General features: G+C 72.7%; 29 protein-coding genes (1 of these 29 cut by a window edge). 22 read left to right on the forward strand and 7 right to left on the reverse strand.

Annotated features, from left to right (window positions below):
• A protein-coding gene (locus ACZCLJ_RS19880; RefSeq protein WP_463105013.1) for a prolyl oligopeptidase family serine peptidase crosses the window boundary here: on the reverse strand, positions 1-1,962 show its 5' portion. It extends 225 nt beyond the left edge of the window; 1,962 of the gene's 2,187 nt are visible here — the first part of the coding sequence; it begins with the start codon at positions 1,960-1,962; its stop codon lies beyond the left edge, outside the window.
• Between the two features lie 193 nt (positions 1,963-2,155).
• On the opposite strand from ACZCLJ_RS19880, the gene adhE reads away from it, so the two are divergent.
• The gene (gene adhE / locus ACZCLJ_RS19885) at positions 2,156-4,879 is read left to right on the forward strand and encodes a bifunctional acetaldehyde-CoA/alcohol dehydrogenase (protein ID WP_463105014.1); all 2,724 of its coding nucleotides are present in this window, start codon (positions 2,156-2,158) and stop codon (positions 4,877-4,879) included.
• Positions 4,880-4,960: 81 nt separating this feature from the next.
• Here adhE and ACZCLJ_RS19890 read toward each other — a convergent pair whose 3' ends face one another.
• Positions 4,961-5,605 (reverse strand): response regulator, encoded by a 645-nt coding sequence (locus tag ACZCLJ_RS19890; RefSeq protein ID WP_463106434.1) that lies wholly within the window; start codon positions 5,603-5,605, stop codon positions 4,961-4,963.
• An 83-nt stretch (positions 5,606-5,688) separates the two neighbouring features.
• A complete protein-coding gene (locus ACZCLJ_RS19895; protein WP_463105015.1) occupies positions 5,689-6,918 on the reverse strand; it encodes a sensor histidine kinase in 1,230 nt (409 codons plus the stop codon).
• A 185-nt stretch (positions 6,919-7,103) separates the two neighbouring features.
• Here ACZCLJ_RS19895 and ACZCLJ_RS19900 point away from each other — a divergent pair, with 185 nt between their 5' ends.
• Genes ACZCLJ_RS19900 through ligA form a run of 4 tightly spaced genes read left to right on the forward strand, consistent with a single transcriptional unit; the run spans position 7,104 to position 11,528 of the window.
• The gene (locus tag ACZCLJ_RS19900) at positions 7,104-7,520 is read left to right on the forward strand and encodes a hypothetical protein (RefSeq protein ID WP_463105016.1); all 417 of its coding nucleotides are present in this window, start codon (positions 7,104-7,106) and stop codon (positions 7,518-7,520) included.
• Positions 7,517-8,449 carry a hypothetical protein gene (locus tag ACZCLJ_RS19905; protein WP_463105017.1) on the forward strand — a complete coding sequence of 311 codons (933 nt, stop codon included), beginning with the start codon at positions 7,517-7,519 and terminating at the stop codon, positions 8,447-8,449. Before ACZCLJ_RS19900 ends, ACZCLJ_RS19905 begins: the two co-directional genes overlap by 4 nt.
• Entirely contained in the window at positions 8,446-9,042 is a 597-nt protein-coding gene (locus tag ACZCLJ_RS19910; protein WP_463105018.1) for a M15 family metallopeptidase, read from the forward strand. The genes ACZCLJ_RS19905 and ACZCLJ_RS19910 overlap by 4 nt, the downstream gene beginning before the upstream one ends.
• A gap of 44 nt (positions 9,043-9,086) precedes the next feature.
• On the forward strand, positions 9,087-11,528 hold the full coding sequence (ligA, locus tag ACZCLJ_RS19915; protein WP_463105019.1) for an NAD-dependent DNA ligase LigA: 2,442 nt from the start codon (positions 9,087-9,089) through the stop codon (positions 11,526-11,528).
• 62 nt (positions 11,529-11,590) lie between these two features.
• Here ligA and ACZCLJ_RS19920 read toward each other — a convergent pair whose 3' ends face one another.
• The 3 genes from ACZCLJ_RS19920 to ACZCLJ_RS19930 all read right to left on the reverse strand — a co-directional run bounded on the left by ACZCLJ_RS19920 (position 11,591) and on the right by ACZCLJ_RS19930 (position 14,437).
• Complete coding sequence (locus ACZCLJ_RS19920) at positions 11,591-12,499, reverse strand: dihydrodipicolinate synthase family protein (RefSeq protein ID WP_463105020.1); 909 nt, start codon at positions 12,497-12,499, stop codon at positions 11,591-11,593.
• A 16-nt stretch (positions 12,500-12,515) separates the two neighbouring features.
• Complete coding sequence (locus ACZCLJ_RS19925; protein WP_251151833.1) at positions 12,516-13,181, reverse strand: ThuA domain-containing protein; 666 nt, start codon at positions 13,179-13,181, stop codon at positions 12,516-12,518.
• Positions 13,182-13,255: 74 nt separating this feature from the next.
• On the reverse strand, positions 13,256-14,437 hold the full coding sequence (locus ACZCLJ_RS19930; protein WP_435736556.1) for an ROK family protein: 1,182 nt from the start codon (positions 14,435-14,437) through the stop codon (positions 13,256-13,258).
• 386 nt (positions 14,438-14,823) lie between these two features.
• On the opposite strand from ACZCLJ_RS19930, the gene ACZCLJ_RS19935 reads away from it, so the two are divergent.
• The 15 genes from ACZCLJ_RS19935 to ACZCLJ_RS20005 all read left to right on the forward strand — a co-directional run bounded on the left by ACZCLJ_RS19935 (position 14,824) and on the right by ACZCLJ_RS20005 (position 41,427).
• Positions 14,824-16,344 (forward strand): sugar ABC transporter ATP-binding protein, encoded by a 1,521-nt coding sequence (locus ACZCLJ_RS19935; RefSeq protein WP_251151831.1) that lies wholly within the window; start codon positions 14,824-14,826, stop codon positions 16,342-16,344.
• Positions 16,341-17,372, forward strand: a complete 1,032-nt coding sequence (locus tag ACZCLJ_RS19940) for an ABC transporter permease (RefSeq protein WP_463105021.1) — start codon at positions 16,341-16,343, stop codon at positions 17,370-17,372. The genes ACZCLJ_RS19935 and ACZCLJ_RS19940 overlap by 4 nt, the downstream gene beginning before the upstream one ends.
• 92 nt (positions 17,373-17,464) lie before the next feature.
• Positions 17,465-18,532 carry a substrate-binding domain-containing protein gene (locus ACZCLJ_RS19945; protein WP_463105022.1) on the forward strand — a complete coding sequence of 356 codons (1,068 nt, stop codon included), beginning with the start codon at positions 17,465-17,467 and terminating at the stop codon, positions 18,530-18,532.
• Between the two features lie 94 nt (positions 18,533-18,626).
• Positions 18,627-19,799, forward strand: coding sequence for a Gfo/Idh/MocA family protein (locus ACZCLJ_RS19950; protein WP_463105023.1), 1,173 nt, complete (start codon positions 18,627-18,629; stop codon positions 19,797-19,799).
• Between the two features lie 260 nt (positions 19,800-20,059).
• Positions 20,060-25,072: a ThuA domain-containing protein gene (locus tag ACZCLJ_RS19955; RefSeq protein ID WP_463105024.1), complete on the forward strand. Its 5,013-nt coding sequence runs from the start codon at positions 20,060-20,062 to the stop codon at positions 25,070-25,072.
• Positions 25,073-25,359: 287 nt separating this feature from the next.
• Positions 25,360-26,037 carry a hypothetical protein gene (locus ACZCLJ_RS19960; RefSeq protein ID WP_463105025.1) on the forward strand — a complete coding sequence of 226 codons (678 nt, stop codon included), beginning with the start codon at positions 25,360-25,362 and terminating at the stop codon, positions 26,035-26,037.
• A 37-nt stretch (positions 26,038-26,074) separates the two neighbouring features.
• On the forward strand, positions 26,075-27,076 hold the full coding sequence (locus ACZCLJ_RS19965; protein WP_251151825.1) for a sugar phosphate isomerase/epimerase family protein: 1,002 nt from the start codon (positions 26,075-26,077) through the stop codon (positions 27,074-27,076).
• Positions 27,077-27,271: 195 nt separating this feature from the next.
• Entirely contained in the window at positions 27,272-28,531 is a 1,260-nt protein-coding gene (locus ACZCLJ_RS19970; protein ID WP_463105026.1) for a Gfo/Idh/MocA family protein, read from the forward strand.
• The gene (locus ACZCLJ_RS19975) at positions 28,528-30,210 is read left to right on the forward strand and encodes a sugar ABC transporter ATP-binding protein (protein WP_463105027.1); all 1,683 of its coding nucleotides are present in this window, start codon (positions 28,528-28,530) and stop codon (positions 30,208-30,210) included. The genes ACZCLJ_RS19970 and ACZCLJ_RS19975 overlap by 4 nt, the downstream gene beginning before the upstream one ends.
• Entirely contained in the window at positions 30,207-31,307 is a 1,101-nt protein-coding gene (locus ACZCLJ_RS19980) for an ABC transporter permease (protein ID WP_251151822.1), read from the forward strand. Before ACZCLJ_RS19975 ends, ACZCLJ_RS19980 begins: the two co-directional genes overlap by 4 nt.
• A complete protein-coding gene (locus tag ACZCLJ_RS19985; RefSeq protein ID WP_251151821.1) occupies positions 31,304-32,386 on the forward strand; it encodes an ABC transporter permease in 1,083 nt (360 codons plus the stop codon). Before ACZCLJ_RS19980 ends, ACZCLJ_RS19985 begins: the two co-directional genes overlap by 4 nt.
• A gap of 111 nt (positions 32,387-32,497) precedes the next feature.
• Complete coding sequence (locus ACZCLJ_RS19990; protein WP_251151820.1) at positions 32,498-33,730, forward strand: substrate-binding domain-containing protein; 1,233 nt, start codon at positions 32,498-32,500, stop codon at positions 33,728-33,730.
• A 140-nt stretch (positions 33,731-33,870) separates the two neighbouring features.
• Positions 33,871-34,764 (forward strand): sugar phosphate isomerase/epimerase family protein, encoded by an 894-nt coding sequence (locus ACZCLJ_RS19995; RefSeq protein ID WP_463105028.1) that lies wholly within the window; start codon positions 33,871-33,873, stop codon positions 34,762-34,764.
• 103 nt (positions 34,765-34,867) lie between these two features.
• Positions 34,868-40,459: a ThuA domain-containing protein gene (locus ACZCLJ_RS20000; protein ID WP_463105029.1), complete on the forward strand. Its 5,592-nt coding sequence runs from the start codon at positions 34,868-34,870 to the stop codon at positions 40,457-40,459.
• A gap of 269 nt (positions 40,460-40,728) precedes the next feature.
• Positions 40,729-41,427 carry a hypothetical protein gene (locus ACZCLJ_RS20005; RefSeq protein WP_463105030.1) on the forward strand — a complete coding sequence of 233 codons (699 nt, stop codon included), beginning with the start codon at positions 40,729-40,731 and terminating at the stop codon, positions 41,425-41,427.
• Positions 41,428-41,472: 45 nt separating this feature from the next.
• Here the strand turns inward: ACZCLJ_RS20005 and ACZCLJ_RS20010 are convergent, their stop codons facing one another.
• Entirely contained in the window at positions 41,473-42,039 is a 567-nt protein-coding gene (locus tag ACZCLJ_RS20010; RefSeq protein WP_463105031.1) for an N-acetyltransferase family protein, read from the reverse strand.
• Between the two features lie 129 nt (positions 42,040-42,168).
• On the opposite strand from ACZCLJ_RS20010, the gene ACZCLJ_RS20015 reads away from it, so the two are divergent.
• The gene (locus ACZCLJ_RS20015) at positions 42,169-42,951 is read left to right on the forward strand and encodes a LamB/YcsF family protein (protein WP_463105032.1); all 783 of its coding nucleotides are present in this window, start codon (positions 42,169-42,171) and stop codon (positions 42,949-42,951) included.
• Entirely contained in the window at positions 42,948-44,723 is a 1,776-nt protein-coding gene (locus tag ACZCLJ_RS20020) for a 5-oxoprolinase subunit B/C family protein (protein WP_463105033.1), read from the forward strand. The genes ACZCLJ_RS20015 and ACZCLJ_RS20020 overlap by 4 nt, the downstream gene beginning before the upstream one ends.
• Positions 44,724-45,057: the final 334 nt, after the last annotated feature.

Consider the following 45,057-nt stretch of genomic DNA (forward strand, 5'->3'; position numbering starts at 1 on the left):
GAACAGGTGGTACGGGGAGAACGTGCGCAGGAACTCCCACTGGTCAGGGTCGTCCGGGTCGCCGTACTCGGCGGCCCACGACGCGCCCGCGAGGAGCTTCGTGTAGCGCTTCATGTCGAGCAGCGGGACGCCGACGATCACCGCGGCGAACAGGTCCGGGTACTGCGTGAGCATGTTGCCCGCGAGCAGACCGCCGTTCGAGCGGCCCTCCATGCCGAGGTGCTCGTGCGTCGTGATCCCGCGCGCGACGAGGTCGCGCGCGACCGCGGCGAAGTCCTCGTAGGCCCGGTGCCGGTCCGCCTTGAGCGCGGCCTGGTGCCACGCCGGGCCGTACTCGCCGCCGCCGCGGATGTTCGCGACGACGTACACGCCGCCCTGCGACAGCCACGCCCGGCCGAGCGCGCCCGAGTAGCCGGGCGTGAGGGAGACCTCGAAACCGCCGTACCCGTAGAGAAGCGTGGGCGCCGTGCCGCTGCCCGAGGTCGTGCCGTCGGCTGTGTCGTCGGCGCCGGTGGCGCCCGCGACGAGGTCCGCGCGGCCGACGACGAAGTACGGGACGCGCGTGCCGTCGTCGGACACGGTGAAGTGCTGGGCGACGGTCATGCCGGACGCGTCGAAGAACGCCGGGTTCGACTTGAGCGGCTCGGGGGTCCCGGCCTCGCCCGGACGATCGCCGAGGTGGAGCAGCGAGAGCGTCGTCGGCGTGAGGTAGTCGGTCGTGACGAGCCACAGGTCGTCCGTCTCGACCGGGTCGACCGCACCGACGCCGATCGTGCCGAGCGCGGGGAGGCCCGGGATCTCGGAGCGCACCCAGGCGGCGTCCTCCGCCGTCCCCGCGGGCGGGGTGAGGACGTGGAGGCGGTTCTTCACGTCGTCGAGCACGTTGACGACGAGGTGGTGGCGCGTCCACGTGGCGCCCGCGAGCGACGTCGTCGCGGTCGGCTCGAAGAGCACGGTAAAGCCGCGGTCGCCGGCGAGGAAGTCGTCCAGGCGCGTGACGAGGAGCGAGCCCGCGGCGTAGGTCGCGCCACCGACGGTCCAGTCGTCGCGCAGCTCGACGAGCATCCACTCGCGGCGCACGCCGACCTCGGCGGAGTCGGGGACGTCGATCTTCGTGAGGACCTGCTCGGGCGTCCCGGGGTTCTGGGCGAGGTAGAGCTCGTCGGAGTAGAACGCCTTGGAGCGGTGGACGAAGTCGCGCTCGAAGCCGGGGGTGTGCGAGCGCCACGCGGAGATGTACATGTCCTCGTCGGTGCCCTCGAACACCGTCACGGCGTCGGCGAGCTGTGTGCCGCGCGTCCAGCGCTTGACGACCCGCGGATAGCCGGACGGCGTCAGCGTGCCCGGGCCGAAGTCGGTGAAGACGTAGACGGTGTCGGGATCGACCCAGCCGAGCGAGCCCTTGGCCTCGGCGCGGTGGAACCCGCCGTCGGCGGGGTCGACGAAGCGCTTCTCGACGAGGTCGAACTCGCGCGTGACGTCCGCGTCGGAGCCGCCGGGGGAGAGCTCGACGAGGGCGTGCCGCCACGGCTCGCCCGCGGCGAGCCGCTCCGGCGTCGGGCGCAGGACGCTGGCGCCGTGCCACACCCAGCTCTCGCCCTCCTGCGCTGCGAGGGCGTCGAGGTCGAGGACCGTCTCCCACTCGGGGGCGTCGGTGCGGTAGGAGTCGACGGTGGTGCGGCGCCACAGGCCCCGCTCGTGGCGGGCGTCGCGCCAGAAGTTGTACAGGCGGTCGCCGATGAGGGAGACCTCGGGGATCTTCGCGTCGGAGTCGAGGACCTCGCGGATCGCCGCCTCCGTCGTGGTGAAGTCCTCGGGGACCTCGAGGGTCGCCGCGACCTCGGCGTTGCGGGCGCGGACCCAGGCGAGCGCCTCGTCGCCCTCGACCTCCTCGAGCCACAGGTACGGGTCGGTGTCGGTGGTCGCAGGGGTGATCGCGTCCGTCACGTGCTCGGCTGTCATGGGACCCCACCCTACGGCGACCTCCGGCGGCGGGACCAAAGACCTGTGTTCGGCGCGACACCCGCCGGGTCTTGCTCCCGAAGGAGGCTTGTGAAAGTCTTCACAAGTAGAGACCGCCGAAGGAGCCGGGGCATCCGGCCCTGGCAGCACCCGCGGCCCGTCGCCCGGCCAGGTCGGGCTCCGGAGGGGACGCATGAGCGCGAAGGGCGCGAGCACGAAGGCCGCCGAGACCCGTCAGGACGAGGTCCGCACCCGCACGACCGAGGAGATCGACGTCCTCGTCGAGCGGGCCCGCAAGGCCCTCGACCGGTACATGGGCCTCACCCAGGAGGACGTCGACCGCATCGTCCTCAAGGCGTCCGTGGCCGGGCTGAGCAAGCACGGCCACCTGGCGCAGATGGCCGTCGCCGAGACCGGCCGCGGGGTGTTCGAGGACAAGGCGACGAAGAACATCTTCGCGTGCGAGCACGTGCCGAACTCGATGGCGAGGCTCAAGACCGTCGGGGTCGTCGGTCGCGACGCGCTCACGGGCGTCGTCGAGATCGCCGAGCCCGTCGGCGTCGTGTGCGCGGTCACGCCGGTGACCAACCCGACGTCGACCACGATCTTCAAGTCCCTCATCGCGCTCAAGACGCGCAACCCCGTGGTCTTCGCGTTCCACCCGAGCGCGCAGCGCTCCTCGGTCGAGGCGGCGCGCGTCGTGCGCGACGCCGCGGTGGCGGCCGGCGCGCCGGACGACTGCATCCAGTGGGTCGAGCACCCGTCCATCGAGGCGACGAGCACGCTGATGCACCACCCGGGCGTCTCGCTCATCCTCGCGACGGGCGGCAACGGCATGGTCCGCGCCGCGTACTCGGCCGGGAAGCCGGCCCTCGGCGTCGGTGCGGGCAACGTGCCCGCGTACGTCGAGAAGAGCGCCGACCTCGGCCGGGCGATCAACGACGTCGTGATGTCCAAGGCGTTCGACAACGGCATGGTGTGCGCGTCGGAGCAGGCGCTCATCCTCGACGACGCGGTCTACGACGACGCGATGCGCGAGCTCGACCGCCTGCACGCCTACCGCGCGACGCCGCAGGAGAAGGCGCTGCTCGAACAGCTGATCTTCGGGGTCGAGGCGAGCGGCGCGAACTGTGCGGGAGCGAGGCTCAACCCGAAGGTCGTCGGTCAGTCCCCGGTGTGGATCGCGGAGCAGGCCGGGTTCACCGTCCCCGACGACACGTCGATCATCCTCGCGGAGATCGACGACGTCGGCCCCCAGGAGCCGCTGAGCCGCGAGAAGCTCACGCCCGTCCTCGCCGTGCTGCACGCGCGGGACACCGAGCACGGCATCACGCTCGCCGAGCGCATGGTCGAGCTCGACGGGCTCGGGCACTCGGCCGCGATCCACACCTCGGACGAGGCGCTCGTCGAGCGGTACGGCTCGCGGGTCAAGGCCGTGCGCGTGCTGTGGAACAGCCCGACGTCGCTCGGCGGCATCGGCGACATCTACAACGCGCTCCTGCCGTCCCTCACGCTCGGATGCGGCAGCTACGGCGCCAACTCGGTGTCGAACAACGTCTCCGCGGTCAACCTCATCAACATCAAGCGGATCGGACGACGCAACAACAACATGCAGTGGTTCAAGGTCCCCGCGAAGACGTACTTCGAGCCGAACTCGCTCCAGTACCTCGCCCAGATGCGCGACGTGCACCGCGTCACGATCGTCACCGACAAGGTGATGAGCCGCATCGGCGTCGTCGACCGGGTGCTCGACGTCCTCGCCCGTCGTGAGGAGCGCGTCGCGATCCAGGTCATCGACGATGTCGAGCCCGAGCCGAGCGTCGGCACCGTGAACCGCGGGGCGGAGTCGATGCGCGACTTCGAGCCGGACACGATCGTCGCGATCGGCGGCGGTTCGCCGATGGACGCCGCCAAGGTCATGTGGCTGCGCTACGAGCACCCGGAGATCGAGTTCTCCGACATGCGCGAGAAGTTCTTCGACGTGCGCAAGCGCGCGTACAAGTTCCCCGAGCTGGGGGAGCGGGCGAAGCTCGTGTGCGTCCCGACGTCGTCGGGCACGGGCGCCGAGGTGACGCCGTTCGCGGTCATCACCGACGAGGCGACGGGCTTCAAGTACCCGCTCGCCGACTACGCGCTCACGCCGACCGTCGCGATCGTCGACCCGGTGCTCACCGAGACCATGCCCGCGAAGCTGGCCGCGGACTCGGGTTTCGACGCCCTGACCCACGCGACCGAGGCGTTCGTGTCCGTCTACGCGAACGACTTCACCGACGGCCTGTGCCTGCAGGCCATCAGGATGGTCTTCGAGAGCATCGAGGAGTCGGTCACGCGCGGCTCGTCCGCACCCAGGGCGCGCGAACGGATGCACAACGCCGCGACCATCGCGGGCATGGCGTTCGGCTCGGCGATGCTCGGCATCGTGCACGCGATGGCCCACACCGTCGGCTCGACGTTCCACCTCGTGCACGGCCGCACCAACGCGGTGCTCCTGCCGCACGTGATCCGCTACAACGGGCAGGTCCCGACCAAGCTCACGAGCTGGCCGAAGTACGAGCGCTACGTCGCCCCGGAGCGCTTCCAGCAGATCGCGCAGCACCTCGGCCTCGCGGCGTCCACGCCCGAGGAGGGCGTCGAGTCCTACGCCCGGGCCGTCGAGGAGCTGCGCGCGAAGGTCGGCATCGAGTCCACGTTCGCCGACCAGGGCGTCGACGAGAAGGCCTTCATGAGCCGCCTCGACGAGCTCGCGCTGCGGTCCTTCGAGGACCAGTGCGCACCCGCCAACCCCCGCATGCCCGTGCTGGAGGACATGCGCGACATCCTCGCCGCCGCGTACCGCGGCACGAGCCGCGAGGAGGTCCGGGCCGCGCGCCTCGCGACCGACCGCGAGCGAGCCGGGGAGGTCGTGCCGGCCGGCTGACCCGACCGCCGGCCACAGGACACCGTGCCCGACGACGCGCGTCCCCTCGCGTCGCCGGGCACGGTCGTGCCCGGCGCTGGCTCAGGCGCCGTCGCCCGGGCGGACGAGCCCTGCCTCGTACGCGAGGACGACGAGCTGCACGCGGTTCGTCAGCGCGACCTTGGTGAGCAGCGAGCGCACGTGGCTCTTCACCGTCGCCTCGGTGAGGTGCAGCTCGGCACCGATCTCGCGGTTCGACAGCCCGCGCGCGACCGCGAGCAGGACCTCGCGCTCGCGCGGCGTCACGGCGTCGAGCCCGTCCCTCGCGCCCGCACGGTCCCCGGCCCCGCCGCCCGCGAGCGGCGAGTGCCGCGCGAGCTCGACGTACGTCGAGATGATCCGTCCCGTCACCGCCGGGTCGAGGAGCGAGTCGCCCGCGCGGACGCGGTGCACCGCGTCGACGAGGCTCTGCGGGTCCGCGTCCTTGAGCAGGAACCCCGCAGCCCCGGCGCGCAGCGCCCCGTAGACGTACTCGTCGTCGTCGAACGTCGTGAGGACGAGCGTGCGCACGCCGGCCAGGTCGGGGTCGGCGGCGATGCGCGCCGTCGCTCCGATCCCGTCGAGGCGCGGCATGCGCACGTCCATGAGCACGACGTCGGGCCGCACCGCCCGCGCCATCGCCACCGCGGTCTCCCCGTCACCCGCCTCGCCGACCACGGTGACGTCCGGCTCGTTGTCGAGGATCATGCGCAGCCCGAGACGGATCGTCGCCTGGTCGTCGGCGACGACGACGCGCACGGGGTCGACCGGCCCGCCCGGGGCCGCGCTGCTCACCGCACGTCCCGGGGGAGGGTCGCCTCGACGAGCCAGCCGCCCCGCCCGTCCGGCCCCGCGCCGAGGTGCCCACCGGCCGCGGCCGCGCGCTCGCGCATCGAGGACAGGCCGAAGCCGGTGCGACCCGACGGGTCGTCGGGGAGCGGGGGACCGGCGTCGTGGACGCGCACCCCGAGACGGGTGCCGGTGGTGGTCACCGTCACGGTGACGTCGGGGGCGAGGGAGTGCAGCAGCACGTTGGTCAGGGCCTCCTGGGTGATGCGGACGACGGCGAGACCCGTCTCGGCGCTCGTCGTCGGCCACGGGTCGGGCAGGGTCAGGGAGACGTCCCGCCCCGCGTCGGTGAGCCGGCGCGCCGCGGCGCGCAGCTGGTCGGCGGTGTCGTCGTCGGTCCCCGGGGTGGGGGCGAGCGTCGCGACGCCGCCGTCGAGGGCGTCCTCCCGGCGCAGGACGTGCACGACGGACCGCATCGACGTCAGCGCACGCTTGCCCTCGTCGGTGATCCAGCGCACCGCCTCGTGCGGGGCCTCCGGCTGGTTCGCCGCGACCCGGTCCGCGGCCTGCGCGCGCACGACGATCGCGGACACGTGGTGCGCGACGACGTCGTGCAGCTCGCGCGCGATACGGGTGCGTTCCGCGAGCACCGCCCGCTCGGCGAGCTCGGCCTGCAGCGCCTGGAGCTCGGCGTTGCGCTCGCGCAGGGTCTCGGACGTCACGGCCAGGCGGTGGAAGAACACCCCGGCGGCCACCGCGCCGAGCACGAGCGCGAGCGCGACGAGGACGTCCGACGGCGACCGCCCGATCTCGAGGTCCTGGGGGTAGAAGGCCGAGGGCGGGAAGGTGAGGACCGGACGGCTGAAGAGGAGCAGGGAGAACGCGGAGAGGCCTCCCGCGACCGCGGCGAGCGGCCAGGGCACGGCCCCGGAGCGCGTCGCCGCGAAGCCGGCGATCATCAGCGGGAGCAGCTCGAACGGAGTCTGCATGATCCAGGGCAGGGCGAGCGGGTAGAGCATCACCGTGGTCCAGAAGAGCAGGCCGGGCGTCACGCGCCGCAACGCGAGCGTCAGGACGATCCAGAGCCCGGCCACGCGGTACGAGCCAGGGTTCCGCGGGTACCAGTAGTCCCCGTTCTCCATGACCGTGATGACGGCGAACCACGCGGCGCCCGCCGCGAGGGCGACCAGGAGGTCCTGTGCCCAGACAGGCACGCGGGGGGCGGACGGCACGGGCCCACGGTAGCGGCCGGGCCGCGCACGGCGGGACAGACCCCGGGCGGGCGTCGCCCGCCCGCGCCTCAGCCCCAGGGCTGAGGCTCGGGGCCGGTGCCACGCCCTCGGTCGAGGGTCGCGACCGGCCCTCGGGCCGATGCCCGCGCGCCTGCGCACCCGGCAGTGTCTGGGTCATGCGGAGAATGCCCGAACCGGTCCTCGCCCGGACCGTCACGTACGGCGTCGTCGGCCTGCTGCTCGCCACGGCCGCGGCGGGGGTCGAGGCGTGGCCCCTCACGTCGTACCGCCTGTTCAGCGAGGTGCGCACCGGCGCACGCACGAGCCTCGAGCTGTCCGCGGACGGCGCGGACGGCACCGTGCTCCTGCGGCCCGGCACCGGGAACCCCGTGCTCGCCGCGACGACGCACCGCTACGCCGACCTCACGTCCACCCCGCCCGCCGAGCGGGAGGCGATGGTCCGGGCGTGGCTCGGCGTCGCGGGTACCCGGCCCGGCCACGTCACGTCGGTCCGTCTCGAGCGCGTGCGGCGCACGCTGGACCCCACGTCGCTCGACTGGACCGAGGTCGCGCGCGAGCCGGTCCTCGAGGTGCGGCCGTGAGCGCGCGAGGGACGCGCGTGCCGGAGCCGGGCGTCGTCGCCCGGTCGTCCCGCCCGCACGTGCTCCGCGCCGTGCGCGGCGTCGACCGCCGGCTCGTCGCGCCCGTGCCCTGGTACCGGCTCGTCGAGGTCCACTCGCTCGTCGCGACGGTCGTCGGGGTCCGGCTCGCGGTGCACGACTGGACCCTCGTGGCCCAGCGCCCTGCGGTGCTCACCGGCGGCCCGACGATCCTCGGCTGGCTGCCGGTCGAGCCCTCGGTCGCGGCCCTGCTCGCCGTCCAGGTCCTCGGGATCCTCGGCGTCGCGCTCGTGCTCGCGGGCATCCGGGCACGAGTCGGCTTCGCCGTCGCCTGGACCGCCTACCTCGTGCTGACCGCGCTGTGGGGGAGCTCGGGGAAGGTGATGCACACCGACGTCCTCACGGTGACGGTCGGGTTCGTCCTGCTCTTCGCGGCACCGCCCGCTCGCGGGACCGCGCACGGCGAGGAACCGGCGCGGACCGGGTGGACGGTGCGTGCGGCGCTCGCGGTCGTGGCGTGCGTCTACTTCCTCACCGGGGCGCAGAAGCTCGTGCACAGCGGGCCGTCGTGGGCGCTGGGGGACTCCATGGCCTGGATCCTGCGGCAGGGTGCCTCGCCGTTCGGCGACGGGCTGACGCGTGTGGTCGCCGACCAGCCGCTGCTCACGCGTGCGCTCGCCACGGGCGCGCTGCTGCTCGAGCTCACCGCACCTGTGTGGCTCGCCGTGCGGCTCACCCGGATCCCGTTCGTCCTCGCGGTGGCGACGATGCACGCGAGCATCTGGGTGTTCCTCGGCCTCGACTACTCGGCCTGGGTCCTCACCGTCGCGGCCGTCGCCGTGCCGCTCGGGCTCGCCCCGGGTCGGCGACTCCTGCCCCGCTCGAGCCCGACCGCAGGAGTCCGACGATGACGCTGCGGGACGCGCCGACGCCGCCCCACCCGGTCCGGACCAGGTCGGTCACCACCAGGGTCGGGCGACGGCGACGCGTCGGGCGCCGGGTCTACGTCGGCGCCGTCGTCGCGGGCCTGGCCGCGTCCGCGGTCGCCGTCGTCCAGCTGGTCTCCGCACCGACGGACCACGTCGCGGGCTCGGTGACCCGCCAGACCGACGCGGCACCGGTCACGGCGGTGGGGCTCGACCCCGGGCTGCAGCAGCGGTTCGACGACGCCCGGGCCGCCGCTGCCGCCGAGGGTGTCGAGCTGTGGATCACCTCGGGGTGGCGTACCGCGGACGAGCAGCAGCAGCTCGTCGACGACGCGGTCGAGCGCTACGGGTCCGTCGAGGAGGCGCGGCGGTGGGTCCTGCCGCCCGAGTCGTCGGAGCACGTCGCCGGTACCGCGATCGACGTCGGTCCGACCGAGGGCGCGTACTGGCTCCAGCAGCACGGCGCGGACTTCGGGCTGTGCCAGACCTACGCCAACGAGGTGTGGCACTACGAGGCCGCGACGGAGCCCGGTGGCGCGTGCCCGCAGATGCACGACGACGCGTCGCACGGCTGGTGACGGCGTGACGCGAACGTGTCGGCGGTTCGCGCGATGATGTGCGGGTGACCGAGAGCACCGAGGCGACCGACCGACCGAGCGGCGACCCCACCGGGTCCCGCGCCGACGTCCCCGAGGCCGGTTCCGCGGCCGAGCTCGACGAGGCGGCGGCGCAGCGCCGCTGGTCCGAGCTCGTCGCGCAGGTCGAGGCGGACCAGCGCGCGTACTACGAGGAGGACCAGCCGGTCTCCTCGGACGCCGAGTACGACGCACGGATGCACGAGCTCCAGGCGCTCGAGGCCGCCCACCCCGCCCTCGTGACCCCCGAGTCGCCGACGCAGCGCGTCGGCGGCCGCGCGGCCGCAGGGTTCGCGACGGTCGAGCACCTCGAGCGCATGCTCTCCCTCGACAACGCGTTCAGCGAGGAGGACCTCGCGGCCTGGGCCGCGCGCGTGCACCGCGACCTCGGCGTGCCGGCAGACGCCGGCGTCGAGTACCTGTGCGAGGTGAAGATCGACGGGCTCGCGATCGCGCTGCTCTACGAGAAGGGCCGGCTCGTGCGGGCGGCCACGCGCGGCGACGGCCGCGCCGGCGAGGACGTGACCGCGAACGTCCGGACGATCGGTTCGATCCCCCAGCAGCTCGCCGGAGACCCCGCGACGCACCCCGACGTGATCGAGGTGCGCGGCGAGGTGTTCATGGGTGTCGCGGACTTCGCCGCCCTCAACGAGGGGCTCGTCGCCTCCGGGCAGGCGCCGTACGCCAACCCGCGCAACACCGCGGCCGGGTCGCTGCGGCAGAAGGACCCCGCCGTCACCGCGAGCCGCAACCTGCAGATGTACGCGCACGGCGTGGGTGCGCTGCAGTGGGAGGAGGGCCAGCAGGCCGACCTCGAGCGGCAGTCCGCCGCGTACGCGCTGTTCGAGCAGTGGGGCGTGCCCGTCTCGCCGCACACCCGGGTGGTCGCCGGCCTCGACGAGGTGATGGAACGGATCGCGTACTTCGGCGAGCACCGGCACGACATCGAGCACGAGCTCGACGGGATCGTCGTCAAGGTCGACGAGCTCGCGCTCCAGCGTCGCCTCGGCGCCACGAGCCGGGCGCCCCGCTGGGCCATCGCGTACAAGTACCCGCCCGAGGAGGTCAACACGCGCCTCCTCGCGATCCAGGTCGGTGTCGGCCGCACCGGGCGCGCCACGCCGTACGCCGTCATGGAGCCGGTCAAGGTCGCGGGCTCGACCGTCCGTCAGGCCACGCTGCACAACCAGGACGTCGTGCGGGCCAAGGGCGTCCGCATCGGCGACATGGTCGTGCTGCGCAAGGCCGGCGACGTCATCCCCGAGATCCTCGGCCCCGTCGCGGCGCTCGCGGACGACGGGTACCCGCGCGAGGACTTCGTCATGCCGACGGACTGCCCCGAGTGCGGGACGCCCCTGCGTCCCATGAAGGAGGGCGACGTCGACCTGCGCTGCCCCAACGCCGAGTCGTGCCCCGCGCAGGTCCGGGGGCGGGTCGAGCACATCGGGTCGCGCGGGGGCCTCGACATCGAGGTGCTCGGAGAGGTCACCGCTGCCGCGCTCACCCAGCCGTTCGAACCCGCGGAGCCGCCGCTGCGCACGGAGAAGGACCTGTTCGGGCTCACCGTCGAGCAGCTCGCCCCGATCCGCGTCGTCGTCCGGGACCCGGAGACCGGGCTGCCGCGCCCGAGCGACGGGCGGGGGGAGTCCGCGGAGGTGACCATGTCGGACGGTTCGACGATGAGCGCCAAGGTCGCCCGGCCCTTCCAGAAGGTCGTCAGCCGTACCTACCCGCCGGGGTACGAGGACGCGACGACCGCCGAGCGCCGGGCGGCCGGCGTCCGGAAGGACTTCCCGGTCTACGGGCCCTCCACGACGGCGGAGACGCTCGTCGCGGAGCTGCGACGTGCGAAGACCAAGGACCTGTGGCGGATCCTCGTGAGCCTCAACATCCGCCACGTCGGCCCCGTCGCCGCCAGGGCGCTCGCGGACTGGTTCGGGTCGCTCGCCGCGATCCGGTCGGCGTCGCGCGAGCAGCTCGCCGCGGTCGAGGGTGTCGGCCCGGTCATCGCCGACGAGGTGATCGCGTGGTTCGAGGTCGACTGGCACGAGGAGATCGTGCGTACCTGGGAGGCCGACGGCGTCCGGTTCGCGATCCCGGACCATCCCGGACCGGGCAAGGCGGAGGCGCCGTCAGGCCCGCTCGACGGCTTGACGGTCGTGGTGACCGGCGGGCTCGAGGGGTTCAGCCGCGACGGCGCGAAGGAGGCGGTCGTCGCCGCTGGCGGCAAGTCCGCCGGTTCGGTCTCGAAGCGGACGGACTACGTCGTCGTCGGGGAGAACGCGGGGTCCAAGGAGACCAAGGCTCGCGACCTCGGTCTGCCGATCCTCGACGAGGCCGGCTTCGTCGCGCTCCTCGAGGGCGGACCGGACGCCGTCGCGCACCTCGTCGGAGCCGGGCAGGAGCTCGCGGACGACGTGGACGTCTGAGCCGTCCTCTCGGTGGACGGTCGGCGTGCTCGCGCGCCGCGTCGTGCCGGCCGGTCAGGCCGTCACGCAGGTCGACGGGCGACGACCTCGGCGAGCCGCCGACGCCCGTCGTCGTCCACCGGGAGCGACGGTCCGCGCGGGGGAGCGGTCGGGGTGCCGAGCAGGTTCGCGAGCGCGTGGAACCCGCTCACCGGCCGCAGCCCGGCGAGCACCCCGGTCAGGTCGCGCAACCAGGCCGCGGTGTCCGGGTCGGGCACGCCGCCGTCGACCCGCGCACGGCGCAGTGCGACGTACTCCCGGGGGACGAGGCCCGCCAGACCGGTGTGCCAGGCGTCCGCGGCCTCGGCGTCCGTGACGAGCGAGGGGTCGCCGCTGAGACCGACGCTCACGCCCAGGCCGTCGACCGCGGACCGGAGAGCGGCGACGCGACCGCCCGGTCGCGAGGGCAGCGACGCCGGATCCTTGACCGCGGTCACCGTCGTCGTCCGCGCGAGGTGCGCGAGCGTCGTCGGCGTCACGTCGTAGGAGGTCTGCACGCTCCTGTTGTAGTAGCAGACCGGCAGGTCGACGGCGTCCGCGACGGCGTCGAAGATCGCCACGACCTCGTCCTCGACGAGAGGCAGGTACGAGAACGGCGCCAGCACGAGCCCGTCCGCTCCGCCGTCCCGCGCGGCACGCGCCCGCGCGACGACCTCGCGCGTCGACGTGCCGCCCACCGCGACGTGCACCGGCACCCGCCGGGCAGCGGCCCCTGTCGTGGCCGCTGCCGCCGTGACCGCGGCGTGCACGACGGCGCCTCGCTCCGCCGCGTCGAACGTCACCCCCGCGCCGGACGACGCGAGGACGACCAGGCCGTCGACCCCCTCGTGGACCGCGTCGTGCACGAGGTGGCCGAGCGCGTCGAGGTGCGGGACGTCGTCGGGCGTGAGGGGCGTGACGAGGTAGGCGAGCAGGCCGCGGAAGGACGTCACGCGGCGGGCTGGGACGTCAGCGGCTCGCCCAGAGGATGCCGCGCTCCACGATCGTGCGGACGGCGGGGACCTCGAGGTCGGCGAGCTGGTGGCCGGCGGTGGAGACGAAGACCCTGCCCTCACCCCACTGCCGCGTCCACACGGCGGGGCAGACGACGGGCTCGTGCCAGGGGTCGCCGGCCTGCGGGTGGATCGTGGTGGTCGCGAGCACGTCGTTGTAGGAGTCGGTGAGCACCCAGTACTGCTCGGAGCGCAGCGCGATCGTGCCGAGGCCCGAGACGATGTCGTGGTCGGCCCGCTCGGGCACCACGTCGATCGTGTGGTCGACGAGGTCGTGCGCGTGGGCGGCGAACTGCCCGCCGACCATCTGCAGGTAGTCGGTCGCGAGGCGGAACGAGTCGATGATGCCGCCGTGCCAGCCGGCGAAGCCCGTGCCGTTCGCGACGGCGGTGCGCAGGCCACGCATCTCGTCCGGGAGGATCTCGCCCATCGTCCAGCACTGGACGACGAGGTCGAGGTCGGTCATGAACTGCGTGTCCGCGTAGGCCTCGAGGGAGCCCTCGAGCGTGACGTCGAAGCCTGACGCCTCCAGGAACGGGACGAACAGCTCCGCCGCCTCCTCGGGCGCGTGCCCGGGCCAACCGCCTCGGACCACGAGCGCCCGACGGTTCCGCTCGGTCATGAGTCCTCCTCGTGCATCGTCACACTCGTCGTCTCGGCGGTCGCCCACGTCGGCACCGGCCGACGACCGACGCCTCAGCCGACGAGCGCGTCGATCGCTGCGGGAGAGAGTACGTGATCGACCGCCATGGCGCTGGCACCGAGCACCCCGGCCTGGCCCCGGGCCTGCGACGTGACGATCCGCAGGTGCTGCGTCGCCAGGGGCAGCGACCGCTGGTAGACGATCTCCCGGATGCCGGCGATGAGGTGCTCTCCGGCCTCGGCGACGATGCCGCCGATGACGATGAGGGAGGGGTTGAGCAGGCTCACGCACGCCGCGAGCACGGAGCCGATGTCGCGTCCGGCCTGGCGCACCGCCTGGCTCGCGGTGAGGTCGCCCGCGCGGACCAGCGCCACGACGTCGGCGCTGGTGCGGGCGTCGAGCCCGGCGGCCGTGAGGATGCTCGCGACGGACTGCCCGCTGGCGACGGCCTCGAGGCACCCGACGTTGCCGCACCGGCACGGCACGTCGGCGGCGCTGGGCACCGCGACGTGCCCGATGTCGCCGGCCGCTCCCTGGGCGCCTCGTCGCAGCTCGCCGTCGGCGATGATGCCCGAGCCGATGCCCGTGGCGACCTTGACGAAGAGCATGTCCGTGACGTCCGGCCAGGCCGTCCGGTGCTCACCGAGGGCCATGATGTTCACGTCGTTGTCGACGAGCACCGACGCGTCGAAGCGCTTCGCCAGGATGCCCGGTACGTCCACGTCGTCCCAGGAGGGCATGATCGGCGGGTTGATCGGCCGGCCCGTGGAGTGCTCGACCGGGCCGGGGAGGCCCACGCCGACGCTCACGAGGTCGTCGATGCTGCGACCGGTCGTCGCGACGAGCTTCTCGCCCGTCTCGGCGACCCAGGACAGCACGACGTCCGGTCCGTCCGCGATCGCGAGGGCGGCGTCGGTCTCCGCGAGGACGTTGGACGCGAGGTCCGTCACGGCGAGTCGTGCGTGGGTCGCGCCGAGGTCGACGGCCAGCACGATGCGCGCGCCCGGGTTGAAAGCGAAGGTCACGGGCGGGCGCCCGCCGGTCGAGCTCGCCTCGCCGGCGGGGGCGATGAGGCCCGAGGACATGAGGAGGTCGATCCGCGCCGCGATCGTCGACCGTGCCTGACCGGTGATCGACGCGAGGTCCGCACGCGTGCGCGGCTGGCCGTCCCGGAGCAGCTGGAACATGTCTCCGGCGCCAGTCGGACGCGGTGCGAACTTCAGGAGCTCCTCCATGAGCACAGTGAACCACGAAGCCTCTCGACGGCCGCCCCGTATCGACGGCAACTCTGACGTCTTTTGCTTGACGATCGACAAAAGATACCCTACCGTCCTGCAGTACGGCGACAGCGAGGTCGCCGCGCTCCTGGCGGAAGGTTCGAACCGCCCCGAGGCCACGCCGATGCTCCGCGACCCGTCACGAGAGGCACGAGCGCCTCTCCCTCTCAGCTCCTGTCCCACGGCCCCGTCGATGCGGCGTCCGGTCGCAGCGGTCGCCGCAGGCGCCAGTTCTGCAGCAGGCCGCGCGTCGAGGCACTTTTGACGGTAACGGTCCGGTAACGCGGGTGAAAGTCCACGACTTATGATTGACGCTCGTCAAAAGATGCCCTAGGTTCAGGCACATGGTCAGAGCAGACCCCCACCAGCCGTTCCTGCAGATGCAGGGCATCGTCAAGGTCTTCCCCGGAGCGCGAGCGCTCGACGGGGTGGACCTCGAGATCCTCCCCGGTGAGGTCCACTGCCTTCTCGGTCAGAACGGCGCCGGCAAGTCCACGCTCATCAAGGTGCTCGCCGGCGCCCACCAGCCGACCGAAGGGCAGATCCTCCTCGACGGGGAGCCCATCAACATCTCCGACCCGGTCGCCGCGCTGCGGCACGGGGTCGCGACGATGTACCAGGAGCTCGACGTCGTCGACGGCCTGACCGTCGCCGAGAACGTCTACCTCGGTCACGAGCTGTCCACGATGGGGTTCTCCCAGCGCCGCGAGGCGGTGCGCAGCACGCGGGAGATCCTCAAGCGGCTCGGCCACTCGGAGATCTCGCCGAGCAAGGAGGTCGGGAACCTCTCGGCCGCCGGGAAGCAGATCGTCTCGATGGCGCGGGCCCTGTCGCACGACGCGCGCGTCATCGTCATGGACGAGCCGTCGGCGGTCCTGGACTCCGAGGAGGTCGGCAACCTCTTCCGCGTCGTCAAGGAGCTCACGGCCGCAGGTGTCGCCGTCGTCTACATCTCGCACCGGCTCGAGGAGATCCGAGAGATCGGCGACCGCATCACCGTCCTCAAGGACGGGCGCACCGTGGCCCAGAACCTCCCGGTCTCCGAGACGCCGACGGTCAAGCTCATCACCCTCATGACGGGCCGGTCCGTCGAGTACGTGTTCCCGGACGCCACCGAGCTGCCCGACGGCGCCCCCGTCGTCCTGGACGTCGCGGGCCTGTCCCTGCGCGGCACGTTCGCCGACGTGAGCATGCAGGTCCGTGCCGGGGAGATCGTCGGGCTCGCGGGCCTCGTCGGCTCGGGACGGTCGGAGATCCTCGAGACCGTCTACGGGGCGCGCCGCGCGACCGCCGGCCGCGTCGAGGTCGACGGGCGCCGGCTGCGCGTCGGTTCGGTCGCCTCGGCCGTGGACGCGGGGATCGGTCTCGCGCCCGAGGAGCGCAAGAGCCAGGGGCTCCTCCTCGACGAGCCGGTCTACCGCAACGTCACGCTCTCGACCTTCTCCCGGTTCGCCAAGGGAGGCTTCCTCGACGAGCGGGCCGAGCGCCGCGCGGCGAAGGAGCAGGCCGACTCGCTCGAGCTGCGCCCCACCGGCGTGGACCGCCCCATCCGCACGCTCTCGGGCGGGAACCAGCAGAAGGCGATGCTCGCCCGGTGGCTCGTCCACGGGTGCCGCGTCCTGCTCCTCGACGAGCCCACGCGCGGCGTGGACGTCGGGGCGCGCGCGGAGATCTACGCCCTGATCCGCCGCCTCGCCGACGAGGGCGCTGCCGTCGTCGTCGTCTCGAGCGAGATCCCCGAAGTCCTGGGTCTGGCGGACCGCGTCCTCGTCATCTCCGAGGGTCGCGTGGTGCACGAAGGACCCACCGCATCGATCGACGAGCACCAGGTGCTCGACATGGTCATGGAAGGAAGTGTCGCGTGAGCGAGCAAAGGGTGTCGGCGTCGACGCCGAACGCGGACGAGTCAGCCCGCGTCGAGAAGCAGGACGCGGCGAGCGGCTCGCGTCGCAGCGGCCTCCTGTCAGGAGCAGCGGGACGCAACGTGGGTCTGGTCGTGGCCCTGCTCCTCCTGTGCGTCGTGGGCTTCGCGACGGCGGGAGAGCGCTTCGCGAGCGTCAGCAACCTCATGACCATCCTCAGCCTGGGCTCCGTCCTCGGGGTGGTGAGCATCGGGATGACGTTCGTCATCACGACGGGCGGGATCGACCTGTCGGTGGGTTCCGTGCTCGGTCTCGCCTCGGTCTGGGCGACGACCCTCGCGACCCAGTCGTACGGCTGGCCCGTCATGCTCGTGTGCGCGGTCGCCGTCGGCCTCTGCGCCGGCCTCATCAACGGCGTGATCATCGCGTACGGCAGGGTCGTGGCGTTCATCGCGACGCTCGCGATGCTCGTCGCCGCACGCGGGCTCGCCGAGCTCATCGCGCAGCGGCGCACGCAGATCGTGGACGTCCAGGAGTTCAACGACGTCTTCAAGGGCAACCTCATCGGCGTCCCGAAGATCGTCTGGATCTTCGCGCTCGTCGCCGTGCTCGGCTGGTTCCTCTTCAACCGCACGACGTTCGGCCGTCGTACCGTCGCGGTCGGCGGCAACCCCGAGGCCGCGCGCCTCGCGGGCATCAAGGTCAAGCGTCACCTCATGTACGTGTACGCGCTGTCGGGGCTCACGGCGGGCATCGCCGCGGTGATGATCCTCGCTCGCACGAGCGCCGGCGCCTCGACCAACGGTCTGCTCCTCGAGCTCGACGCCATCGCCGCGGTGGTCGTCGGCGGCACGCTCCTCGTGGGCGGCCGCGGCACGATCGTCGGCACGGTCCTGGGCGTCCTCATCTTCACGACGCTCACCAACGTCTTCATCCTCAACGACGTCGACAGCTCGGTCCAGCAGATCGTCAAGGGGGCCATCATCGTCGGCGCGGTCCTGCTCCAGCAGCGCCTCGTCCGCCGGACATGACGCCCCGGCGTCGTCGTCGCACCACCCACCCCGTCCTCAAGCACCACCCCCGTAGTCCCCGCTCCCAGCAGGACAGCATCGAAGGAGATCCCATGTCCGCACGCACCACCCTCCGTCGCCGCATCACGATCGCGACGGTCTCCGCCGCGTCGATCGCGCTGATCGCCACGGCATGCACCTCGAACACCCCGGCCGACGAGGACACGGCGGACGGTGACGGCGGGGGCGGCACCAACCAGGCCGTCTCCGACAACGACGCCGCGGGCGAGGAGGTCGTCATCGGCTTCTCGGCCCCTGCCGCCGACCACGGCTGGATGGGTGCCATCACGGCGGCCGCCCGGGCCGAGGCGGAGAACTACGAGGACGTCGAGCTCCGCGTCGCCGAGGGCACGAACGACGTCAACGTGCAGATCAGCCAGATCGAGGGCTTCATCAACGACGGCGTCGACGCGATCGTGCTCCTGCCGTTCGACGGCGCGGCGCTCACCGACGTCGCGACACAGGCGATGGAGGCCGGGATCCCGGTCATCAACGTCGACCGCGAATTCTCGAGCCCGTTCGCCGCGCGCTCCACGGTCCTCGGCGACAACTACGGCATGGGCGTGTCCGCCGGCACCTACATCTGCGAGCAGCTCGGCGACAACCCTGACGCCGTCGTGGCCGAGATCCAGGGCATCGCGTCGCTCCCGCTCACCCAGGACCGCAGCCAGGGCTTCGCGGACGCGCTGTCCGACTGCGGTCTCGAGGTCTCGACGCAGGTCCAGGGCGACTTCACCGTCCAGGGCGGCGAGGCGGCGACGGCCAACCTGCTGCAGGCCGAGCCGGAGATCGACGCCATCTGGAACCACGACGACGACCAGGGCGTCGGCGTGCTCTCGGCCATCGAGAACGCGGGCCGCGACGAGTTCTTCATGGTCGGCGGCGCCGGTTCGCAGCAGGTCATGGAGCACATCGAGGCCGGCGACTCGGTCATCCAGGCGACGGTCGTCTACCCGTCGACGCAGGCCGCGGACGGCATCAAGCTCGCCCGTCTCGTCGCGCACGAGAAGAACATGAGCGACCTCGCGTCGTCCGGCGTGCCGCGCACCGTGCAGCTCTTCGCCCCGGTCGTCACCTCGGACAACGTCGAGCAGTACCTGCCGACCGCGTTCGAGTCCTGAGACCCGAGCCAGAACAGCAGCACGCGGACCGTGCCCACGGTCCGCCCGGGTGAGAGCCCGGCCGGACCGTGGGCGCGCGCACGAAAGGAACGTCATGACACACAGCAACGGCGCGCAGCTCGGCGTCGGCATGGTCGGGTACTCGTTCATGGGGGCAGCGCACTCGCAGGCATGGCGTACCGCCCCCCGGTTCTTCGACCTCCCCCTCGAGCCGCGCATGCGCGTGCTCGGCGGGCGCAACCCGGAGGCGGTCAAGACCGCCGCGGAGCGTCTCGGGTGGGAGTCCACGGAGACGAGCTGGCAGTCCCTCGTCGCACGGGACGACGTCGACCTCGTCGACGTGTGCACCCCCGGCGACACCCACGCGGAGATCGCGATCGCCGCGCTCGAGGCCGGCAAGCACGTGCTGTGCGAGAAGCCGCTCGCCAACACGGTCGCCGAGGCGGAGCAGATGGTCGCCGCGGCGGAGGCGGCCGCCTCGCGCGGCCAGGTCGCGATGGTCGGCTTCACCTACCGTCGTGTCCCGGCGATCCAGCTCGCGCGCCGGCTCGTCACCGACGGCCGGATCGGGACCGTCCGCCACGTGCGGGCCCAGTACCTGCAGGACTGGATCGCCGACGAGGACGCCCCGCTCTCGTGGCGTCTCGACAAGACCAAGGCCGGCAGCGGTGCGCTGGGCGACATCGGCGCGCACGTCATCGACCTCGCGCAGTTCATCACGGGCGAGCGCGTGACGAGCGTGTCGGGTCTGCTCGAGACCTTCGTGACCGAGCGTCCCGTCGCCACGGAGTTCACCGGTCTCACCGGGCAGGGCGGCGCCGAGCGGGGCCCGGTCACGGTCGACGACGCCGCGATCTTCCTCGCGCGACTCTCCGGGGGTGGGATCGGGACCTTCGAGGCGACCCGGTTCGCCTACGGGCGCAAGAACGCGATCCGCCTCGAGATCAACGGCTCCCAGGGATCGCTCGCGTTCGACTTCGAGGACATGAACGTCCTGCACTTCTTCGACGCGGCCGAGGACGCCGTGACGGCGGGCTTCCGGCGCATCGTCGTCACGGAGCCCGAGCACGCGTACGTCGCGAACTGGTGGCCCGCGGGTCACGGCCTCGGGTATGAGCACGCGTTCACCCACCAGGTGGTCGACCTCGTCGAGGCGATCGCGTCGGGCACGCAGCCGTCGCCGACGTTCGCGGACGGTCTCGCGGTCCAGCGCGTGCTCGACGCGGTGGAGCGCAGCGCGGCGTCCGGAAGCTGGGTCGAGCCCTGACCGGGCGATGACCCGAGCGGGCCCGACGCCCCGGCGTCGGGCCTGCGCTCGGAACCACTGGAACCACCGGCGCTGCCGGACCCGCGACGGTGCGGGCCGGCGGACCGGTCGGACGAGAGGAGGTCGCAGGCCGCGACGCAGCGGCCGACGACCGGCGGGCCGACACGGCCCGCCGACGGTCCCGGGACTCGGCAGGCAGGCCGACGACGCCGCCCCGGGCGGAGCGCAGCACTGTTCCCCCATCTCGACGAGGAGACCTTGTGAGAAACGTGCTTGGAGGATCGCGCGCCCGGAGGCGCACGGTCGCGGCGGTCGCCGCGGCAGCGGTCGCTCTGCCCTTGACCCTGGCGACGGCGACGTCCGCCACGGCAGCCCTTCCCTCCACGAGCCCGATCGCGACAGCACCCGTGGCCGCGGCCGCGGAGACCGTCCCGTTCGACGTGCTCGTCTTCAGCAAGACCGCCGGGTTCCGCCACGGGTCGATCCCCGCGGGGATCGCGGCGATCCAGCAGCTCGGTACCGATAACGGTTTCGAGGTGACGGCCACGGAGGACGCGGGGGCGTTCACCGACGAGAACCTCGCGCAGTACGAGGCCGTGGTGTGGCTCTCCACGACCGGCGACGTGCTGAACGACGACCAGCAGGCGGCGTTCGAGCGCTACGTCCAGTCCGGCGGCGGGTACGCGGGCATCCACGCGGCGTCCGACACCGAGTACGACTGGCCGTGGTACGGCGAGCTCGTCGGCGCCTACTTCAGCGCGCACCCGCAGAACCAGGACGCGACCATCAAGGTCGAGGACCACGTCCACGAGTCCACGGCGCACCTCCCGGCGCGCTGGGACCGCTTCGACGAGTGGTACAACTTCCGGACCAACCCGCGCGACACGGTGCACGTGCTCGCGAGCCTCGACGAGACCACCTACTCCGCGGGCTCCGGCGCGATGGGCGCCGAGCACCCCACGGCGTGGTGCCAGGTCTACGACGGCGGCCGCTCCTGGTACACCGGCGGCGGCCACACGGACGAGTCGTACGCGGAGCCGGAGTTCCTCCAGCACCTGCTGGGCGGCATCCAGACCGCGGCGGGCGTCGTGCCCTCGGACTGCAACGCCACGCAGTCCGACAGCTACGAGATGGTGCCGCTCGACGAGAACACCGCGAACCCGATGATGCTCGACGTCGCCCCCGACGGGACGGTTTTCTACGTCGAGCGCGACGGGCGCGTGCGTGTCATCGACCCGGCGACGAACCAGACGACCACCGCCGCGACGCTGTCGGTCACGCAGGCCAACGAGGACGGTCTCACGGGCGTCGTGCTCGACCCCGACTTCGCCGAGAACGGCTGGGTCTACCTCTTCTGGTCGCCCCAGGACGTCGGGACCGACGGTCCGCACAACAGGGTCTCGCGGTTCGACTACGACGCCGCGGCGCGGACGATCTCGCTCGCGTCGGAGGAGAAGGTCCTCGTCATCCCGACCCAGCGCGAGACGTGCTGCCACGCGGGCGGCGACATGGTCTTCGACGCCGAGGGCAACCTCTTCGTCGTCACCGGTGACAACACCAACCCGTTCGAGTCGGGCGGCTTCGCGCCGATCGACGAGCGCGCGGGGCGGCAGAACTACGACTCGCAGCGCACGTCGGCCAACACGAACGACCTGCGCGGCAAGGTCCTGCGGATCCACCCGGAGGACGACGGCACGTACACGATCCCCGAGGGGAACATGTTCGCGCCGGGCACCGCGCAGACGAAGCCCGAGGTCTTCGCGATGGGCTTCCGCAACCCGTTCCGCATCGGCGTCGACCCCTCGACGGGCAACGTGCTCGTCGGGGACTACGGTCCTGACGCGGGCAGCGCCAGCGCGACGCGTGGCCCGGCAGGCACGGTCGAGTGGAACGTCGTGAGCGACCCGGGGTTCTACGGCTGGCCGTACTGCACCGGCGCGAACAACGACTACGTCGACTACAACTTCGCCACGGGGCAGTCCGGCGCGGCCTTCGACTGCGCCGCGGGCGTGGTGAACAACTCTCCCAACAACACGGGTCTGCAGCAGCTGCCCGGGGCGATCGAGGCCGAGGTCTGGTACGGCTACCAGACGAACCCGCTCTTCCCGGAGATCGGCGGCGGCGGTGCGCCCATGGGCGGACCGGTGTACGACTACGACCCCGAGCTCGACTCGGACGTCAAGTGGCCGGAGTACTGGGACGGCAAGGCACTGTTCGGCGAGTGGAACCAGGGCAGGCTCTACTCGTTCCAGCTCGACGGCGAGCAGCGTGACGACCTCGTCGACATCAACCGGGTCCTGCCGGGGGTCTTCGACCCGTCGGCCGGCTTCGACCGTCCGATGGACTTCGACTTCGGGCCCGACGGCGCGCTGTACGTCATCGACTGGGGCTCCGGCTTCGGCGGGAACAACGACTCCAGCGGCGTCTACAAGGTCAACTACGTCCAGGGCGACCCCGCCCCGATCGCCCGCGCGAGCGCGGACGTGACGAGCGGCGCCGCGCCGCTGACGGTGCAGTTCTCCTCGGAGGGCACCCGTCACCCGGCGGGCGACCCGCTCACGCTCCAGTGGACCTTCGGCGACGGCTCGGAGCCGTCCACCGAGGCGAACCCCGTGCACACGTACACGGAGAACGGCAGCTACACCGCCCAGCTGGTCGCGACGGACGAGAACGGCGCGACCGGCGTCGCGAACGTGACGATCGTCGTCGGCAACGAGGCACCGACCGTCTCCATCACGTTCCCGGAGAACGGCGGCTTCTTCGAGTGGGGTGACCAGGTGAGGTACGAGATCGCCGTGGACGACCCCGACGGGGAGGTCACGTGCGAGAACGTCACGCTGTTCACGTCGCTCGGCCACGACTCGCACGCTCACCCGATGGAGGAGCTCACGGGCTGCGAGGGCACGCTCCAGACGGCGCGCGACGAGGGCCACGGCATCGAGTCGAACATCTTCTGGGTGGTCGAGGCGATGTACACCGACGACGGTGGTGCCGTGGGCGTCCCGCTGACGGCGAACGACCTGCAGATCCTCCAGCCGAAGCTGCTCCAGTCGGAGTTCTTCACGTCGACCGGTCGTCTCGAGGGCTCGACGAGCGCCGGCGACCCCGGCGTGCAGACCGAGACCACGGGCGACATCGCGGGCGGTGGACTCAACATCGGGTTCATCGAGACGGACGACTGGTGGGCGCACGAGCCGATCTCCCTGGCGAACGTCGACTCGATCACGCTGCGTGCGGCGTCGGAGCCCGGCGGGAGCGTCTCGCTGCGCTGGGACGACCCGGAGGGGCCGGAGATCGGCAGCCTCACGGTTCCTGCCGGTGCCTGGCAGACCTACTCGGACATCACGGCCGAGCTGCACGACGTCCCGGAGGGCAGCGGCACGCTGTACTTCGTCCAGACGTCCGGCCAGTCGAACGTCAACTGGATGGTCGTCAACGGTCGCGGCGTCACGGACAACGTCCGTCCGTCGATCGACACGTTCGAGGTCACGCCGACCTCGGGCACCGCACCGCTGACCGTCACGGCGACGGCGACGGCCACCGACCCGGAGGCCGAGGCGGTCACGTTCGCCTGGGACGCCGGCCTCGGTGACGGCTTCGTCGACGGGACGGGCTCGTTCGAGGTCACGTACGACGAGCCGGGCGAGTACCGGCTCCAGGTCCGTGCCACGGACGAGCGCGGCGCGTACTCGGTCGAGTACACGACCGTGACGGTGGAGGCCGAGCAGACCGACCCGGGGATGTGCTTCTCGGGCCGCTCGGACGACTTCCTCGGCGCGGAGCTCGACGAGGACCGCTGGACGGTCCTGAACCGCGACCAGAACCTGGCGGTCGCGGACGGTCAGCTCGTGGTGCCCACCACGGCGACCGACTTCTACGGCACGAACAACACGACGGTGCCCAACCTGGTGCTCCAGGACCTGCCGGACGGGCCGTTCACGGCCACGGCCAAGCTGACGCTGCCGGCACGCCAGCAGTACCAGCAGGCGGGTCTCGTCATCTGGGAGGACCAGGACAACTACGCGAAGATGGTGATCCAGGGACGCTCGGCCGCGGCCGACCCGGCGACGCGCATCTTCCAGTTCATCCGGGAGGAGAACGCCGCTCCCAACGAGGTCGGGGAGTCCAACTCTGCCGCTCTCGGCGCGGCGTTCCCCGACACGGTCTACGTGCGCTTCGTCAGCGACGGAGCGTCTCTCCAGGCGGCGTACTCGGCCGACGGCACCACCTTCACGACGATGCCGCAGACCAAGTCGATCGCCGACCTCGAGAACGCGCAGATCGGCCTCGTGTCGCTCAAGGGCAACGGGACGGCGTCGCCGATCCTGGACGCCCAGTTCGACTGGTTCCACATCACGCCCGACGACACGGCGTCCGCCCCCGGGCCGGACGACGAGTTCGACGGTGACGCGCTCGACGCGTGCCGCTGGACGGTCGTGAACGAGGACCCGACGGGCTACCGCGTGGCGGACGGCTCGCTGCAGATCGACACGACCCCGACCGACATCTACGGGACGGACAACCGCCCCGTGCCGAACCTGGTGCTGCAGGACCAGCCGGGTGAGGAGTGGACGGTCGAGACCGTGGTCGACGGCTCGGCGCTGGACCGTCAGTACCAGCAGGGCGGCCTGCTGGTCTACGGCGACGACGACAACTACGTCAAGCTCGACTACGTCGTCGACAACACGGCGGGCCAGGCCAAGAACGCCCGGATCGAGCTGCGCAGCGAGGTCGGCGGCGTGGTGCAGAACCCGCAGCCCCAGACGGGGAGCCTCACGGGTGACGTGTGGCACCTGCGTCTGACCCGCTCCGGTGACACGTTCGCCGGTGCGTACAGCGCGGACGGCACGACGTGGACCACGTTCGACGAGAGCGTGACGAACGCTCCCGCCGCCGGGGCCCAGGTCGGTCTCTTCGCGCTCGGTGCTGCGGCCGACACCGGTGCTCCGGCGTCGTTCGACTACTTCCGGGTGGTCGACGACGAGCCGGCGCCGCTCGCGGTCACCGTGACGGCCGAGCCGCGGTGCATCGCCGGCAAGGTCTTCCTCGCGGTGCGGGCGACGAACGACGACGAGGTGCCGCTCGCGGTGACCCTCGAGACCCCGTACGGGTCGAAGTCGTTCGCCGACGTCGCGCCGGGCAAGGCCGCGTACCAGTCGTTCGCCGCCCGCGCCGTCGCGGTGGACGCCGGGTCCGTCACCGTCACGGCCACCGACGCCGAGGGGAGGACGTTCTCCGAGACGGTGGAGCACGCCGCTCAGAGCTGCTCCTGACAGGTTCCGGCGGGTCGGCGCACGCGCCGACCCGCCGGGCGACGCGCTCGCCGCACGGGCGCACAGGGGTACGGGAGGTCCATCGGCCGGACCGCCCGTACCCTGCCCGCACGACGAGCACGACGGGGACCGTCCGCGGTCCTCGGCCCCGGCGCCCGGGTACCGGGCGCTCCGGCCCGGCGCCGGGGCACCCCCGGGGACCGCACGGTCCCCGTGAGACGACTGACACGACACGACACGTCCGACCGACACGACACGTCCGACCGACACGACGAGGAGACCACCCGATGTCTCGTTCCCCCCGGACCGCCCCGCGGCGGTCGACGGCCCTGACGGCGCCCGTGACCGCGGTCCGCGTGCTGCTGACCGCTGCGCTCGGTGCCGTCCTCGTCTTCGCGGGGCTGACGGCGCCGGCGACGGCGCACGGCGGCGACATCGTCATCTCGCTCGGGACCGACGGCGCGGGCGGGGTCTCGGCGAACCTCACCTACAAGATCGACGGGCACCCGGTCGAAGAGGCGGCCGACGTCTCCGTCACGGCCGAGTCGGACGCGGGGGAGACGGTCGGACCGATCGCGCTGCGCTCCGCCTCCGAAGGGGTCGGCTGGTACGTGTCCGACCCCGGCGTCCTCGCCGAGGGCCACTGGGTGCTCACGGCGACGATGACGGACCCGTCCGAGGCGACCGCGAGCGCCGAGGTCGACGTGGTCCCGCCGGCCGAGCCACCGGCGCCCGCGGAGGGCGACGGGAGCGCCGCGGACGCGGCCGACGGCGACGCCACCGAGGGGTCGACGGCCGGGTCCGACGCGGCCGCCGACCCCGGCGAGGGCGACGGGGCGTCGTCCTCCGGGTCCGGGCCGCTCCTGTGGGTGCTGCTCGCCGCGGCCGTCGTCGCGGTGGGTGCGCTCGGCGTCGTCGTGGCACGTCGACGCGCCCGATCCTTGACCAGCACGTCCACCCGGTGACCCCGGGCCGAACCGAGATCGACGAAGGAGAACGACCATGGCACGACCGATCACCCTCTTCACGGGGCAGTGGGCCGACCTGCCGTTCGAGGAGGTGGCCCGCCTGGCCTCCGGGTGGGGCTACGACGGGCTCGAGATCGCCTGCTGGGGCGACCATCTCGACCCGTGGCGCTGGGACGACGAGGAGTACGTCCAGGGCAAGCTCGACCTGCTGGCGAAGTACGACCTCAAGGTCTACGCCATCTCGAACCACCTCAAGGGACAGGCCGTGTGCGACGACCCGATCGACCAGCGCCACCGCGACATCCTGCCGGACGTCGTCTGGGGCGACGGCGACCCCGAGGGCGTGCGCCAGCGTGCCGCGGAGGAGATGAAGCACACCGCGCGCCTCGCCGCGAAGCTCGGCGTGAAGACTGTCGTCGGGTTCACCGGCTCCGCGATCTGGAAGTACGTCGCGATGTTCCCGCCGGTCTCCCAGGAGGCGATCGACGCCGGCTACCAGGACTTCGCCGACCGCTGGAACCCGATCCTCGACGTGTTCGACGAGGTCGGCGTGCGGTTCGCGCACGAGGTGCACCCGAGCGAGATCGCGTACGACTACTGGACGACCGTGCGCACGCTCGAGGCGATCGGGCACCGCGAGGCCTTCGGCCTCAACTGGGACCCGAGCCACATGGTGTGGCAGGACCTCGACCCGGTCAGCTTCCTGTGGGACTTCAAGGACCGCATCTACCACGTGGACTGCAAGGACACGAAGAAGCGGATGGGCAACGGCCGCAACGGCCGGATGGGCTCGCACCTCGCCTGGGCCGACCCGCGTCGCGGCTGGGACTTCATCTCGACCGGCCACGGGGACGTGCCCTGGGAGGACGCGTTCCGCATGCTCAACACGATCGGCTACGACGGCCCGATCTCCGTCGAGTGGGAGGACGCCGGCATGGACCGCCTGATCGGCGCCCCCGAGGCCCTCGAGTTCGTCAAGAAGTACGCGTTCGACGCGCCCGACGCCGCGTTCGACGCCGCGTTCTCGACGAAGTAGCGCCTGCCGCCGCACGGCTCCCGGGTCCTGCGCCCGGGGCACGACGTCCGATGCGCCACCGCCTCCGTCCGCTTCGCGGCCGGGGGCGGTGGCGTGTTCGTTCGTGATTGTTTTATGGGTGACTTCACCTAAACGAGACCACAATCGGTCGGCTTTTGGTTGACGGTCGTCAGAAGTGCCCCTACGTTGTCAGTCATGCGAGCCGACGACGTCGCGCAGGACCTGGTCGACCCGGCGCTGGTGCCGGGGACGCGGGTCCCGGGAGCGACGACCACTGCCACCGGAGCACCGACCGCCGCGTCCCCCCGCGCCGCCGCACGCCCCGAGCCCGTGCCCGCCGCCCTGCCCGCGTCCGGGTATCGCGCGGGCATCCTCGGGACCGGGTTCATGGGCGGCGTCCACGCCCGCGCCGTGCGGACCGGCGGGGGCTCCGTCACCCTCGTCGCGGCCGCCGACCTCGAGACGGCCCGTGACGGGGCCGGGGCGCTCGGCGCCCAGGCGGCCGTCGCGACCGCGGAGGAGCTCGTGACGTCGCCCGAGGTGGACGTCGTGCACGTGTGCACGCCCAACCACCTCCACGTCCAGCTCGCCCGGGCCGCCCTCCGGGCCGGCAAGCACGTCGTGTGCGAGAAGCCGCTCGCCGTCGACGTGGCGGGTGCGGAGGAGCTCGCCGCGCTCGCCGCCGAGGCCCGCGCTGCCGACGGGCGGGTCGCCGTCGTGCCGTTCGTCTACCGGTTCCACCCGATGGTCCGCGAGGCGCGCGAGCGCGTGCGCACCGGGCAGGTCGGGGCCGTCTCGCTCGTGCACGGCTCCTACCTGCAGGACTGGCTCCTGCGCGACTCCGACGACAACTGGCGCGTCGACCCCGCCCTCGGCGGCGAGAGCCGCGCGTTCGGCGACATCGGCTCGCACTTCTGCGACCTGCTCGAGTTCACCACGGGCCACCGGATCGCCCGCCTCGTCGCCCGGTCGGCGACGGTCAACCCGCTCCGCCGCGGCGCTGACGGGGTCCCGCGTCCCGTCGCGACCGAGGACCTCGTCACGCTGCAGTACGAGACGGACCGCGGCGCGCTGGGGACGGCCGTGATCTCCCAGGTGTCGGCGGGCCGCAAGAACCGCCTGCACCTCGAGATCTCGGGTACCGAGTCGACACTCTCCTTCGACCAGGAGCAGCCCGAGACCCTGTGGGAGGGGCGCCGCGACGGCAGCCGCCTGCTCGTGCGCGACCCGGAGACGCTGTCACCGGCGGCCGCGCGGTACTCCCGGCTCCCCGCAGGCCACGCCCAGGGCTACCAGGACTGCTTCGACGCGCTCGTCGCCGACACGGCCGCCGCGGTCCGCGGGACCGTCCCCGACGGGCTGCCCACGTTCGACGACGGGCTGCGCGCCGCACGGCTCGCCGCGGCCGTCGGCGAGTCCGTGCGGTCCGGCGGCTGGGTGGAGGTGCCCCGATGACCGCGACGACCACGCACGAGCCGCAGCGTCCCGCCCCCGGGGACGGCGGGCCGGAGCCGCTCCTGCGCCTGCGTGGCGTCGGCAAGGAGTTCTTCGGCAACTCCGTGCTGCGCGGCATCGACCTGGACGTGCGTCCCGGAGAGGTGCACGCGCTCGTCGGGGAGAACGGCGCCGGCAAGTCCACGCTCATGAAGATCATCGCCGGCGTCCACCGTCCCGACGGCGGCACGCTCGAGCTCGACGGGCAGGTCACGACCTTCGCGTCGCCGCTCGCCGCCCAGCACGCGGGCGTCTCGACCGTCTTCCAGGAGTTCAACCTCCTGCCCGAGCGGTCCGTCGCAGAGAACGTCTACCTCGGCCGCGAGCCGCGCCGCGCCGGGCTCGTGGACCGGCGCCGCATGCACGACGACACGGACCGGCTCCTCGCCGACCTCGGGCTGTCGAGCCTCTCGGCTCACCAGCGCGTCGGCTCGCTCTCGGTCGCGCAGCAGCAGGTCGTCGAGATCGTCAAGGCGGTGTCCTACGACGCCCGGATCATCTCGATGGACGAGCCGACCGCGGCCCTCGCCGACCAAGAGGTCGAGCTGCTCTACGAGCTCGTCCACCGGCTCAAGGAGCGCGGCGTCGCGATCCTCTACGTGTCGCACCGGCTCAAGGAGATCTTCGACCTCTGCGACACGATCACCGTGCTCAAGGACGGGAACCACGTCCTCACGACTCCCACCGCGGACATCGACCCCGACGGGCTCGTGCGCACCATGGTGGGCCGCGAGTTCGCCGGGTACTTCCCCGACAAGGACCCGGCGACCGTGCCGGGCGAGGTGCGGCTCGCGCTGGAGGACGTGGGCAACGCCCAGGTCGACGGCGTCTCCCTCGAGGTGCGCGCGGGCGAGATCGTGGCGCTCGCGGGCCTCCAGGGTTCCGGGCGCACCGAGATCGCGCACGGGATCTTCGGGATCGCGGGTTTCACGCGCGGCCGCGTGCTCGTCGGCGGGAAGCCGGTCGACGTCCGCTCGCCACGGCAGGCCGTCCGGGCCGGGCTCGCCCTGGTGACCGAGGACCGCAAGGCCGAGGGCCTCGCGCTCGGTCAGTCCATCGTCGCCAACGCGCGCCTCGTGCTGGACGCGGTGGTGCCGGGTTCGGCGGACCGTCGCGCCCGCCGCATCCCCGGCATCCTCACCTCGCTCGAGCTCGTCGCGAGCTCGCAGGAGGCGGAGGTCCAGTACCTGTCGGGCGGCAACCAGCAGAAGGTCGTCCTGGCCAAGTGGCTCGTGACGGACCCGCAGGTCATCGTCCTCGACGAGCCGACGCGGGGCATCGACGTGGGCGCGAAGCGCGCGGTGTACGACCTCATGCGCGAGCTCACCGCGCAGGGCGTGGCCGTCCTCGTCATCTCCTCGGAGCTGCCCGAGGTCGTCGCCATGGCCGACCGCATCCTCGTGATGCGCGACGGGCGGCTCGCCGGCGAGCTTCCCGCGGGCAGCGACGAGGAGACCGTCATGGCGCTCGCGACCGGAGCGGGCGAGGAGTCGGCGGAGCACGTCGCGGTCGACCTCGACGCCGTCGTGCACACCGACGACCTGCCCGGGCACGACGAGCCCGCAGCGGGAGCGAGCACCCGGGACGGCGCACCGACCGGCACCAGGACCGGCTCCGACGGCCCGAAGGAGGACCGATGAGCACCGCGGTCGCGACCGCCGCCCCCACCACCCGCCCCGCCGCACGACGCCGGCGGCGGATCGGGTCGACGGAGATCGTCTACCTCGCCCTCGTGGGCATCCTCGTGATCGCCGGCGTGCTCGTGGCAGCGGGCGGCGGCAACCTGTTCAGCACGGCCAACACGGCCTACATGCTCACGCAGACGAGCCTGCTCGGGTTCGTCGCGATCGGGCAGACCTTCGTCATCCTGTGCCGCTCCCTCGACCTGTCCGTCGGCTACGTCGTCGCGCTGTGCTCGATCGTCGGCGCCACGACGATGGCCGGCGACCCGTCCCGCGTGTGGCTCGGGGTGCTGGCGGCTCTCGGGGTCGCGGCCCTCGTCGGGCTGGTCAACGGGCTCGTGATCACGAAGCTGCGCGTCAACCCGTTCATCGCCACGCTCGGCGTCGGGCTGATCGTCAAGGGCTACCTCGACACCCAGTTCAAGGGTCCGGCGGGGGAGGTCCCGGCGTCGTTCCAGATGTTCGGCTACACGCGCGTCGGTCCGGTCCCGGTCTCGACGATCGTCATGCTCGTCGTCGCCGCGGTCGGCGTGGTCCTGCTCACGCGCACCAGGCCCGGCTACCACATGTTCGCCGTCGGCGGGAACGCCGACGTGGCGCGGCTCTCGGGCATCCGGACCGACCGGACGCTGATCCTCGCGCACGTGCTCTGCTCGGTGTGCGCGGGGGTCGCGGGGCTGCTCATCGCCGCGCGCTTCGGCACGGGCAACGCGCTCGTGTACTCCTACGGCCTCGACCTCGACTCGATCGCCGCCGTCGTCCTCGGGGGCACCCTGCTGCTGGGCGGTCGTGGATCGGTCGTCGGCACCGTCGGGGGCGTGCTGATCCTCGCCGTGCTCGACACGGTGTTCAACGTGCTCGACGTCGACCCGTTCTTCAAGGACGTCCTGCGTGGCGTCGTGATCATCGCCGCCGTGGCCCTCTACGCCCGCCGCCAGATCGACCCGGCGAGCAGCCGCGCCCGGTTCCGGTCGGGCGGCCGCGGGGCGCCACCGGGCGCCGAGCCGTCCCGACCCGCCACCCCGACGACCACCGCAGGAGGTGCGTCCGCATGACCACCGTCGACCCGCGTCGCACCATCCCCGCGCGCGCACCTCGCGCCGGCCTCGTCGAGCGGCTCACCGCGGGCGGGAGCTGGACGGTCTTCGCCCTGCTCGTCCTGGTGTTCGTCGCGATCCTCGTGATCAACCCGTCCTTCGGCGAGCCGACGTCGCTCATGGCGTTCGTCAAGAAGGCCGCGCCGCTCGTGATCCTCGCGATCGGCCAGTACTTCGTCATCGTGTCGGGCGAGTTCGACCTCTCGGTCGGCTCCCTCGTGGGTGCGCAGGTCGTCATCGCGGCCAAGCTCATGGACGGCGAGGACTCCATGACGTGGCCCGTCATGGGGCTCATGCTCCTCTTCGGCCTCGCGGTCGGACTCGTCAACGGCCTCGTGACGACGCTGCTCAAGGTGCCGTCGTTCATCACGACGCTCGGCATGATGCTCGTCCTGTACGGGGCGATCCGGCTCTGGACCGGCGGCGCGCCGACGGGTGCCCTCACCGAGGGCTTCCGGCAGTGGGGTCGCGGGGGCGTCCCCGACAACCCGGGGCAGTTCCAGGTCCCGTGGGCACTGATGGTCGTCGTCGTGCTGGGCGTGCTCGCCGCGCTGCTCATGCGCCGCCCGTTCGGCCGCACGCTCGTCGCCACGGGCGACAACGACGTGGCCGCCGGGTACGCCGGCTCGTCGGTGTGGTGGGTGCGCACGCGGGCCTTCCTGCTCTCGGGCTTCATGGCGACCGTCGCGGCCGTCCTCATCGGCGGGTACGCGGGTGTCACCGCGCAGGTGGGGGAGGGCCTGGAGTTCATGGCCATCACAGCCGTCGTCCTCGGCGGCGTCGTCCTCGGCGGGGGCCGGGGGACCGTCGTCGCCGCCATGGCTGGGGCGCTCACGCTCGAGGCGCTGTTCACGCTGTTCAACCAGCTGAGCCTGCCGTCCACGATCCGGCCCGCCGTCCAGGGCGTCATCATCATCGCCGCCGTCGCGTACGCGGCGATGCCCCGCCGGGGCCGGCGCCGCGCAACCTCGGGCGACACCCCGACCGCCGCCGGGCCGTCCGCCGAGCCGAAGGAGCCAGCCCCCGCCCACGCCTGACGCACCCGTTCCGCCGACGCGGCGGCAGTCCCGCACCACCACGTCACCCAGCACCACCCCTTCCCCCGCACCCCGCGGGACGACGACGTCTCACCAAGGAGAGAGAAGGACATGCGACGTACACGAGCACTCCTGGCCGGCGCGGCAGTGGCGACACTGTTCCTCACCGCCGCCTGCACCACCGACACCCCGACGGACGCGCCGGAGGGCGGCGGCGAGACCTCGGCCGAGGAGACCGAGGGCGGCGAGGAGACCGGCGGCGCCGACTCCGAGTGGTTCGTCCAGGCCGACTACGACCGTCAGCTCGCGCAGCGCGACATCGAGCCCGAGGGGCCGGCCGACCAGCCGTGGCTCCAGGCGATCGAGCCCGAGTACGTGGACACCGCCGAGTTCGCGAGCGAGGGCGGCGGCAAGACGCTGTGCTTCTCCAACGCGTCGGTCTCGAACCCGTGGCGCGTGACCGGCTTCATCACGATGCAGCAGCAGGTCGACGTCCTCACGGAGGAGGGCGTCATCGGCGAGTTCCGCGTGTCCGACGCGGCCGACGACGACAACAAGCAGATCTCCGACATCCAGGCGTTCGTCGCGGCCGGCGACTGCGACGCGATCATCGTGTCCCCGTCGACCACCGCGACGCTCACGCCGGCGGTCGAGGCCGCCTGCGAGTCCGGCAAGCCCGTCATCGTGTTCGACCGTGGCGTCAACACCGACTGCATGGTGACCTTCATCCACCCGATCGGCGGCTACGCGTACGGTGCCGACGGCGCCGAGTACCTCGTCGACAACCTCGACGAGGGCTCGACGGTCCTCGCCCTGCGCATCCTCCCGGGCGTCGACGTCCTGGAGAACCGCTGGGCCGCGGCCGACAAGATCTTCTCCGAGTCGGGCCTCGAGGTCGTCGGGCAGGAGTTCACCGGCGGCGACGCCGCGCAGATCAAGGACATCGTCACGCAGTACCTGCAGCGTGGTGACGTGGACGGCATCTGGATGGACGCGGGCGACGGCGCCGTCGCCGCGGTCGAGGCGTTCGAGGACGCCGGCAAGCCGTACCCGGTGTTCATGGGCGAGGACGAGATGAGCTTCCTGCGCAAGTGGCAGGAGACCGACATGAACGCGATCGGGGCGGTGTACTCCAACTTCCAGTGGCGCACCCCGATCCTCGCCGCGCAGATGATCTGGGCCGGCGAGGAGGTCCCCTCCGAGTGGGTCCTCCCGCAGGTCCCGATCGAGGCCGACGAGCTCGACGCGTACCTCGAGGCGAACTCCGAGATGCCGTCGCTGCACTACGCGAAGTTCGGCGGCGAGGACCTGCCGGGATACCCCGAGGCCTGGACGGACCGCTGACCGACCCGCTGACCGACCGCGGGCGGTCCTGGACGGACCGCCCGCCGCCCGGTGCCCGACGGCGGACCGCCACCTCCTCCGCGGAGGCGACGGCCCGTCGTCGGGCACCCGGGCACGGACCACCGACGAGAGAGAGCGACGTGGCTCTACCGGACCGACCCGCCCTGCGCCCCCGCCGCCTCGGCGTCAACACCTGGGTGTGGACCTCCCCGCTCACCGACGCGTCCCTGCGCGAGATCGCGCCGCGCGTCGCCGGCTGGGGGTTCGACGTGCTCGAGCTCCCCGTCGAGAACCTCGGCGACTGGGACCCGTCGCTCGCGGCGCGCGTCCTCGCCGACCACGGTCTCGGGGCGAGCGTGTCGCTCGTCATGGGCGACGGGCGCGAGCTCGTCGCGACCGACGCCGCGACCGTCCGGTCCACGCAGGACTACCTGCGCCGCGTCGCCGACGCCGCGCGCACGGTCGGGGCGCCCGTGATCGGCGGACCGGCGTACGCGTCGGTCGGCCGCACGTGGCGGCTGAGCCCCGCGGAGCGCGAGGCCGCCTACGACGAGCTCGCCGAGAACCTCGGACCCGTGGTCGAGCACGCCGTCGGGGCGGGCGTGGTCGTCGGGCTCGAGCCGCTCAACCGGTACGAGACGAGCCTGGTCAACACGGTCGACCAGGGCCTCGAGGTCGTGCGGCGACTGCCCGCCGAGGGCATCGGCCTGATGCTCGACATCTACCACATGAACATCGAGGAGACGGACCTGCCCGCCGCCGTGCGGCGCGCGGGCGAGCGCATCGCGCACGTCCAGGTCTGCGGCAACGACCGCGGTGCACCCGGCGCCGACCACCTCGACTGGCCCGCGTTCCTTGCCGCGCTCGACGAGACGGGCTACGACGGCCCGCTCGTGATCGAGTCCTTCACGGCCGAGAACGCGACGATCGCCACCGCCGCCTCGATCTGGCGGCCGCTGGCCCCGACCCAGGACGCCATCGCCGTCGATGGCCTGGCCCACCTGAAGGGACTGATGCCCGTACCGGAGCCCTGACAGTCGTAGGACGACCGCCGGCGCCGGCACGCCGCGGGATGACGACCACCCTGACCGGGCGACGACGCCCGGTCCCGCACGTCATGCCCCTGGAGGCACCACGATGACCGCACGACGTCCCCGCAGGGGGAGGTCCGTCGCGGCCCTGACCATCGGAGCGCTGGCGTTCACGCTCGCGCCCGTCACGATGGCCACGGCCGACGTCGTACCGATCGAGCCCGACGACGAGCACAAGGTGCTCATCTTCACCAAGACGACCCAGTTCCGGCACACCGAGGCGATCACGCAGGGCACCCCGGTGCTCGAGGCCGCGTTCGCCGAGGTGGGCATCGAGTCCGACCACACGGAGGACTCGAGCGTCTTCACCGACGAGGGACTCGCCGAGTACGACGCCCTCGTCATGTTCCAGACCTCGGGCGACCCGTGGGACGCGGACCAGAAGGCCGCTCTGGAGCGCTACCAGCAGGCGGGCGGCGGCATCGTCGCCATCCACAACGCCACTGACATGCGCGGCAGCTACCAGTGGTGGGACGACATGATCGGCGCGCTGATGCCCGGTCACGCCGCCACCGGGACGAGCCCCGGCCTGCCCGGCACGGTCCGCGTCGAGGACCGGACGCACCCGTCCACGGAGCACCTCCCGCAGCGCTGGGACCGTGCCGATGAGTGGTACAACTTCTCCGCGAACGTGCGGGGCGACGCGCACGTGCTCGCGACGATGGACGAGTCGACCTACGCCCCGGGCGGCAACGCCATGGGCTACGACCACCCCATCTCGTGGTGCAAGCCCTACGACGGCGGCCGCGCCTGGATGACCGGCATGGGCCACTTCGGTGCGCACTACACGGACGAGCCCGACTTCGTGCAGCACCTCGTCGGCGGCGTGCAGTGGGCCGCGGGCCTGGTCGAGGGCGACTGCGGCGGCACGGACTGGAGCCAGTTCGAGAAGGTCGCGCTCGACACGAACACGAGCGCCCCGTTCGGCATCGACATCGCGCCCGACGGCCGCGTGTTCTACACCGAGCTGGTGCGCGGGCAGATCCGCGTCTACGACCCGCGGACGCAGAACACGACGACGGCGCTCACGATCCCGGTCTACTCGGGCGGCGAGGACGGGCTCCTCGGTCTCGCGCTCGACAAGGACTTCGCGACCAACGGGTACCTCTACCAGTACTACTCACCGGCGAGCGAGGACGACTCGGACCCCGCGAACTTCGTCAGCCGCGTCTCGCGGTTCACGGTGACGTCGGACGGACCGGGTGCGACCGTCATCGACCCGGCGTCGGAGGTCGTGGTCATCGAGATCCCCGCCGGGCGTCTGCCCGACGAGCCGGGCCACACCGGCGGTGGGATCATCGTCGACCCGGCGAGCGGTGACCTGTACATCGGCGTCGGCGACGACGTGAACCCGCACTCCGAGCCGTCGGGCGGCTACGCGCCCCTCTCGGAGCGGCCCGGACGCCTGCACGACGCGCGCGCGACGTCGGCGAACACGAACGACCTGCGCGGCAAGGTCCTGCGCATCCACCCCGAGGCCGACGGCACGTACTCGATCCCCGAGGGCAACCTCTTCGACGAGGCGGCCGACGCGGACGACAAGACGCTCCCCGAGATCTACGCGATGGGCTTCCGCAACCCGTTCCGGTTCACGATCGACCCGGAGACCGGCAACCTCGGCGTCGCCGACTACTCGCCGGACAACGGGTCGGACAACCTGGCCAACCGCGGTCCCGCGGGCATCGCGGAGTGGAACCTCGTCAAGGAGGCCGGCAACTTCGGGTGGCCCCTGTGCATGGGGAACAACGAGCCGTTCCGCGACGTCGACTACCGGACGAGCCCGGTCACCGTCGGTGACTTCTTCGACTGCGACGCCCCGGTCAACGACTCGGTCCTCAACACGGGCCTGACCGAGCTGCCCCCGGCGCAGCCGGCCGACCTCTTCTACGGGTACCAGCGCTCCTCGGTGCCCGGTGCCATCAACGCGGGCGGCGGCCTCGCCCCCATGGGCGGTCCGTTCTACCAGTTCGACCCCGAGCTGGAGTCCGACACCAAGTTCCCCGAGTACTACGACGGCAAGCCCTTCTTCTACGAGTGGGCGCGCAACGCGATGTACTCGATCGACCTCAAGGACCCTGAGGCCGCTGCGGGCGCCAGCGACGTCGAGAAGGTCAACCCGTTCCTCCCCGACGAGGAGTTCCTCGCGCCGATCGACTCGAAGTTCGGGCCGGACGGCTCGATGTACGTGCTCGACTGGGGCGGCGGCTTCGGTCGCGACAACCCCAGCTCGGGCCTGCACCGGATCGACTACGTGTCGGGCTCGCGCTCGCCGGTCGCGTCGCCGACGGCGACGCCCGACTCCGGCATCGCGCCGCTCGTCGTCTCCTTCGACGGCTCGGAGAGCTCCGACCCGGAGAACGAGGACCTCACCTACGCGTGGGACTTCGACGGTGACGGCCAGACCGACTCGACCGAGGTCGCACCGAGCCACACCTACACCGCGAACGGCGTCTACGACGCCCGCCTCACGGTGACCGACACCGCGGGCAAGACCGGCACGGCCACCGTGCCGATCACGGTGGGCAACACGCGGCCCGAGGTCGACTTCGGCCTGCCGCCGACAGGGGCGTTCTTCAACTTCGGCGACGCGATCACGTGGGACGTCGCGGTGACGGACGCGGAGGACTCGCCGGACGGCGACGCGATCGACGACGAGCAGGTCGTCATCCAGCCGGCGCTCGGGCACGACGCGCACGCGCACCCGGCCGAGCCGCTCCACGGCCGCACGGGCACGGTGCAGACGAGCCTGGGCGGCGGCCACAGCGAGGACATGAACGTCTTCTACGTGATCGACGCCCGGTACACGGACAACGGGGGCGAGGGTGACGTGCCCGCGCTCACGGGCTCGGACACGACGCTCATCTTCCCGAAGAAGCGCGAGGCCGAGTTCACCGCGGCGAGCGAGGGCACGACGACGATCCCGAGCCGTGACGTCGAGGGCGGCGGGTCCGTCATCACCGGCGCCGACGGCGCGTGGGCGTCGTACGACCCCGTGAGCCTGTACGGCGTCGAGGCGCTCAACCTGCGGGTCGCCTCGGCGGCCGAGGGCACGGTCGAGCTGCGTCGCGACGCCCCGGACGGGGAGCTGCTCGGCACGGCCGAGATCCCGCAGACCGGGCTCGGCACGTTCACCGACGTGCGCGTCGAGGCGACGGACCCCATGGAGCCGTTCACGCTCTACGTCGTCTTCCCCGGTGCGGGCGAGCGCCGCCTCAACTTCATCGAGGCGGACGGCAAGGCCGTGTCGGACACGACGCGCCCGAAGGTCAGCATCACCGCGCCCGAGGCGGGAGTCCGGCTCGAGCAGGGCGAGATCACGGTGACGGCGGAGGCCGACGACACCGAGAACACGGTCACCGAGGTCGAGTTCTTCGTCGACGGCGAGTCGATCGGGACGGACACCGAGGCACCGTACGAGGCGACGTGGGAGGTGACCGAGGACGACAACTACGAGCTGACCGCGGTCGCCACCAACGACAAGGGCCTGTACACCCGCTCCCGCATCGTGGTCGCCCAGGTCGGCGACCTCTTCGCCGGCATGAAGACCTTCACCAACGCGAACGGGACGTTCGAGCAGCTCGCCGAGGGCAGGTACCTCGTCACGTCGGGCGGCGCGAACATGTGGCAGGGGACGAACGAGTACTCCTCCATCTACCGGGAGCAGGCCGCCGACGAGAACTGGTCGGCGACGGTGCGGATCAACAGCCAGGGCAACTCGAACGGGTCCGCCAAGGCGGGGATCATCGTCCGCAACGACGTCACCCAGGCGGGCAGCTCGCAGGGTTACGCGGCGCTCGGCATCCGCCCCAGCGGCGGGTTCGAGTGGTTGCGCGGCAACGCGAGCGGCCAGCTCGCGACGTCGACCAGCGCCAGCACGACGAGCTACCCCGCGTGGGTGCGCATCGTCCGTGACGGCGACCTGTACACGGCCTCCTGGAGCAAGGACGGGGAGACGTTCACCCAGATCGGCGAGCCGCAGACGCTCCCGGGCGCCGCGGCCGTCCAGGACGTGGGCATGTTCGTCACCGCCCACAGCACGACCACGACCAGCGCGGTCGAGTTCCAGGGCTTCGTCTTCGACGACGACCCGACCACGCCGGAGGAGCCGGGCGAGCAGACACCGCCGCAGTGCCTCGCGCACGCGTCGGACGAGTTCGACGGCGACGAGCTCGACGGTCGGTGGACCGTCGTGCGCCAGGCCGAGGGCAGCGCGATCGGCGTCGCCGACGGCCACGCGGTCCTGCCGGTCGTCCAGGGCGACATCAACGAGGCGGTGACCGGTCCGATCAGCTACCTCGGTCAGCCCGCGCCCGCCGGTGCCTGGACGCTGGAGACGAAGCTCGACGTGCCGCTCGCGCGGCACTGGCAGCACGCAGGCCTCCTGGTGCACGTGGACGACGACGAGTACACCAAGCTCGCGTTCACGAAGAACCAGAACGGCAACCGCTTCCTCGAGTTCCAGACCGAGACGGGCGGTACGCGGACCTGGCACGGCCAGGAGAACGTCGCCGCGGACTTCCCCTCGGCCATCCACCTGCGCCTCGTGTCCGACGGGGAGCAGATCACGGCGGCGTACTCCGCCGACGGCGAGACGTGGTCCGACCTCGACGGGGCCGCCCCGGTGAAGGACGGCGCGACGTTCGGCGTCATGGCGGGCGGTGACACCGCCACGGCGGACACCGTCGCACGGGTCGACTACGTCCGCGTCAGCGGTGCGGAGCCGGACGACGGCGTGCGCGAGCCGAGCGACGAGTTCGAGGGCGACGCCCTCGACGGCTGCCGCTGGGACGCGGTCGTGCGGTACGACGGCACGAAGGCCGCGGTCGCCGACGGCGAGCTGCGCATCACCACCCAGCCGGGCGACATCAACGCCGCCGCCAACGGCGACCCGCGCAACTTCGTCCTCCAGACGGCACCGGAGGGCGACTGGGTCGCCGAGACGCGGTTCGAGGCGCCGCTCGCGCACCGCTGGCAGCTCGCCGGGCTGCTCGCGTACGCGGACGACGACAACTACGTCAAGCTCGACGTGGTCGCCAAGAACGCGCCGGGTGCCGCGCTGAACCTGGGTGCCGAGCTCGTCTCGGAGAAGGGCGCCCAGTTCGGCAACGGCGGCAACCGTGCGCTGGAGATCGCGGACTCCACGGAGTCCGGGTACTGGTACCTGCGGCTGGAGAAGACCGGCACGACGTACCAGGGCTGGGTGAGCGACGGCGGCGTGAGCTGGGAGCCCCTCGGGGAGCCGGTGACGAACGACGTGCCGCTCACCTCGATCGGCGTCATGGCGATCGGCCCGGAGCAGGAGACGCCCGTCACCGTGGCGTTCGACTGGTTCCGGCTCACGGCCGGTGACGAGGAGCCCGCGGTGGCGGTCGAGGCCGAGGCCTCGGTCCGCTGTCTCGCCGGCAAGGCGTACGTCGCGGTCCGCGCGACGAACGCCGACGAGGCGGCCGCGGCGATCACCCTCGCCACGCCGTACGGCACGAAGGAGTTCGGCGAGGTCGCGGTCGGCACGAGCGCGTACCAGTCGTTCGCCGTCCGTGCCGCGGACGTCGAGGCGGGCGCTGCGACCGTCACGGCGACGATCGGGGACAGGACGGCCACCCTCGAGGTGCCGTTCGACGCCCACACCTGCGGGTGACGACCGCCGGTGGCGGGCCTGCAGGCCCGCCACCGGCACCCCTCGCCCGCGCGGACGGACCGCGCGGGACGACCACGACCACAGGACGGGACGACGACATGGCACAGCGGACCGGGGGCCGGCCCTCCACCACGCGGGCACCGCGCACCGGAGCACGTCCGGCGCCGAGGCGCCCGACCGAGCGCGCGACGCCGTCCGCGGCCCGTTCCCGTCCTGCCGACCGGGGCGGTGCCGGCCGCCCCGAGCCTCGGCCACCGGCGCACGTCCGCGTGCGCCGGTGGCTGCAGGGCGCCGGACCACGCGGCTGGGTCCTGGTCGCCGCCGGGGTGTTCGCGGTCGCCGTGGTGGTCGTCGTCCTCGTCGTCGCGCTGACGCGCGGCGACGGCGACGAGCCCGCCGACGGCGCGTTCGCCGTCGACCCGGCACGCGTCGCCGAGCTCGAGGCCGCCGAGGTCGAGCGCGACGCCGAGAACCTCACGGCCTCGATCGAGCACGCACGCCACGTCCAGGCCGAGCTCGTGCCGGTGCTGCACGACCTCCACGCGGTGCTTCCGGTGGACGGCACGACCGCGACGCCGCCCACCGCCGAGGACGTGGCGTCGTGGCGCGCGGAGCTCGACGCGCTGACGGGCGAGACCGAGAACCTCGCGAGCGGGACCTCCGAGCACAACATCGTGCGGAACGGGATGCTCACCTCGCTCGAGCTGATCGGCGACACGGTCGACGCCGTCGACCTCGCGCGCTCGGCGGACGCGAGCGCCGCGCCGGACCTCTACGCCCTCGCCGGCGAGCTGCGCTCGCGCGCGGTCGAGACCTGGGGCCTCGCGGCGATCCAGCTGGATCTGCGCGCCGTCGCGGCCGACCAGGGCCACGTGCACGTCTTCCTGCCCGTGCGACCGGGCGACTCGCTCGACGGCGGCCTCGACATGCACGGTGGGGAGCCCCAGGACGACGGCCACGACCACTGAGCGGCACCGCGACCGCCCGGCCGGGTGCCGGCAGGACGCGACCGGTCAGGCGCCGTGCACCATGACGACGTCGGAGTGCTCCTCGCCGCCCACGACGTACGTCCGCTCCCCGACGAGGGCGAAGCCGCTCTTGCGGTAGAAGGCCTGCGCGCGGGCGTTGAGCACGTTGGTGCCGAGCCACACCCTCCGGCCGGGGGCGAGCGCGGCGGCGGCGTCGCGCGCGGCCGCCATCAGCGCGGCCGCGACGCCCGTCCCCTGCGCCTCGGGGTGCACGTAGATCTTCGAGAGCTCCACCGCCTCGCCGGGTCCGACGGCCCGGGCGACGTCGGCGTCGTCGGGCACCGCGCGGACGAGCAGCGCGTACCCGACGAGGTGGCTGTCGCGACCGCTCCCGCGGGAGTCCGCGACGAGCAGCACGTGGTCGGCGCTCGCGGCCCACGCCCGGAAGCGGTCGGGCGAGAGCTGTACCGCGACGTGCTCGGCGATCGCCTGCGGTGACGTACCGGGCGGGCACGCGAGCGGGAACGTCAGCGCGGCGAGCCGGGCGAGGGACGGCGCGTCGTCGGGCGTCGCGGTCCGCACGCGCGGTGCCGCGAGGTCGGGATCGGTCACGACGGCGAATGTACCCGGCGGCCGGGACGCCCGGCACGACCGGCACTCTCCGCCGCGTACCGTGCGCGCCACGTCCTGGCGGTGCTGCGCGGTGCGCCCTGACGCCGGTGGCGACGGCATGATGGGAGAGTGACGCGCATCGATCTCAACGCGGACCTCGGCGAGGGCTTCGGCCCCTGGGCGTTCACCGACGACGCCGCCCTCCTCGGCCTGGTGACCAGCGCGAACGTCGCGTGCGGCTTCCACGCCGGGGACCCGGGGACCATGCGCGCGGTCACGCGCGACGCGGTGGCCGCCGGCGTGAGCGTCGGGGCGCACGTCGGCTACCGCGACCTCGCCGGGTTCGGCCGCCGCTTCCTGGACGTCGCCCCGGCCGAGCTCACCGACGACGTGCTCTACCAGCTGGCGGCGCTCGACGGGTTCGCGCGCGTCGCCGGTGACCGGGTCCGGTACGTCAAGCCGCACGGCGCCCTCTACAACGCGATCGTGCGCCACGAGGGGCAGGCGGGTGCCGTCGTCGACGCGGTGCGCGAGTACGACCCGACGCTGCCCGTCGTCGGCCTCCCGGGTTCGGCCGTCCTGCGCCTCGCCGAGGAGGCGGGGCTCCCCACCGTGCGCGAGGCCTTCGCCGACCGTGGCTACCTCCCGACGGGCGAGCTCGTGCCCCGCGGGCGCGACGGCGCTGTCCTGCACGACGCCACCGAGGTCGCCGCGCGCGTCGTCGGCCTCGTGACGGGCGGCACGGTGCGCGCCGTCGACGGGACGCCGGTCCGCGTCGTCGCCGACTCCGTCTGCCTGCACTCCGACACCCCGGGTGCTGTCGACCTCCTCCGTGCGGTGCGGCGCGCGCTCGAGGAGGCGGGTGTCGTCGTGCGGGCGTTCGCCGGCGGGGACGAGAGGGAGGCGCCGTGACACGAGGCGGGGACGTGCGCCGCTACGGCGAGACGGCGTTCCTCGTCGACCTCCCCGACCTTGCCGCGGTGCGCGCGCTCGACCGCTGCCTGACGTCCGACCGCCCGGGCGAGGTGCTCGACGTCGTCCCCGCCGCGCGGACCGTCCTCGTCACCTTCCGGGACCCGGCCGGCTCGCCGACGGTCGAGCGCTGGGTCCGCGAGGCGCTGGGGCGCACCGCCGACCGGCACGCCGCACCGAGGGCCGGTGCCGCCGGCACGGACGACGCCGCTACGGTGGCCGGCAGCCCCGGCGAGACGCCGGTGGCCGGGGCCGCGGTGGTCGAGCTCCCCGTGGTCTACGACGGCGCCGACCTGGCGGACGTCGCGGCATGGGCCGGCGTCAGCGAGGCAGAGGTCGTCGCACGGCACGCCGACCGGGAGTACGAGGCCGCATTCGGCGGCTTCGCGCCCGGTTTCGTCTACCTCGTCGGTGTCGACCCCGTGATCGCGGCGCCGCGGCTCGTCACCCCGCGCCCGCGGGTGCCCGCGGGCGCCGTGGCACTCGCGGGGGAGCTCACCGCCGTCTACCCGACGTCGTCGCCCGGAGGCTGGCGGCTGCTGGGCACGACCGGCGAGCGCATGTTCGACGTCGACCGGGTCCCGCCCGCGCTCGTGGCGCCGGGTGCGAGGGTCCGGTTCCTGCCCACGAGAGCCGTGGTCGCCGGGAGCGGTCCCGGCGCACGCGGAACGGACCCGGAGGCAACCGTCGCCGGGACGGCAGTCGGCACGGCTGCCGGGGACGCGGCCCGCTCAGCGGCCGACGGTCGGGGCGACGCCCCCGCCGACCGCCCTTCCGAAGGCGGCACGGCCGGTGCCCCCGGAGGCCCTTCTGCCCGCGCCCGTGGACGACGGCCTGCGCTGACCGTGGTCTCGGCCGGACCGCTGGCCCTCGTCGAGGACGCGGGTCGTCCCGGGCTCGGAGCGATCGGGGTCGGGCCCTCCGGCGCCGCCGACCGCGGGGCGGCGGCCCTCGCCAACCGGCTCGTCGGGAACGACCGGACCGCAGCGCTCCTCGAGGTGACGCTCGGGGGTCTGACGCTGCGGTTCGACGCACCCGCCGTCGTGGCGCTGACCGGTGCCGACTCACCCGCGACGGTCGACGGGACGCCCGTCGGCCGGCATGCCGCGCTGCGGGTACGGGCGGGCGCCGTCCTGAGCCTCGCGACGCCGTCGCACGGGGTGCGTACCTACGTCGCCGTGCGGGGAGGTGTGGACGTCGACCCCGTGCTCGGGTCGCGCTCGCGCGACGTCCTCTCCGGACTGGGGCCGCAGCCGCTCGCCGCAGGCGACGTGCTCCGGGTCGGCGTGGCCGGCGGCGTCCCTGCCCCGGTCGAGACCGCTCCGGTCCGTCACGAGGCCGGCGTGCTGCGGCCGGGCGAGCGCCACGTGGTGCTTCCCGTCCTCGCCGGGCCTCGGCCTGACTGGTTCCTGCCCGGCGCGTGGCGGGCGCTCGGCGCGCTGCGCACGGTCACCGCGGACAGCAACCGCGTAGCCCTGCGCCTCGACGGCCAGGCGGTCCCGCGCCGTGGTGGGGAGCTGCCGTCGGAGGGTGTCGTGCGAGGAGCGGTCCAGATTCCGCCGGACGGACGACCCGTCGTCTTCCTCGCCGACCATCCCGTGACCGGTGGGTATCCGGTGATCGGGGTCCTCACGGAGGAGGCCGCGGATCGTGCCGGACAGCTGCGTCCGGGGGAGGCGGTCCGCCTGCGAGGGGTGCGCCCGGGATCCTGACCAGGACGGCCGACGGGTGCGCGGGCGGGGTCGGGGCACCGCTCCCGGGCAGGTCCGCACGATGTGCGCCGGGTCACCGGAGCGCGGCTTGACCACGCCGCGCAGAGCCGCGTAATGTTCTGGATGTCGGCCCGACAGGGAGGAACAGACACCGCGACGGTGGCTGGTCCCGGGGCCAGAATCCTTCCTTCGCAGGACGTTCCGTCGACAGACGTGCGTCGGCGACCACTCTGCGTGACCGGGGCGACGAGCCCGGGTTGAGAAGCCGAGAAGGACCTGGTAGGGTTGAGAAGTTGCCCCAAGCGAGGTTGGGCCTGAGGGTCTGGCTGAGTTG

It is taken from the genome of Cellulosimicrobium sp. So1_17, assembly GCF_055181235.1.

Excerpts from the sequence above, each read along its gene's own strand:
- ACZCLJ_RS19900 (WP_463105016.1), top strand. The coding sequence starts at position 7,104 with ATGCCCGAACCGGTCCTCGCCCGGACCGTCACGTACGGCGTCGTCGGC.
- adhE (WP_463105014.1), top strand. The coding sequence starts at position 2,156 with ATGAGCGCGAAGGGCGCGAGCACGAAGGCCGCCGAGACCCGTCAGGAC.
- ACZCLJ_RS19990 (WP_251151820.1), top strand. The coding sequence starts at position 32,498 with ATGCGACGTACACGAGCACTCCTGGCCGGCGCGGCAGTGGCGACACTG.
- ACZCLJ_RS19950 (WP_463105023.1), top strand. The coding sequence starts at position 18,627 with ATGACACACAGCAACGGCGCGCAGCTCGGCGTCGGCATGGTCGGGTAC.
- ACZCLJ_RS19890 (WP_463106434.1), bottom strand. The coding sequence starts at position 5,605 with ATGATCCTCGACAACGAGCCGGACGTCACCGTGGTCGGCGAGGCGGGT.
- ACZCLJ_RS19975 (WP_463105027.1), top strand. The coding sequence starts at position 28,528 with ATGACCGCGACGACCACGCACGAGCCGCAGCGTCCCGCCCCCGGGGAC.
- ACZCLJ_RS19980 (WP_251151822.1), top strand. The coding sequence starts at position 30,207 with ATGAGCACCGCGGTCGCGACCGCCGCCCCCACCACCCGCCCCGCCGCA.
- ACZCLJ_RS19960 (WP_463105025.1), top strand. The coding sequence starts at position 25,360 with ATGTCTCGTTCCCCCCGGACCGCCCCGCGGCGGTCGACGGCCCTGACG.
- ACZCLJ_RS19935 (WP_251151831.1), top strand. The coding sequence starts at position 14,824 with ATGGTCAGAGCAGACCCCCACCAGCCGTTCCTGCAGATGCAGGGCATC.
- ACZCLJ_RS19985 (WP_251151821.1), top strand. The coding sequence starts at position 31,304 with ATGACCACCGTCGACCCGCGTCGCACCATCCCCGCGCGCGCACCTCGC.
- ACZCLJ_RS19945 (WP_463105022.1), top strand. The coding sequence starts at position 17,465 with ATGTCCGCACGCACCACCCTCCGTCGCCGCATCACGATCGCGACGGTC.
- ACZCLJ_RS19910 (WP_463105018.1), top strand. The coding sequence starts at position 8,446 with ATGACGCTGCGGGACGCGCCGACGCCGCCCCACCCGGTCCGGACCAGG.
- ACZCLJ_RS19925 (WP_251151833.1), bottom strand. The coding sequence starts at position 13,181 with ATGACCGAGCGGAACCGTCGGGCGCTCGTGGTCCGAGGCGGTTGGCCC.
- ACZCLJ_RS19965 (WP_251151825.1), top strand. The coding sequence starts at position 26,075 with ATGGCACGACCGATCACCCTCTTCACGGGGCAGTGGGCCGACCTGCCG.
- ACZCLJ_RS19970 (WP_463105026.1), top strand. The coding sequence starts at position 27,272 with ATGCGAGCCGACGACGTCGCGCAGGACCTGGTCGACCCGGCGCTGGTG.
- ACZCLJ_RS20000 (WP_463105029.1), top strand. The coding sequence starts at position 34,868 with ATGACCGCACGACGTCCCCGCAGGGGGAGGTCCGTCGCGGCCCTGACC.
- ACZCLJ_RS19930 (WP_435736556.1), bottom strand. The coding sequence starts at position 14,437 with ATGGAGGAGCTCCTGAAGTTCGCACCGCGTCCGACTGGCGCCGGAGAC.